Source organism: Vulcanisaeta sp. JCM 14467, assembly GCF_001316245.1.
In the GTDB taxonomy this organism is placed as follows: domain Archaea; phylum Thermoproteota; class Thermoprotei; order Thermoproteales; family Thermocladiaceae; genus Vulcanisaeta.
This window is the reverse complement of the sequence record NZ_BBDM01000009.1, coordinates 53,841-106,275: the sequence shown is the minus strand read 5'-3', so window position 1 is coordinate 106,275 and position 52,435 is coordinate 53,841. Positions and strand designations below refer to the sequence as shown.

Annotated in this window: 77 protein-coding genes, 2 tRNA genes and 2 pseudogenes (2 of these 81 only partly in view); 42 read left to right on the top strand and 39 right to left on the bottom strand. The window is 47.7% G+C overall.

What is annotated here, in order from left to right:
* The 4 genes from JCM14467_RS09495 to JCM14467_RS17670 all read right to left on the bottom strand — a co-directional run.
* A protein-coding gene (locus JCM14467_RS09495; protein WP_054849943.1) for a mechanosensitive ion channel family protein crosses the window boundary here: on the bottom strand, positions 1–384 show its 5' portion. It extends 348 nt beyond the left edge of the window; 384 of the gene's 732 nt are visible here — the first part of the coding sequence; it begins with the start codon at positions 382–384; the stop codon falls past the left edge of the window.
* A 113-nt stretch (positions 385–497) separates the two neighbouring features.
* Positions 498–1,922 (bottom strand): FAD binding domain-containing protein, encoded by a 1,425-nt coding sequence (locus tag JCM14467_RS09490; protein WP_054849942.1) that lies wholly within the window; start codon positions 1,920–1,922, stop codon positions 498–500.
* 19 nt (positions 1,923–1,941) lie between these two features.
* Entirely contained in the window at positions 1,942–3,549 is a 1,608-nt protein-coding gene (locus JCM14467_RS09485) for a xanthine dehydrogenase family protein molybdopterin-binding subunit (RefSeq protein ID WP_252901281.1), read from the bottom strand.
* Between the two features lie 31 nt (positions 3,550–3,580).
* Positions 3,581–4,273, bottom strand: a complete 693-nt coding sequence (locus JCM14467_RS17670) for a xanthine dehydrogenase family protein molybdopterin-binding subunit (RefSeq protein ID WP_252901280.1) — start codon at positions 4,271–4,273, stop codon at positions 3,581–3,583.
* Positions 4,274–4,291: 18 nt separating this feature from the next.
* Between JCM14467_RS17670 and JCM14467_RS09480 the strand changes: the two genes are divergently transcribed.
* The gene (locus tag JCM14467_RS09480; protein ID WP_252901279.1) at positions 4,292–4,732 is read left to right on the top strand and encodes a ribosome biogenesis domain-containing protein; all 441 of its coding nucleotides are present in this window, start codon (positions 4,292–4,294) and stop codon (positions 4,730–4,732) included.
* A complete protein-coding gene (locus JCM14467_RS17665; RefSeq protein ID WP_252901278.1) occupies positions 4,720–4,890 on the top strand; it encodes a hypothetical protein in 171 nt (56 codons plus the stop codon). Before JCM14467_RS09480 ends, JCM14467_RS17665 begins: the two co-directional genes overlap by 13 nt.
* On the opposite strand, the gene JCM14467_RS09475 is transcribed toward JCM14467_RS17665, so the two are convergent.
* On the bottom strand, positions 4,887–5,567 hold the full coding sequence (locus JCM14467_RS09475; RefSeq protein WP_252901290.1) for an endonuclease III domain-containing protein: 681 nt from the start codon (positions 5,565–5,567) through the stop codon (positions 4,887–4,889). The genes JCM14467_RS17665 and JCM14467_RS09475 overlap by 4 nt on opposite strands.
* Before the next feature lie 77 nt (positions 5,568–5,644).
* On the opposite strand from JCM14467_RS09475, the gene spt4 reads away from it, so the two are divergent.
* From spt4 to JCM14467_RS09460, 3 genes are all read left to right on the top strand, one after another.
* Positions 5,645–5,929 carry a transcription elongation factor subunit Spt4 gene (gene spt4, locus JCM14467_RS09470; RefSeq protein ID WP_444823189.1) on the top strand — a complete coding sequence of 95 codons (285 nt, stop codon included), beginning with the start codon at positions 5,645–5,647 and terminating at the stop codon, positions 5,927–5,929.
* Positions 5,930–5,931: 2 nt separating this feature from the next.
* Positions 5,932–6,330, top strand: a complete 399-nt coding sequence (locus tag JCM14467_RS09465; protein WP_054849939.1) for a 30S ribosomal protein S24e — start codon at positions 5,932–5,934, stop codon at positions 6,328–6,330.
* Positions 6,331–6,414: 84 nt separating this feature from the next.
* On the top strand, positions 6,415–7,083 hold the full coding sequence (locus JCM14467_RS09460; RefSeq protein WP_054849938.1) for a hypothetical protein: 669 nt from the start codon (positions 6,415–6,417) through the stop codon (positions 7,081–7,083).
* Between the two features lie 8 nt (positions 7,084–7,091).
* On the opposite strand, the gene JCM14467_RS09455 is transcribed toward JCM14467_RS09460, so the two are convergent.
* The 4 genes and pseudogenes from JCM14467_RS09455 to JCM14467_RS20475 all read right to left on the bottom strand — a co-directional run bounded on the left by JCM14467_RS09455 (position 7,092) and on the right by JCM14467_RS20475 (position 10,024).
* The gene (locus JCM14467_RS09455; protein ID WP_252901277.1) at positions 7,092–8,207 is read right to left on the bottom strand and encodes a B12-binding domain-containing radical SAM protein; all 1,116 of its coding nucleotides are present in this window, start codon (positions 8,205–8,207) and stop codon (positions 7,092–7,094) included.
* 2 nt (positions 8,208–8,209) lie between these two features.
* A complete protein-coding gene (locus JCM14467_RS19615; protein ID WP_304956488.1) occupies positions 8,210–8,368 on the bottom strand; it encodes a hypothetical protein in 159 nt (52 codons plus the stop codon).
* Between the two features lie 10 nt (positions 8,369–8,378).
* Entirely contained in the window at positions 8,379–8,501 is a 123-nt protein-coding gene (locus JCM14467_RS19500; protein ID WP_256359239.1) for a hypothetical protein, read from the bottom strand.
* A gap of 10 nt (positions 8,502–8,511) precedes the next feature.
* Positions 8,512–10,024: pseudogene (locus tag JCM14467_RS20475) on the bottom strand (radical SAM protein).
* A gap of 238 nt (positions 10,025–10,262) precedes the next feature.
* On the opposite strand from JCM14467_RS20475, the gene JCM14467_RS17650 reads away from it, so the two are divergent.
* The 6 genes from JCM14467_RS17650 to JCM14467_RS09430 all read left to right on the top strand — a co-directional run bounded on the left by JCM14467_RS17650 (position 10,263) and on the right by JCM14467_RS09430 (position 14,059).
* On the top strand, positions 10,263–10,571 hold the full coding sequence (locus JCM14467_RS17650) for an FAD-dependent oxidoreductase (RefSeq protein WP_252901274.1): 309 nt from the start codon (positions 10,263–10,265) through the stop codon (positions 10,569–10,571).
* A 47-nt stretch (positions 10,572–10,618) separates the two neighbouring features.
* Positions 10,619–10,936 (top strand): hypothetical protein, encoded by a 318-nt coding sequence (locus JCM14467_RS17645; RefSeq protein ID WP_252901273.1) that lies wholly within the window; start codon positions 10,619–10,621, stop codon positions 10,934–10,936.
* On the top strand, positions 10,857–11,537 hold the full coding sequence (locus tag JCM14467_RS17640) for a hypothetical protein (protein ID WP_252901272.1): 681 nt from the start codon (positions 10,857–10,859) through the stop codon (positions 11,535–11,537). Before JCM14467_RS17645 ends, JCM14467_RS17640 begins: the two co-directional genes overlap by 80 nt.
* Positions 11,534–11,827, top strand: coding sequence for a ferredoxin family protein (locus JCM14467_RS09440; protein WP_054849937.1), 294 nt, complete (start codon positions 11,534–11,536; stop codon positions 11,825–11,827). Before JCM14467_RS17640 ends, JCM14467_RS09440 begins: the two co-directional genes overlap by 4 nt.
* A 355-nt stretch (positions 11,828–12,182) precedes the next feature.
* On the top strand, positions 12,183–13,004 hold the full coding sequence (locus JCM14467_RS09435) for an electron transfer flavoprotein subunit beta/FixA family protein (protein WP_054849936.1): 822 nt from the start codon (positions 12,183–12,185) through the stop codon (positions 13,002–13,004).
* Positions 13,001–14,059, top strand: a complete 1,059-nt coding sequence (locus tag JCM14467_RS09430; protein ID WP_054849935.1) for an electron transfer flavoprotein subunit alpha/FixB family protein — start codon at positions 13,001–13,003, stop codon at positions 14,057–14,059. Before JCM14467_RS09435 ends, JCM14467_RS09430 begins: the two co-directional genes overlap by 4 nt.
* Before the next feature lie 25 nt (positions 14,060–14,084).
* Here JCM14467_RS09430 and JCM14467_RS09425 read toward each other — a convergent pair.
* The 4 genes and pseudogenes from JCM14467_RS09425 to coaBC all read right to left on the bottom strand — a co-directional run.
* Positions 14,085–14,381: pseudogene (locus JCM14467_RS09425) on the bottom strand (hypothetical protein); the annotation flags it as partial.
* A 37-nt stretch (positions 14,382–14,418) separates the two neighbouring features.
* A complete protein-coding gene (locus tag JCM14467_RS17635; protein ID WP_252901271.1) occupies positions 14,419–14,595 on the bottom strand; it encodes an MFS transporter in 177 nt (58 codons plus the stop codon).
* Positions 14,567–15,412 carry an MFS transporter gene (locus JCM14467_RS09420; RefSeq protein WP_054849933.1) on the bottom strand — a complete coding sequence of 282 codons (846 nt, stop codon included), beginning with the start codon at positions 15,410–15,412 and terminating at the stop codon, positions 14,567–14,569. Before JCM14467_RS09420 ends, JCM14467_RS17635 begins: the two co-directional genes overlap by 29 nt.
* Before the next feature lie 85 nt (positions 15,413–15,497).
* Positions 15,498–16,739 (bottom strand): bifunctional phosphopantothenoylcysteine decarboxylase/phosphopantothenate--cysteine ligase CoaBC, encoded by a 1,242-nt coding sequence (gene coaBC, locus JCM14467_RS09415; RefSeq protein WP_054849932.1) that lies wholly within the window; start codon positions 16,737–16,739, stop codon positions 15,498–15,500.
* A 303-nt stretch (positions 16,740–17,042) separates the two neighbouring features.
* Between coaBC and JCM14467_RS09410 the strand changes: the two genes are divergently transcribed.
* Entirely contained in the window at positions 17,043–17,378 is a 336-nt protein-coding gene (locus JCM14467_RS09410) for an AbrB/MazE/SpoVT family DNA-binding domain-containing protein (RefSeq protein WP_054849931.1), read from the top strand.
* Between the two features lie 112 nt (positions 17,379–17,490).
* On the top strand, positions 17,491–18,582 hold the full coding sequence (locus JCM14467_RS09405; RefSeq protein ID WP_054849930.1) for an AAA family ATPase: 1,092 nt from the start codon (positions 17,491–17,493) through the stop codon (positions 18,580–18,582).
* A gap of 35 nt (positions 18,583–18,617) precedes the next feature.
* Here JCM14467_RS09405 and JCM14467_RS17630 read toward each other — a convergent pair whose 3' ends face one another.
* From JCM14467_RS17630 to JCM14467_RS09395, 3 genes are read right to left on the bottom strand one after another with little or no spacing between them, the layout of a single operon-like run.
* Positions 18,618–19,364, bottom strand: a complete 747-nt coding sequence (locus JCM14467_RS17630) for an ABC transporter permease (RefSeq protein ID WP_252901270.1) — start codon at positions 19,362–19,364, stop codon at positions 18,618–18,620.
* Complete coding sequence (locus JCM14467_RS17625) at positions 19,364–19,855, bottom strand: ABC transporter permease (protein ID WP_252901269.1); 492 nt, start codon at positions 19,853–19,855, stop codon at positions 19,364–19,366. Before JCM14467_RS17625 ends, JCM14467_RS17630 begins: the two co-directional genes overlap by 1 nt.
* Positions 19,852–21,489 (bottom strand): COG1361 S-layer family protein, encoded by a 1,638-nt coding sequence (locus JCM14467_RS09395; RefSeq protein WP_054849929.1) that lies wholly within the window; start codon positions 21,487–21,489, stop codon positions 19,852–19,854. The genes JCM14467_RS17625 and JCM14467_RS09395 overlap by 4 nt, the downstream gene beginning before the upstream one ends.
* A 133-nt stretch (positions 21,490–21,622) precedes the next feature.
* Between JCM14467_RS09395 and JCM14467_RS09390 the strand changes: the two genes are divergently transcribed.
* The 3 genes from JCM14467_RS09390 to JCM14467_RS09380 all read left to right on the top strand — a co-directional run bounded on the left by JCM14467_RS09390 (position 21,623) and on the right by JCM14467_RS09380 (position 23,992).
* Positions 21,623–22,345, top strand: a complete 723-nt coding sequence (locus tag JCM14467_RS09390) for an ABC transporter ATP-binding protein (RefSeq protein ID WP_054849928.1) — start codon at positions 21,623–21,625, stop codon at positions 22,343–22,345.
* Between the two features lie 42 nt (positions 22,346–22,387).
* Positions 22,388–22,885 (top strand): hypothetical protein, encoded by a 498-nt coding sequence (locus tag JCM14467_RS09385; RefSeq protein WP_252901268.1) that lies wholly within the window; start codon positions 22,388–22,390, stop codon positions 22,883–22,885.
* Between the two features lie 471 nt (positions 22,886–23,356).
* Positions 23,357–23,992, top strand: coding sequence for a hypothetical protein (locus JCM14467_RS09380; protein WP_054849927.1), 636 nt, complete (start codon positions 23,357–23,359; stop codon positions 23,990–23,992).
* A 104-nt stretch (positions 23,993–24,096) separates the two neighbouring features.
* On the opposite strand, the gene JCM14467_RS09375 is transcribed toward JCM14467_RS09380, so the two are convergent.
* The gene (locus JCM14467_RS09375; RefSeq protein WP_444823188.1) at positions 24,097–24,612 is read right to left on the bottom strand and encodes a DUF3782 domain-containing protein; all 516 of its coding nucleotides are present in this window, start codon (positions 24,610–24,612) and stop codon (positions 24,097–24,099) included.
* Positions 24,555–24,725 carry a hypothetical protein gene (locus JCM14467_RS20470; protein ID WP_444823187.1) on the bottom strand — a complete coding sequence of 57 codons (171 nt, stop codon included), beginning with the start codon at positions 24,723–24,725 and terminating at the stop codon, positions 24,555–24,557. Before JCM14467_RS20470 ends, JCM14467_RS09375 begins: the two co-directional genes overlap by 58 nt.
* A gap of 283 nt (positions 24,726–25,008) precedes the next feature.
* Between JCM14467_RS20470 and JCM14467_RS09370 the strand changes: the two genes are divergently transcribed.
* From JCM14467_RS09370 to JCM14467_RS09355, 5 genes are all read left to right on the top strand, one after another.
* Positions 25,009–25,302 carry a hypothetical protein gene (locus tag JCM14467_RS09370; protein WP_054849957.1) on the top strand — a complete coding sequence of 98 codons (294 nt, stop codon included), beginning with the start codon at positions 25,009–25,011 and terminating at the stop codon, positions 25,300–25,302.
* A gap of 108 nt (positions 25,303–25,410) precedes the next feature.
* Positions 25,411–25,776, top strand: a complete 366-nt coding sequence (locus JCM14467_RS09365; RefSeq protein ID WP_054849926.1) for a hypothetical protein — start codon at positions 25,411–25,413, stop codon at positions 25,774–25,776.
* A gap of 25 nt (positions 25,777–25,801) precedes the next feature.
* A complete protein-coding gene (locus JCM14467_RS17620; RefSeq protein WP_252901267.1) occupies positions 25,802–25,978 on the top strand; it encodes a hypothetical protein in 177 nt (58 codons plus the stop codon).
* 441 nt (positions 25,979–26,419) lie between these two features.
* Complete coding sequence (locus tag JCM14467_RS09360) at positions 26,420–27,067, top strand: TenA family transcriptional regulator (RefSeq protein ID WP_054849925.1); 648 nt, start codon at positions 26,420–26,422, stop codon at positions 27,065–27,067.
* Between the two features lie 208 nt (positions 27,068–27,275).
* Positions 27,276–27,611 carry a hypothetical protein gene (locus tag JCM14467_RS09355; RefSeq protein WP_252901266.1) on the top strand — a complete coding sequence of 112 codons (336 nt, stop codon included), beginning with the start codon at positions 27,276–27,278 and terminating at the stop codon, positions 27,609–27,611.
* Here the strand turns inward: JCM14467_RS09355 and JCM14467_RS09350 are convergent.
* Both JCM14467_RS09350 and JCM14467_RS09345 read right to left on the bottom strand, forming a co-directional pair.
* Positions 27,608–27,967: a hypothetical protein gene (locus JCM14467_RS09350; RefSeq protein WP_252901265.1), complete on the bottom strand. Its 360-nt coding sequence runs from the start codon at positions 27,965–27,967 to the stop codon at positions 27,608–27,610. The two genes, JCM14467_RS09355 and JCM14467_RS09350, sit on opposite strands and share 4 nt — an antisense overlap.
* 40 nt (positions 27,968–28,007) lie before the next feature.
* The gene (locus JCM14467_RS09345) at positions 28,008–29,195 is read right to left on the bottom strand and encodes a thermopsin family protease (protein WP_054849922.1); all 1,188 of its coding nucleotides are present in this window, start codon (positions 29,193–29,195) and stop codon (positions 28,008–28,010) included.
* Between the two features lie 155 nt (positions 29,196–29,350).
* Between JCM14467_RS09345 and JCM14467_RS09340 the strand changes: the two genes are divergently transcribed.
* The 6 genes from JCM14467_RS09340 to JCM14467_RS09320 all read left to right on the top strand — a co-directional run bounded on the left by JCM14467_RS09340 (position 29,351) and on the right by JCM14467_RS09320 (position 31,952).
* A complete protein-coding gene (locus JCM14467_RS09340) occupies positions 29,351–30,028 on the top strand; it encodes a TIGR00266 family protein (protein WP_054849921.1) in 678 nt (225 codons plus the stop codon).
* A 105-nt stretch (positions 30,029–30,133) separates the two neighbouring features.
* Positions 30,134–30,508 carry a nucleotidyltransferase domain-containing protein gene (locus JCM14467_RS09335; RefSeq protein WP_054849920.1) on the top strand — a complete coding sequence of 125 codons (375 nt, stop codon included), beginning with the start codon at positions 30,134–30,136 and terminating at the stop codon, positions 30,506–30,508.
* Positions 30,496–30,630, top strand: coding sequence for a hypothetical protein (locus JCM14467_RS19495; protein WP_256359238.1), 135 nt, complete (start codon positions 30,496–30,498; stop codon positions 30,628–30,630). The genes JCM14467_RS09335 and JCM14467_RS19495 overlap by 13 nt, the downstream gene beginning before the upstream one ends.
* 29 nt (positions 30,631–30,659) lie before the next feature.
* Entirely contained in the window at positions 30,660–30,893 is a 234-nt protein-coding gene (locus tag JCM14467_RS17615; RefSeq protein WP_252901264.1) for a HepT-like ribonuclease domain-containing protein, read from the top strand.
* Positions 30,894–30,924: 31 nt separating this feature from the next.
* The gene (locus JCM14467_RS09325) at positions 30,925–31,626 is read left to right on the top strand and encodes a hypothetical protein (RefSeq protein ID WP_054849919.1); all 702 of its coding nucleotides are present in this window, start codon (positions 30,925–30,927) and stop codon (positions 31,624–31,626) included.
* Between the two features lie 20 nt (positions 31,627–31,646).
* The gene (locus JCM14467_RS09320) at positions 31,647–31,952 is read left to right on the top strand and encodes a hypothetical protein (protein WP_252901263.1); all 306 of its coding nucleotides are present in this window, start codon (positions 31,647–31,649) and stop codon (positions 31,950–31,952) included.
* Positions 31,953–31,994: 42 nt separating this feature from the next.
* On the opposite strand, the gene JCM14467_RS09315 is transcribed toward JCM14467_RS09320, so the two are convergent.
* The 4 genes from JCM14467_RS09315 to JCM14467_RS09300 are packed head-to-tail and all read right to left on the bottom strand — an operon-like array spanning position 31,995 to position 34,448.
* On the bottom strand, positions 31,995–32,477 hold the full coding sequence (locus tag JCM14467_RS09315) for a hypothetical protein (RefSeq protein WP_054849917.1): 483 nt from the start codon (positions 32,475–32,477) through the stop codon (positions 31,995–31,997).
* Entirely contained in the window at positions 32,467–33,195 is a 729-nt protein-coding gene (locus JCM14467_RS09310; RefSeq protein ID WP_252901262.1) for a hypothetical protein, read from the bottom strand. The genes JCM14467_RS09315 and JCM14467_RS09310 overlap by 11 nt, the downstream gene beginning before the upstream one ends.
* Positions 33,156–34,025: a hypothetical protein gene (locus JCM14467_RS09305; RefSeq protein WP_252901261.1), complete on the bottom strand. Its 870-nt coding sequence runs from the start codon at positions 34,023–34,025 to the stop codon at positions 33,156–33,158. The genes JCM14467_RS09310 and JCM14467_RS09305 overlap by 40 nt, the downstream gene beginning before the upstream one ends.
* Before the next feature lie 45 nt (positions 34,026–34,070).
* On the bottom strand, positions 34,071–34,448 hold the full coding sequence (locus tag JCM14467_RS09300) for a hypothetical protein (protein ID WP_054849914.1): 378 nt from the start codon (positions 34,446–34,448) through the stop codon (positions 34,071–34,073).
* Between the two features lie 76 nt (positions 34,449–34,524).
* On the opposite strand from JCM14467_RS09300, the gene JCM14467_RS09295 reads away from it, so the two are divergent.
* Genes JCM14467_RS09295 through JCM14467_RS09285 form a run of 3 tightly spaced genes read left to right on the top strand, consistent with a single transcriptional unit; the run spans position 34,525 to position 35,935 of the window.
* Positions 34,525–34,824 carry a hypothetical protein gene (locus JCM14467_RS09295; RefSeq protein WP_054849913.1) on the top strand — a complete coding sequence of 100 codons (300 nt, stop codon included), beginning with the start codon at positions 34,525–34,527 and terminating at the stop codon, positions 34,822–34,824.
* Positions 34,825–34,841: 17 nt separating this feature from the next.
* Positions 34,842–35,345 carry a hypothetical protein gene (locus JCM14467_RS17610; RefSeq protein WP_252901260.1) on the top strand — a complete coding sequence of 168 codons (504 nt, stop codon included), beginning with the start codon at positions 34,842–34,844 and terminating at the stop codon, positions 35,343–35,345.
* The gene (locus JCM14467_RS09285) at positions 35,345–35,935 is read left to right on the top strand and encodes a hypothetical protein (protein ID WP_054849911.1); all 591 of its coding nucleotides are present in this window, start codon (positions 35,345–35,347) and stop codon (positions 35,933–35,935) included. Before JCM14467_RS17610 ends, JCM14467_RS09285 begins: the two co-directional genes overlap by 1 nt.
* Here JCM14467_RS09285 and JCM14467_RS17605 read toward each other — a convergent pair.
* Positions 35,898–36,134, bottom strand: a complete 237-nt coding sequence (locus tag JCM14467_RS17605) for a hypothetical protein (RefSeq protein WP_252901259.1) — start codon at positions 36,132–36,134, stop codon at positions 35,898–35,900. The two genes, JCM14467_RS09285 and JCM14467_RS17605, sit on opposite strands and share 38 nt — an antisense overlap.
* Between JCM14467_RS17605 and JCM14467_RS09280 the strand changes: the two genes are divergently transcribed.
* The 8 genes from JCM14467_RS09280 (at position 36,135) to JCM14467_RS09255 (ending at position 40,623) form a co-directional block, all read left to right on the top strand.
* Positions 36,135–36,950: a hypothetical protein gene (locus JCM14467_RS09280; RefSeq protein WP_252901258.1), complete on the top strand. Its 816-nt coding sequence runs from the start codon at positions 36,135–36,137 to the stop codon at positions 36,948–36,950. It abuts the gene before it with no gap.
* Positions 36,911–37,861 (top strand): hypothetical protein, encoded by a 951-nt coding sequence (locus tag JCM14467_RS09275; protein ID WP_054849909.1) that lies wholly within the window; start codon positions 36,911–36,913, stop codon positions 37,859–37,861. Before JCM14467_RS09280 ends, JCM14467_RS09275 begins: the two co-directional genes overlap by 40 nt.
* A gap of 284 nt (positions 37,862–38,145) precedes the next feature.
* Positions 38,146–38,319, top strand: a complete 174-nt coding sequence (locus tag JCM14467_RS17600) for a hypothetical protein (RefSeq protein WP_252901257.1) — start codon at positions 38,146–38,148, stop codon at positions 38,317–38,319.
* Positions 38,320–38,382: 63 nt separating this feature from the next.
* Positions 38,383–38,481 (top strand) — tRNA-Ile (locus JCM14467_RS17595).
* Positions 38,482–38,544: 63 nt separating this feature from the next.
* Positions 38,545–39,297 carry an RAD55 family ATPase gene (locus JCM14467_RS09270; RefSeq protein ID WP_054849908.1) on the top strand — a complete coding sequence of 251 codons (753 nt, stop codon included), beginning with the start codon at positions 38,545–38,547 and terminating at the stop codon, positions 39,295–39,297.
* 6 nt (positions 39,298–39,303) lie between these two features.
* The gene (locus JCM14467_RS09265; protein WP_054849907.1) at positions 39,304–39,738 is read left to right on the top strand and encodes a M20/M25/M40 family metallo-hydrolase; all 435 of its coding nucleotides are present in this window, start codon (positions 39,304–39,306) and stop codon (positions 39,736–39,738) included.
* 61 nt (positions 39,739–39,799) lie between these two features.
* Positions 39,800–40,012: a hypothetical protein gene (locus JCM14467_RS09260; RefSeq protein ID WP_054849906.1), complete on the top strand. Its 213-nt coding sequence runs from the start codon at positions 39,800–39,802 to the stop codon at positions 40,010–40,012.
* A gap of 5 nt (positions 40,013–40,017) precedes the next feature.
* Positions 40,018–40,623: a M20/M25/M40 family metallo-hydrolase gene (locus tag JCM14467_RS09255; RefSeq protein WP_054849905.1), complete on the top strand. Its 606-nt coding sequence runs from the start codon at positions 40,018–40,020 to the stop codon at positions 40,621–40,623.
* 45 nt (positions 40,624–40,668) lie between these two features.
* Here JCM14467_RS09255 and JCM14467_RS09250 read toward each other — a convergent pair whose 3' ends face one another.
* Entirely contained in the window at positions 40,669–40,971 is a 303-nt protein-coding gene (locus JCM14467_RS09250; RefSeq protein ID WP_252901256.1) for an ATPase, read from the bottom strand.
* Positions 40,972–41,075: 104 nt separating this feature from the next.
* Between JCM14467_RS09250 and JCM14467_RS09245 the strand changes: the two genes are divergently transcribed.
* The 3 genes from JCM14467_RS09245 to JCM14467_RS09235 all read left to right on the top strand — a co-directional run bounded on the left by JCM14467_RS09245 (position 41,076) and on the right by JCM14467_RS09235 (position 42,883).
* A tRNA-Ser gene (locus JCM14467_RS09245) sits at positions 41,076–41,164 on the top strand.
* A 184-nt stretch (positions 41,165–41,348) separates the two neighbouring features.
* Positions 41,349–42,524: a hypothetical protein gene (locus JCM14467_RS09240; protein ID WP_054849904.1), complete on the top strand. Its 1,176-nt coding sequence runs from the start codon at positions 41,349–41,351 to the stop codon at positions 42,522–42,524.
* Positions 42,521–42,883, top strand: a complete 363-nt coding sequence (locus tag JCM14467_RS09235) for a hypothetical protein (RefSeq protein WP_054849903.1) — start codon at positions 42,521–42,523, stop codon at positions 42,881–42,883. Before JCM14467_RS09240 ends, JCM14467_RS09235 begins: the two co-directional genes overlap by 4 nt.
* Positions 42,884–43,414: 531 nt before the next feature.
* Here the strand turns inward: JCM14467_RS09235 and JCM14467_RS19490 are convergent.
* The 10 genes from JCM14467_RS19490 to JCM14467_RS09210 all read right to left on the bottom strand — a co-directional run bounded on the left by JCM14467_RS19490 (position 43,415) and on the right by JCM14467_RS09210 (position 50,067).
* Entirely contained in the window at positions 43,415–43,546 is a 132-nt protein-coding gene (locus JCM14467_RS19490; protein ID WP_256359237.1) for a hypothetical protein, read from the bottom strand.
* A gap of 41 nt (positions 43,547–43,587) precedes the next feature.
* Positions 43,588–44,214, bottom strand: a complete 627-nt coding sequence (locus JCM14467_RS17590) for a sulfite exporter TauE/SafE family protein (RefSeq protein WP_252901255.1) — start codon at positions 44,212–44,214, stop codon at positions 43,588–43,590.
* Positions 44,190–44,381: a hypothetical protein gene (locus tag JCM14467_RS17585; RefSeq protein ID WP_252901254.1), complete on the bottom strand. Its 192-nt coding sequence runs from the start codon at positions 44,379–44,381 to the stop codon at positions 44,190–44,192. Before JCM14467_RS17585 ends, JCM14467_RS17590 begins: the two co-directional genes overlap by 25 nt.
* Before the next feature lie 10 nt (positions 44,382–44,391).
* Positions 44,392–45,705, bottom strand: a complete 1,314-nt coding sequence (locus JCM14467_RS20080) for a TSUP family transporter (protein WP_342765513.1) — start codon at positions 45,703–45,705, stop codon at positions 44,392–44,394.
* Positions 45,706–46,006: 301 nt separating this feature from the next.
* The gene (locus tag JCM14467_RS17570; RefSeq protein WP_252901253.1) at positions 46,007–46,363 is read right to left on the bottom strand and encodes a hypothetical protein; all 357 of its coding nucleotides are present in this window, start codon (positions 46,361–46,363) and stop codon (positions 46,007–46,009) included.
* Complete coding sequence (locus JCM14467_RS17565) at positions 46,321–46,875, bottom strand: HAD-IC family P-type ATPase (RefSeq protein WP_252901252.1); 555 nt, start codon at positions 46,873–46,875, stop codon at positions 46,321–46,323. Before JCM14467_RS17565 ends, JCM14467_RS17570 begins: the two co-directional genes overlap by 43 nt.
* Positions 46,833–47,402: an HAD family hydrolase gene (locus JCM14467_RS17560; protein ID WP_342765516.1), complete on the bottom strand. Its 570-nt coding sequence runs from the start codon at positions 47,400–47,402 to the stop codon at positions 46,833–46,835. Before JCM14467_RS17560 ends, JCM14467_RS17565 begins: the two co-directional genes overlap by 43 nt.
* On the bottom strand, positions 47,399–48,472 hold the full coding sequence (locus tag JCM14467_RS17555; protein ID WP_252901251.1) for an HAD-IC family P-type ATPase: 1,074 nt from the start codon (positions 48,470–48,472) through the stop codon (positions 47,399–47,401). Before JCM14467_RS17555 ends, JCM14467_RS17560 begins: the two co-directional genes overlap by 4 nt.
* Before the next feature lie 175 nt (positions 48,473–48,647).
* Entirely contained in the window at positions 48,648–49,361 is a 714-nt protein-coding gene (locus JCM14467_RS09215; protein WP_054849902.1) for a hypothetical protein, read from the bottom strand.
* A 67-nt stretch (positions 49,362–49,428) separates the two neighbouring features.
* Positions 49,429–50,067 (bottom strand): hypothetical protein, encoded by a 639-nt coding sequence (locus JCM14467_RS09210; RefSeq protein WP_054849901.1) that lies wholly within the window; start codon positions 50,065–50,067, stop codon positions 49,429–49,431.
* Positions 50,068–50,153: 86 nt separating this feature from the next.
* On the opposite strand from JCM14467_RS09210, the gene JCM14467_RS09205 reads away from it, so the two are divergent.
* The gene (locus JCM14467_RS09205; RefSeq protein ID WP_054849900.1) at positions 50,154–50,828 is read left to right on the top strand and encodes a hypothetical protein; all 675 of its coding nucleotides are present in this window, start codon (positions 50,154–50,156) and stop codon (positions 50,826–50,828) included.
* On the opposite strand, the gene JCM14467_RS20075 is transcribed toward JCM14467_RS09205, so the two are convergent.
* The 3 genes in view from JCM14467_RS20075 to JCM14467_RS09195 are tightly spaced (each overlapping or abutting the next) and all read right to left on the bottom strand, a layout consistent with a single transcriptional unit that may run on beyond the window.
* The gene (locus JCM14467_RS20075) at positions 50,825–51,238 is read right to left on the bottom strand and encodes a hypothetical protein (protein ID WP_342765512.1); all 414 of its coding nucleotides are present in this window, start codon (positions 51,236–51,238) and stop codon (positions 50,825–50,827) included. The two genes, JCM14467_RS09205 and JCM14467_RS20075, sit on opposite strands and share 4 nt — an antisense overlap.
* Positions 51,223–52,194: a cobyrinate a,c-diamide synthase gene (locus tag JCM14467_RS09200; RefSeq protein ID WP_342765515.1), complete on the bottom strand. Its 972-nt coding sequence runs from the start codon at positions 52,192–52,194 to the stop codon at positions 51,223–51,225. The genes JCM14467_RS20075 and JCM14467_RS09200 overlap by 16 nt, the downstream gene beginning before the upstream one ends.
* Positions 52,175–52,435, bottom strand: partial view of an SAM-dependent methyltransferase gene (locus tag JCM14467_RS09195; RefSeq protein ID WP_054849899.1) — the final stretch only. The gene runs 393 nt beyond the window's last position; only the last 261 of its 654 coding nucleotides appear in the window; its start codon lies off the right edge, out of view; its stop codon occupies positions 52,175–52,177. The genes JCM14467_RS09200 and JCM14467_RS09195 overlap by 20 nt, the downstream gene beginning before the upstream one ends.

Below are 52,435 nucleotides of genomic sequence, written 5' to 3'. Positions count from 1 at the left end.
AACGCCGGAGACGAGGTATGGCAGGTATGTCAATACGCTCTTGGACGTGTCATATAGGAATGCCAGGTTTGGGCTTGCGTAGGATAATTCAAGGAGTGCGTAGAAAATAGCCGCTATGTAAATAACCCACTTAACGAATAGGCCCAGGAAGTCACCAGCCGTATAACCGCTCCTAAGTAGTGCGCGGCCTACGGAGGTCTTTCTGAAGAAGGCGTCGAGCCCGGTGGTGTATGATATTTTCTTGATTAGTATCTCCACGAGCCTACCAACCACGTAACCCACGACGATTATTACCACGGCAGTGAGTACCGTGTAAAACACACCCTGTGGTATGAAGCCAAATACCTCGGTCTGCGCTGCTGTTGAATTCACAGCAGAACTCATTATTAAAAGAGGTTTATGGCGAGGTATTTAATATTTTGGGATTATTGCCATTACCGTAATACCATTTGATTGCGTTATTATTTTGATATTAAAAGAGATAGAAAGAAGTAAACCTAGGCTGATCCACTCATGTACTTAGCAGCCCTCTTGATTGCCTTGATTATGTTCATGTAGCCCGTGCAGCGACAAATATTCTTAATACTTAGCTTCAGTATCTCGTCATTAGCCGTTGGGTCTATGTTTGTGAGGTAGTCATGAGTAACCATCATGAAGCCGTGAGTGCAATAACCACACTGCATTGCATACTCCTCAAGGAATGCCCTCTGTATTGGGTGAAGCTCCATGCCCTTACTCAAGCCCCTTACCGTAGTGACTGAGTGCCCGGAGACCCTGACCACGGGCACCATGCAGGACTTCACAGCCCTACCATCGACGAGGACCGTACACGCACCGCACTTACCCTCATCACAGCCACGCCTAACCTCCCTAAAGCCATGCCTCCTTAAGAAGTCGAGAAGTAATAGCCTAGGCTCCACAAGGTCCTCAATCCACTGCCCATTAACATTAACCCTAACCCTGACTAGATCACCCACGTACTCAACGCCATCCCTGAACTCCCACTTAATTAATTCATCTTTAGTAGTTGCCTTAATATATTGTATTGAGCCACTGGCTATCTCCGTTAATGCCTTAGTCAGTAGGTTCCTGGCAACCCTAACCTTATAATCACCAGGTGCGTGGGTGTCCTCAAGCGGCTTAGTGTCTATTGATGAGAATATGGAATTAACAATATCGCTCGCCTTAACACCAACCTCCTTAACTCCAAGTCCATTCAAATGACCGCTCACTAGAACGGGCTCGGGATAAACAGCACCAATCACTATCCTGGAGTCCACGATAACGCCATCCCTCTCCTGATAAGTGACCGCAACAATAACGCTTGGGAATGCAGCGCCACCCCTTCTGAAGAATTCATAAACGCCCCTGAAGCCATTAAGCGGTATTCTAACCTCCGTAATTATCTCGCTAGGCCTTAGGTCAGTGAAGTACGGCCCTTTATATAGGTCTGAGACCTTGACCGCCCTTTCCGTATCAGCGCCCTTAATCACGACCTCGGCATCCAGGGCTATGAGGACCGGGTAGTAATTAGCAGCTGGGTCCGCATGCGCTATGCTACCGCCTATTGTGCCTAAGTTCCTAACCTGGATATCGGCTATGTGCCACGCTGATTCACTCAGTATCTTCGCGTGGTCATTAATGAGCCTGTTCATCGCGACGTCATTATGCGTAACCAATGCGCCAATCCTCAGGTAATTACCGTCAACCCTGACATACCTAAGATCATTAATGCCCAATATGTCGACTAGGTACTTAACCTCAGTCATCCTAAGCTTGAGCATTGGCATTAGGCTCATGCCGCCAGCAAGCACCTTAGCATCACCGCCATACTCATTGAGTAATTTCAAGGCCTCATCAATTGTGGACGCCCTGACGTACTTAAATCCCCTGGGGATACCGAGTGCGTATGCCATGCCCATCACCTCTCGATCGCCCTCATTATCTTATAAGCCTTAGTGGTAGGTCCGTAATTGCCTTACCAATTATTGAGGCTAGGGCGTTAACAATTGCTGCTGGCACTCCCATCATCACGCCCTCACCAACACCATGCGCACCAGAGACTAGGTGCTTTGTCGGTGTCTCAAAGTGTATGAATTCCACCTCCATACCTACGGCTTCCGCGAACGTTGGTGACTCGTAAATGTCGAGACTAGTTGTTAATGGGTTGCCCTGATCATCATACATTAACTCCTCATAAAGAGTGAGGGCAAGGCCGTGCATTAAACCACCCATTAACTGTCCATCGACGAATTCCCTCTTGAGTATTCTCCCAGCATCATGCGCTACTACATACTTCTTAACCCTAATGTCGTACGTATTCGGATCAAGTTCAATAACGGCAAGTTGTGCCTGAATTGCATATGTGGCGGATGAGTTAATCCTATCACCCTCAGCAGCCTTAACCGTTGGTGGTTGGTAAAACACGGTTGCGCTTAATGATGCATCTAAACCCTCCGGTAATGAACCTGGATCCCAATTAACTGATGAAACAATCCTCCTAATGTCGATTCTCCTGCTTGGGTTATTCACGTCATAGAACTGGCCATTCTCATAACCAACCTTATCTGTGCCTAAAATCGCCATGGCGAGCCTCGTCAACTTCTCCCTTAACTGCCTAGCCGCAAGTATTGCGGCACTAACCACTATTGGGGCAAACCTGGACGAGTATGAACCATCGGATAACGCCCACGTCCTTGTGGTATCAACCCTATTCTCAACGGTGATGATTGATGGATCAACACCAAGTTCCGACGCAACCACCTCGGCAAGCGTTGTTTCATGACCAAGCCCCTCATTAGTGCCGTTAACAAAAACCCTAATGTAGCCACTCATGTCAATGCTAATGGTTACGTAGGAGCCAGAGCCAGAGTGCGGATACTTACGCTTACTTGGCTCAATGGCTAGGTCCGTATAGCCCAAGTTAGTACCTGCAGGCTCAACGAGTACGGCAATGCCAACACCAATGTTTGGGTTCTTCCTCCTTTCCTCAAGCCAACGCTTATACTCCGGTTCTATTGCCCTGACAACCCTCTCATAGTCCTGCCTGGGGTATAAACCACCAGTCACGGTCTCGTAGAAATACTCATCGCCGATCTTCTTCGGGAACTCCCTAATGAGATTCTTAACCCTGAGCTCGAGTGGATCTATACCGAGTTCACGGGCTAACTCATTAACAGCAACCTCAAGCATGAAGTAGAATGGTGGCCCACCATACGCCCTATTGAGACCTGATGGTAACTTATTTGTGACTACCACGTAGTCCTCAACCTCAATAGCCCTGACGTCGTAGGCGCCGTTCATGTTACCATGAACCCTAAACAGCACGCCGGGATCAGGTGGTCTTGGATACGCACCAACGTCCTCATAAAACCTATACTTAAACCCCTGAATAAGTCCATCCTTAGTGGCCGCAACCTCTACAACACCCTTCCTAGCACCGCCCGAGTTACTACCGACCAAGTGCTCGGTCCTACTCTCAACCCACTTAACGGGCTTACCGCTCAGCATGGATGCAGCAGCTGCCAGTGTTATGTATGGGTATAGCATGTACTTAGAACCGAAGCTGCCGCCAACGTCCCTAGGTCCAAAAAGCCTGAGACTGCCCGTTCGGTAATCCCAGTGCCCTCGTTATGAAGTACGCTATTAACATTGGTCCCTGAACGTTAGCCCATACATTTAACTCACCATTTACATAATGCGCAAGGACTCCGTAGGTCTCCAGGGGCATTGCATTATACTTCTGATAATAGAATTCGCGCTTCACAATCACGGGGGTCTCAGAAAATACCTTATCCACTGGGCCAAACTTCATGTGCCTATACATGGCTACATTCGACTTAAGCTCCTCATGAACGAGGACCTCACCCTTTAACGCATCATCGAAGGTCAGTACTGGTTTTAATGGCTCGAAATCGACTTGAACATAGTCAAGCAGGTCAATAGCCCTGTAGGGATCATCAGCGAGGACCACGGCTATAGGCTCACCAACAAACCTAGCCTTATCCCGTGCGAATGGGTAGTACTTAATCGGGGCATCCACCGCAAGTGGGAATGGGTTTGGGATCACCTTAGCCAGTTCGCTTGGTCCATAGGCAATACCGCCATGCTCAAAGACACCGCTCAGGTCGACCCTAAGTATTCGAGCGTGGGCGTAGGGGCTCCTGTAAATCGCCATGTAGAGCGTACCTGGAGGCGTGGGTATATCATCGATATACTCACCGGAGCCTGTCACCGCGCGGAGACCCTCCCGATAATGAGGCAATTTACTCATTACTGCTAGTATGGGGAATTGGTTATTAAAGCATTAAGTTATTTAACACTGTGGAGTATTGTGGCATTCAGGATCTTCATTTATAGGCTGCCACAGGATGACCCGAGGAAGAATACGGCAATTAAGCTTACCAGGTTCGGGTTTGCACAGTTGGTTAATGGTATTAAGGCGTTACCGAGTGGCTCAATAATGCTTGACCCAACGGTCAAAACCCCACTAATGCCCAGTGATAGGGCTATTGCCGAATCAAGGGGTTTATCACTCATTGACTGCTCCTGGAAAAGGGCTGTTGATATTCATTCAAGGCTTATCCATGGCCGATTCATTAGGAGGAGACTACCACTACTCATAGCCGCTAACCCAACGCACTACGGCAAGCCATACATACTGAGCACTATCGAGGCCGTAGCCGCGGCCCTATACATAATGGGCTTCAGGGACGAAGCATGGAGGTCTTGAAGCTATATAAGTGGGGGCCAAACTTCATAATTATTAACCAGAAGTACCTTGAGAGGTATGCAGTGGGTGATTTATCGCCGGAGAGGGAGTTATTGGGTGTTGATGCTGTTGACCATGGACTTGAACAGTTAATGAAAGCGCTAACAAGTAGTGATTAACGGCTGCCTCTCCCACCATTGGCGTATAGGCAAATGCCCCTCAATGGACACTTATCGCATTGCGGGTTATTAGGTAGGCAGTACGTCTTACCGATTGTGACCACGGAAGCATGCACCAACTTGTAAATGTATAAGTCCCTCAGTATCAACTCCTCAAGCGTCCTCTTCCACAAGTCATAATCGTTGCCGGGGTTAATGCCCAATACCCTATTAAGCACCCGCTTCGTGTATTGTGAAATGGGTAGTGTTGGTATGTTTAGGGCAAAGAGCATTATTGAGTCTGCGGTCTCCCTACCAACACCCTCCTGATTAAGCAGGAAATCCCTAACATCGCTCCTCAACCTTAGTTTCTCTAAACCGCCAATCATCGTAATATTACGGGCAAGCTTAACGAGTCTCTGGGCCTTCGTGAACCTGTAATTAACGCCCTTAATGACCTCGGCCAGGTAATTAGGGTCAACATCGGCAATGCCCCTGAGGGTATTTAGGCCAAGCTCCCTAAGCCTGTTAAGTACCTCATGAACCACGTCCCAGCGGGTTTGTTGAACGAGTATTGCAGTGATAACAACCTCATCAGGTGTTTCCGCACCACCCCACCACCTCGTAGACTCCGCATCAACTGGGTACCAACCCACACTCTCGAGTTCGTCCCTCATGTTCTTGAATACCTCGATCATCCTATTCACGGTCTCGTTCATTACCGAGCACAGTACCTGGATAAGCCTTATTAAAGTAAACCCGCGCAACACGTGTAATGAGTGCGAGGGGTAGGAGACCGGTCAGGCGCAGTCCACTGCCTGGTTATAAGGCTTGTAGGAATTGCAAGGCCGTGGTGCCTGAGGATACCGAGAAGTGCCCAGTGTGCGGTGGTACTGACTTCACGAAGGATTGGATGGGCCTGATAATAATACTTAAGCCCGAGGAATCCTGCATAGCCAAGAGACTCGGCATCACCAAGCTGGTATGTACGCAATCGAGGTGCTGTGACCCGGAAATAACCAATTTAATACTTATTAAGGGGTTCCTCCACGTCAATTAATGATGTCAATACCAATGCCAAAACTGCCGGAGGGTGTTGAGGCGGGTAAGCTTGTATTCAAGTTGCTCAACATTAGGGAGAATAAGGTCATTGGGCGCAAGGAGGTGACCGCCGAGGCATGGCACGTGGGATTACCAACACCGAGCAGGGTTCAGTTACGTGAGGAGATTGCCAAGGCCATGGGCGTTGATGTTAAGCAGGTGTACATCATAAGGGTGATCACCGAGTACGGTAAGCACAGGAGCATTATCGAAGCCCACGTCTATGACGACCCAAGCACCGGCGAGAAAGTGGAACCACTCTACATAAGGCTCAGGAACATTCCTAAGGAGGAGGCTAAGAAGATTCGTGAGGAGATGAAGAAGAGGAAGACTGAGAAGAAGGCTGCGGCTAAGAAGTAATAGTAATCTACACATCTAAATCACATCTGTATTAGATCAATAGATTTTTAAGTAAATGACCAATAATGAGGTGATAGCACACTTATGGATTTTAGGGAAGTACCTGTTAACGAATGCCCAATTAAATACCTGGACACACTACACCTAATACTATTCATACTATATAAAAGGACGGAGTTCTGTAAAAACCTCGGCCTTAACTGCATGGATTTACCAGTCCTCGCCACAACACCACTCACAGTGAGGAATTGCAGTAGGAATGATGTCCATAGATTCTTTAGGCGCATGAGGAGGATTGTTGAGCGGCTTGGTAATGAGATAGAAATATTTAGACTGGGTAGGCTTAGTGCCTTCCTGTCGATCGAGTTCGGGACTGGTAGTATTAAGATTCATGAGAACTTCATCGTAAGCGATAATGATTGTGATAAGGTGCAGTGTGTTACCGTGAATAACGTCACAACACTATACATGAGGTTAATCATTAGGTTAAGCGATAAGAACATGGTCATCCTAAACGTGCCTGACATAATCATGTGGCTAGCCAGGGTTTATGGACTAGATACTGTGTATAGCGCATTGAATATGGTACATAACTATGTCGAGAGTGGCTCGTTTGGTGACGACCTTGATAATGTGCTGAGTATAATCAGCAGGTGGGGCGTGAACCTGGACCGTGACTCCTTCATCAATGCCACACTGCCAGGTAGGAGAAACCTAACGATCTTAAGGGAGATACTCAACGCCACGACTTAGTTACTTAATTACTCACCGCGTCTCAGCAGCCTCTCCGTGAACCAGGGAACCAGGGAGTTCTTTATGGCTGATATTATCGTGCCCAGCCTACCATGTATCAACTCACGCACTAAAAAGCCAAGCCTACTATAGTACTTCACATACGCCCACTGGAGCATCTTCTGAGCCTGCTCCTTAGTGAATCTGTAACCCCTCATCACAGCCTTAAGAGTCGTCCAGTGCTCCCAATTCCAATCCTCAATGAGATTATCACTAAGCGCTTGGTAGTAAAGCGGTGTGCCTGGGTATGGTGTGGCTACTGTGAATTGGGCGTAGGTTGGGTCGAGCTTCATGGCGAACCTCACCGTATTCTTCATATCATCGATAGACTCCCATGGGAAGCCTATTACGAAGGAGCCCACGTGGTCTATCTTAACCTCCTTAGCCCACTGAAACACCTTAACAGCCTGCTCGAGAGTTATCCTCTTGCCGATCTTATTAATTGTGTCCTGACTCCCAGACTCAACGCCGAAGTATAGCGCGGTGCACCCATGGTTCTTCAGTGCAATCATCATCTCCTTATCGATTGTGTCGACCCTTGAGCCGCAGGAGAAGTTTATGTCAAGCTTCCTCTCCTCAAGCTCCCTGAGGAATTCGTAAACGAACCTCTTACCGAGTGTGAACTCGTCATCCGTGAACACTATTATGTTCGTCTTATACCTATTTACCGCATCCTCGATCTCATCAACCACCGCCTTGGCAGACCTATACCTAATCATGCGGCCCCAGAAGTATGACGTGGAACAGAAAGAACAACCATATGGGCAACCCCTACTTGCCATCACGTGAACTATCCTAATGGGCTTACCGAAGAGTGTGTACTTATCCATGGGCAGTAGGTGACGGGCTGGCGGTGGTAACTCATCCAGGTTCCTAATGGGTGGCCTATCCTGAGTCCTAATTACCTGATCCCCATCCTTAAACGCTAAACCCCTTATTGTCCTTAATCTCGTTGGATCTAACCCATACTTCTCCATAGTATTTATGAGCTCAAGTGTTGTGTACTCACCCTCACCCCTAACTACAACATCAACGTTATTGTTGAGCGCCTCCTCGTACATGAAGGTTACGTGAGGACCACCCATTATTACTGGCAGGTCCCTATCATACTCCTTGATAGCCTTGGCCGTTTCATAGGCTTATACACGGTTGGTGTTATTGCCGTTATCCCAACAACGTCCGGTTGCCAGGACTTGACCTCATTCATAAACGTCTTTTGATCAATGCCCTCTGTTGGTGAGTCGATTATCCTAACTTTATGCCCAGCCCTCTCGAGAACCGCAGCTATCCAGCAAGCCCGAGTGGCGGGGCCTTAAGCCAAGCACCTTATACAGCTCCAACTTATCAATACCTGGAGGAACCGCGAGTAATACTTTCACGCTAATCGCCTCACTTAAAGACTAGTGGCGACACCTTCACCTTAATCTTCAATACATCCTCCTGCAACTTCCTCCACTCAGCCGAGTTGTATATGCAGCCTGGGTCTGGTGCGAGTACATCACCGAAGTAGTTATACGCCCTGGCCCTACAACCACCACAGATCAACTTATACGGGCACCTACCGCAGAACCCCTCAAGCCTATCCCTATCCCTGAAATTCTCCATGAACGGATCCATCCAGATGTCCCAGAAGGACTTAGTCCTAAGGTTGCCCACTGGGTATGGTAGGAAGACGCATGGTGTGACGGTACCCTCAGGTTCGATAGCCGCGTACACACGACCAGCACCGCAGCCGCCAATGAACTCCGTTAACTCCCTGGTTATTGGGTCATTAGCAACTACGAAGTGGGTTGGCGATACGTCTTCACCACCACTTAATTGATTGACGACCCTGCCGTACTGCGGTGCCGTGCTTATGATCTCCATCTTCCTCCTCTTCATCTCCTTATAAACGTGCCTAAGGAAATCCTCCCTCTCCTCAGGCGACAGATCAATCTCCAGGTTCTCACGACCCCTACCGACTGGGATGAAGTTGAAGAACACGACCCTCTTAACGCCGATTTCCTGGGCTAGGTCGAGTATCTTATCAACCTCGTGAATATTGTACTTAGTCACCGTGAATGCGAGGGCGGCGCTGAAGCCGAGCTTAACGGCATTTTTTTAGTCCCTGCACGGCCTTAGCCCAGGCTCCTGGTACGCCCCTGAACTTATCGTGGACGTTTGGGTCGGCAGCGTCTATGCTTATCTCGACGTACCTAAGCCCAAGCTTCTTAGCCCTCTCTGCGAATTCTAGGTTTGCGAATGTGGTTCCATTAGTCGCAATGGCTGAGTAGAAGCCCCTCCTGTTTATTTCGGCAAGTACTGGCCAGAAGTCCCTATGGACTGTTGGTTCACCACCTGATAGGGCGATTGCAGGTACTCCAGCCTCGTCAAGCTCCTTCACGACTCTAAGCTTCTCCTCAAGCGTTAACTCATTCGGTAGTGGCTTACCGGCGTTTTGGTAGCAGTGCATGCACTTAAGGTTGCATGCGTTTGTGAAGTTCCAGACTATGAAGAATGGGGCAGGTAACTTCTGCGGTGTCGTTACGCCGAACAACGCAATACCCCTAAGCGTTGTGACTATGCCCCTCCTAATCGCTGGATCGCTCAGTAATTGCTTTATGGGTTCCTCATCGGCGTGTAGCCAGGCCGTGGCGAGTTTCATGCCCATCTCGAAGAATGGCGCAACGAAGTGCGTTACTGTTGGACACTGGGTTTCTCCTGCGTACTTTGCCAATACCCACTCCATTAATGGTTTCCTTTCGCCATTGAATTCAACCTCCTTAGTTAATACCCTAAGTGCCCACCTGACAACGCCCTTATTCAATAACCTTATCGCCGCTATTAATGCGCCAGCACCACTTCCTGAATCCTCAACCTTCTTCTCTATCATCTGATCAATATGTTCGCCTAATGATGACATACCAACAAAATCTTTTTAGATCTCTAGAATTAAGCCTGTTTACTCGAAATGCAACGTGAGATTTCTACGTAGCTTTTCGAGGCAGCAAAACTCTTTTGAGTATATCAGCCAGGATAGAGCTGCGTCATTCTATTCCGCTGGGTTCGTTATCATCACCCATCAAAAGAGTATTAAATTGAATTAAATAAATCTATTTAGCGTTAATACTTAATAAGCTGTATGTCTAATCCCTGACCTCGTGGGAACCAAGTTCGATGTGATAGTGGTTGGCGCAGGACCAGCGGGACTTACCGCCGCTCAGCAATTAGCGAGTAAAGGGTTTAAGGTGTTGGTTATTGAGCGTGGTAAGAAGCCCGGCTCAAAGAATGTATTTGGCGGTAGGATCTACGCGCACGTCCTCGATAAGCTGTATCCTGAGTATGTTAAGGAGGCTCCCGTGGAGCGCTGGGTTAGGAGGGAGAGGATAACAATGATGACCGAGGACTCCTGGACAACGGTGGACTTCGAGACCACTAAGGTCGAGCACAGGTCATTCACGCATACCTAACGAACTTCGTTGAGTGGCTTGATAAGAAGGCCGAGTCCGCGGGCGCCGTGGTTGTTTCTGAGGTGCCTGTTGATTCATTAATCATTAGGGATGGCAGGGTTGTCGGTATTAGGGCAGGTAATGATGAGGTTTATGGTGATGTAACGATAATCGCCGAGGGCATAAACAGGCTAGTACTCGAGAGAAGTGGTTTAGTACCAAAGTTAAGCCCCGACCTCGTGGCTCTTGGAGTTAAGGAGGTCATTAAGTTGAGTAGGGAGGAGATTAATGAGAGGTTTAACCTAGATGAGGATGAGGCCTTGCTGGGTAATCGCTGGCTTCCCAACGCATTACCTACCTGGTGGTGCCTTTATTTACACGAATAAGGAGGCGATAACCCTGGGCATAGTGGTATACCTAAGCTATGGGTATCAACTCGACATACCAGTTCACGACTTAATTGAGGAGTTTAGGCTCCACCCAATGGTTAAGAGACTCATTAAGGGTGGGCAGCTCCTCGAGTACTCAGCACACTTAACACCGGTTGCCGGCATTAACGCGGCGCCGCCCAAGCTGTACGGCAATGGTTACCTGGTTGTTGGTGATGCGGCAGGCTTCCTACTGCACCTTGGCATAATAATTAGGGGCGTGGACTTCGCAATGGAGAGCGGTAGGCTGGCTGCGGAGGCCGTTACTAAGGCGCATGACCTGGGTAAGTATGACGAGGAGTCCCTATCCATTTATGGCAAGTTGCTTGAGGGGTCCTTCGTGCTTAGGGAACTCAGGACCTTTAGGAATGCACACAAGGTTTTAATAGATCCGAGGCTGTATAATGATTACGTGAGGATGATAAACAACCTACTGAGGAGGTACTTCGAGGTTGATGGAACTCCGAGAAAGTTAGGCTCAACATTCCTAGAGAGTAAGGGTAAGTTAACACTAATTGATCTCGCAAAAGACGCGATCAGGCTGGTGATGAACCTATGAGCCTGGACAGGAAGATACCAATCGAGGAGAGATTAAACAGCAATGCCTGGGATGTTGACCAGAGACCGCACATCAGGATCATAGACCCTGAGCAGTGCAGGAAGTGCGATAAGAAGCCCTGCCTATTCCTATGCCCAGCCCGCTGCTACACGCCGGGCCCCGACGGTACAGTGCTCTTCTCTCACGAGGGGTGCCTAGAGTGCGGCACATGCCGCACAGTCTGCCCTGAGAACAACATTGAGTGGAATTACCCGAAGAGTGGGTTTGGCGTGCAATATAGGTTTGGGTGATAGCCCACGAGCATTAAGTGACTTTCTACTTCGCATGATTTTAAATTTCTACTAATTACAATGATTTTAATAGGAGGGTTTACGCCCTAGCTAATCAATTTAAATATAATGCTCAACCTTAAGTGGCTGTAATCAATTATAATCATGCATTAACAGGGAAACTCAGAAATTCTTGCATACATAATTATAATATTAAAGCAGGGTTAAGCCCGTTAAATTTAACTGCTCCATGTGTTCCTTTAGGGATAGGGGAATTAACGTGAGGTATGGCTTGATGAGTCGATATCGGCTATATAATGCTATATATGTCAAAGTTCAGAAATAAATTTAAGTCAAATGTATATCCCACCTGTTGATGAGTGGATTAACGATAATCGTTCCAGTGAAGGCGGCAGTGCCTAACGTAACTGCTGTTAGGCTGGACCCCGTGACCCACAACCTTGTTCGCGAGGGTGTACCACTAATGCTTAACCCATATGATAGAAACGCCCTCGAATTCGCCCTAAGGCTTAAGGACAGGTATGGTGGTAAGGTGATAACCCTCTCCATGGCCCCACCAAGTGGTAAGGACTTCCTCGAGTCGACAATCGGTATGGGTGCTGACGAGGCATACCTAATCACTGATAGGGCCTTCGCGGGTGCCGACACGCTGGCTACCTCGTACACGGTGGCCAGGAGCATACAAAGGTTATTCCCTAACTTCGACTTGATCGTGTTTGGTGAGGAGACCACGGACTCGACCACGGCCCACATGCCGGCGCAGGTCGCTTCCTGGCTCAGCCTGCCCTTTGTCTATTATGCCGTTGATGCTGAGGTTAAGCTTGAGGATAGGCTCATCGTGGTTACTAGGTACCTTGAGGATGAGGGTGTTTATGAAACGTATGAGTACAAGATGCCAATAATCATTAGTGTTTATAAGAATAGTAATCCGCCGAGGGATATAAGCCTGGTTAGGAAGGTTGAGGCTAAATTGAACGGTTTAGTGAAGGTTGTTGATAATAACACGTTGAAGCTGGAGAGGGAGTGCATTGGACTTAGGGGTTCACCAACGATTGTTGCTAAGATTGAGGATGCTAAGCCTATAGAGAGGAAGAAGCAAATATTCAAGGGAGATCCAAAGGAGGCAGCAAAATGGTTACTTGATAACCTGACTAAGGAGGGGGTGATTAGGCCATGAGTGCGGCTCAGGCCCAGCAAAAGATCTGTAGTGAGTGGAATCCAGTGAATAAGAATGAGCATAAGGGTATTTGGGTGTATGTTGAGTATGTGAATGGTGTTATTAAGGACGGTAGCCTACAACTCATTGGTAAGGCCAGGGAGTTGGCAAGTAAGATAAACACTGACGTGACGGCAATAATGCTCGGCAGCAACCTCGGCGATGTCGTTAAGGAGCCCATCTACTATGGCGCTGACAGGGTCATATATGTTGACCACCCAGCCCTGGCCAAGTACGTGCCGCACATATACGCTAACGTCATTGTTCAATTAGCCAATAAGTACAAGCCCGAGATAATACTCTTCGCAGCAACCAAGAGGGGTAGGGAATTGGCGCCGTACGTAGCCAACTCATTGAGGACTGGAATCACGGCTGACTGCACGGAGCTGGACGTGGATCCGAAGACCAGGGACCTAGATCAGGTGAGACCCACGTATGGTGGTAACATACTTGCCCACATAAGGACACCAACCAGGAGACCGCAATTAGCCAGCGTTAGGCCTAATGTATTCCCAACACCACCCAGGGACACCAGCAGGAAGGGTGAGATCATCGCCGAAACCATAGACTCAATACCCAACATAAATGGACAAGGACTCATCGAGGTTAGGCCCGTGGTTAAGGGCGAGGAATTACCACCAGTTGAGAAGGCGGACATAGTTGTCGTGGCTGGGCGCGGCGTCGGTAGCGCGGACGGTGTTAAACTACTTACCGAATTAGCCAGATTGTTAGGCGGTACAATAGGCGGCACTAAGAAAGTCGTAGACGCAGGTTGGCTACCAGCCGACAGGCAAGTCGGCCAAACAGGCAAAACCATAAGACCCACACTCTACATAGGCGTTGGCGTAAGCGGGGCCATACAGCATGTATTTGGTATGAAGGAGTCTAAAGTTATTGTGGCGATAAATAGTGATCCGAATGCGCCCATATTCCAGTATGCTGATTATGGGATTGTTGGCGATTATAGGGATGTTGTGAAGGAACTAATAGAATTACTAAGGAATTATAAGAAATAAAAATTTGAATTAAAAATTAAATTAATTACTCAAGCTGCTTCCTAACTGTTTCGGGGCCTATTGAGGCGCCTATTATTGTCATTGCTGCACCTATCATGACAACGATGGATGGTGCCAGGGCGGCGGCACTTATCGGGTTCATGGCGCTCTTTAGGTTGGTGTATAGCAGTAATGCAAAGGTTGGGGCTAGCGATCCTATGGCTGCGTTTAGGTTCCAGCCGAAGCCAATGCCACTCCACCTGACCTCCGTTGGGAATATTTCCGAGAAGTATGCGGTTTGTACTGTGGCGCTTAGGGTGAATATGAAGTACATGAGGCTAGTGACAGGGCCATTATTGGTATTGAGAGTGCTGTTAGGGCTAGGTAGAGTGGTATATGGTGATTAGGAGTATTGCCGTTGGGATGATTAGCATCCTCCTCCTACCGAAGAGGTCGGTTAGGTAACCTCCAAACGTATTGCCTATTATGCCGCCAATGCTACCGAGCATGAGTGGTAGGTATGTTAGCTTAACGAATGCCTTCTGGAGCTCTGGCATGTAACTTGATAGTAATTTTGTGAATGTTGTTACGAAGCCGTAACCTGCGTAGAACACGAAGGTTAGGCCCAGGGTTTATCAGGATGACTAGTATGAGGCTGAACCAGTACCTCCTGATGGCTGTTGCCAGTGGCACCTTAACTATCCTGCCCTCCTCCTTCTTCCTCTCCCATAGTATTGATTCGGGGGCTGCGAACCTTATAATTAAGCCGATAATGACAACGACGGCGCCACTCAGGAATAGTATTCTCCAGCCAACCGTGTCTATTGGGTAGTAAGCGCGGACGAGGAGTAGTAGGCCAGTTGCGAGTAGGGTTGCGACTAACATGCTTGAATTAAGCACGCCATTAACAAGGCCGCGCCACCTCGGCGAGGCAAACTCAAGGGCCCACACAACACCGCCGCCAGCCTCCCCGCCATAGCCAAATCCCTGGATGAATCTGAATATGGTGAGTAGGGTTGGTGCCCAAATACCTATTTGTGAGTATGTCGGTAGTAGCGCAATGGCTATGGTCGCCACCGCCATCGTGATTGCATCACCGAGCAGGGCATTCCTCCTACCATACTTATCCCCAAGGTGCCCGAAGAATATTGCGCCGAGAGGCCTTGCGAAGTAGCCAACAGCGAAGACCAACAGCGTGTATAGTAGTGCTGCCAATGGGTTTGACTTTGGGAAGAACAACTCACTTATGTATGGTATTAGTGAGAAGTAGATTAGGAAGTCGTAATACTCAAGTGCCCATGCTAGGAAGGTTGATATTGACGCGAGCATTAAGCCCCTCCTTCTAACGTGTTCAGGAACTGTTGGGTTACTCATGGCGATTTATTACGTTAGGGAATTATTTAAAGTATTACCTAATATTACTTATATTACTTAATAGTATATATGGCTATTTAGTATCTCAACCCTTAACATGTCCTGCCATGGATAAGTACAGGCTAAGAACTTCCCTTGCTAACTCACGTTTATGTAACGGGCCTACCCTCTTAATGACCCCACCCTTACCCAAAATAATAACCTCATCCTTCTCGGTGCCAAATCCCTTACCCTCACCAACCAGGTGTGCCAGGGCCAGGTCCCAGTCACCTTCAGAAGCCCTCTTCAGTGTCTTGGCAATCAACTCCTCCTCGGTAATCCCAACCTCTGCCTTGTAGGCTATTAGGAATGTGCCTGGCGAGAACTTCTTTAAGTCCCTGGCTATTTTCGGCGCCTGCAGTAACTCAACAACCACCTTGTCCAAGTCACTACTTAATTTGCCGCTTACCCTATCCTTAACGTAGAAATCAAGCGGTGCCGCCGTGAGCACCGCCAAGTCGTAGTGACGCTTACTAACAAGCTTAATGGCTATTTCGTACATCTCAAGGACACTCTTGACCTTGTAAACCTCGACACCGGGTGGGTCGCTAATGCTCACTGGTCCTTCAATGAGCGTCACCCTGGCGCCCCTCGCCATGGCCTCCCTGGCGAAGTAGTAGCCCGTTAATCCACTGCTTGGTGTTGTTATGTACTTGGTGGCGTCAATGTACTCGTGAGTTGGGCCCGAGGTTATGAGTACGGATAAGCCACCCATGTCCCTAGGTGATAGTAGGTCAATTACCGAGTCAACAACCTCCTGATTAGGCGCTAACTTCGCCTTACCCTCCTCAATCACGGGCTCCACAAAGCGGACCCCCAGACCACGTAGTTTATCAATGTTGGACTTAATGATTGGGTTCCTCCACATAGACTCATTCATTGCTGGTACGAATAGTAATGGCACCCCTGCACCCAACGTCGTCATTGCGCATAGGGTCACGGATGTATCACCAATGCCATTAGCCACCTTACTGATCGTGTTTGCTGTGGCCGGTATTACAACTACGGCATTAGCCGTGGTGCAGATATTGACGTGCTCGGCATAACCACTCAACTCCACGTAGACGGGATTACCCGTGGCCCACTCCATAATCCTTGGGCCAAGCAATTTGCTTGCCTCCTTGCTCATGAACGTGATTATGTCAGCCCCATGCCTAATCAACTCCCTGGCGATGTCTGGAACCCTATAGATTGAGATGCCACCCGTTAGGGCGAGCACAATCCTCTTGCCACGCAATAGATTGCTCCTCGAGCCCCTGATTAATTCGATATCCTCCCTAAAGGGCACAATTACTGAGGTATCACGGGTTATTAAGTTGTTCAGGCCATGCGATTTCAATCATTTACTCATGACCCAACCGCCTCATCATCAATTATGTAACTAACAAACCGATTTTTAAGTCTATGGCATATAATGAACATGTAAGGGGACCTTATCATGATGTGATGTCCTTTGATCTATTTTCAATCACTAATTAAGTTTCAATAATAAATCAGGATACGGCTAGGTACCCCTGCGTGAGTTTCACGTGGGTTTCACAATTCAGTTTTACAAAAAAACCTTTAAAAGATCATTGAGTCGTAACACGTGATGACGTTCACAGAGGAGATTAAGGTTGGTAGGAAAGGTTTGCCGATAGGTGAATTGCCGTATACGATAAAGGTGTATATAAATAACCAGGTATTGGTGCCGGCAAATCTCGTTAGATCGTTAGGACTTGATAAGGTTAAATACGTGGATGTAATCATTGAATATAATGGGTATAAAATCCAGATCAACAATGTTAAGCTCCTAAAGACCAAGCATACGGCTAGTAGGCAGTTCACAATACCGAAGGAGGTCAGGGAGAAATTCGGCATTAAGCCGCTTGATGAAGTGATAATACTCATGATAACGCCGAGACAGATATCATCAACAAAAAATTAAGCATATGACCTCGAAAAATTAAAGACAAAGTCATTAACTTCCCCTCCTTTATTAATTTATCACTTAATTCCCATTAGATTAATAACTTGCCCATAGGGTAAGTAACTGGTACATGCTCTTCGATCTTGAACCCAAGAGCAGAAGAGAGGATCTTTACAACTTCGAGACTGAGTTGAGAAGCCTAATTAATGGTATTACTAACGAGAAAATAATTGCTATTAGAGGTCTCAGGAGGACTGGTAAGACTTCACTTATGAGGGTCGCACTTAATGAGGCTGGCTACCCATTCATTTACCTGGACCCAAGGTTCAGCGGTAGGCCTAGGCGGTCCGACGTTGTTGAATTAATTAGGCGTGGGCTTGAGGATTTCCTCGGCAGGAATAGGCCCATCATTGATAGAGTTAGGGAAGCCCTATCTAGGATCAAGTGGGTTAGGATTGGAGTATCACCAATACACGTGGAGATTAGGCTCAATGAGTCCCGCAGGTTAAGCATTGGTGAGCTGCTTGATGCGATTAATGACCTTGGCGCCGAGTTGGGGAAGGCCGTGGTCATCGCGATTGATGAGGCCCAGGAGTTGAGCAAAATCACCTGGATTAACTTCAACATGCTCCTTGCGTATGCCTATGATAACCTGAGGTACGTAAAGTTCCTTCTGTCGGGTTCTGAGATTGGTTTGTTGGATAGGTTTCTCCGTGTTAAGGATCCCGAGGCTCCATTGTTTGGTAGGTATATTTACTTCATGAATACCAGGAGGCTCAGCCCTGATGAGTCCCTGGACTTCCTCAGGAGGGGCTTTGAGCAGTATGGAGTTAAGCCCAGTGATGACTTCCTGATTAGGGTTGTGAATGAGCTTGACGGTATCATTGGTTGGTTGACCTATGTCGGTCACCAGTACGTGGTTGAGGGTAAGCACTCACTCGATGAGGTTCTCGAGTCTGCAACCGCATTGGCGCTCAGTGAGCTTAGGAACTTCCTAATGAATAGGAGTCCTAGGTATAAGGTCCTGCTTAGGGAATTATTCGTTAGGAGGGGTTGGAGAGAGCTTAAAGCCGCGCTCGAGGTTGCCGAGGGGAGGGTCATTAATGATAAGGCGCTCTATGTATTGCTTAGGGAGTTGATTGACCATGGAATTGTGGAGATGGTTAATGATGAGTATGTAATTGCTGACCCAATACTTAGGAGGGCTGTTCTTAAACTATGAATTTTAAACAAAGGCAATGCCTATGATCGCCACGCTTACTCGTAACGCAGTGTTTGTGCTGGTGGTATTCTCATGGCCCTGATCGCGGGTACTAACGCCGCAATTATGTTTATGGCTATGGGCAGTATGAATATTGCGGCAATGTCAAGGGGTGTGAGGGCTATGGGTAGCATGATTGAGGGAGATGAGGCAGCGGCAGCCCTAGCCGCCGCACCAGGTCCTCTGGATGCCGTGCCCATGAAGGAGGATGGGCTTGGGAAGATGCTGGTGATTGCCATTAGTAGTGCTGTACCAATTACGGAGCCTATAATCGCTATTATTGCCGCCTCAATAATGAGGAGTAGTGGTATTGACCTGCCGCTGAAGCCCACAGCCCTCATTATTCCGAACTCCCTAGTCCTCTGCAGTACGTTTATCATCATTGTGTCAAACATCCAAATACCAATTATTACAAAGCTTATACCGGCTATGAAGGCTAGGAAGAGCTCAAGCACTGTGAAGAATTGATTAATGCTTGAGAGTAGTGTTGACAGGTTTAATACCTGGTCCATTGGGAACAAAGCCTTCAACTCATTGGTAACATAATTAATATTGTTTGGTGAATCCACATAGACTATTATACCGTTGACGGTGCCCGACGGGTCGAATTGTGAGAGGAATGTGTTCTCATCAATGAATATGGCATTATTTGGATTTAAACCAATGACACCAATACCACTTTGTTGCATTATGGCGCCTATGGTGTACGTGAGCTCTGAACCGCCTGGCGTGGTTATCACCATTACCTGCCAGGGTAGGCAATCTGCTGCCCAGTGTTTGTGAAGGCCACGTCATAACCAACCAGGGCCAGACCCGGCGTGAGTACGGGTGCGCCAGCCAGTATGGCGTTACTCAGTGAGGTAACTCCATAGAGCTGCATTATTTCCTGCTCCGTAGCCCCTATTATAGTGGCTGTGACCTCATGCCCATTAATGTTCACCCTGGCTACCGTGGATAGTATGGGTATTGCGTTGACCACGTGGGGTATGTTCATGACCTCGTAAACATCGGTAATCGTCAACTGGGAGTTCTGCCCTGGGAATAGGAACACAGTATTTGTCCCGAAAACCCTCTCGAAGAAGCTTGTTGTTAACATTTTATAGCCCTGACCAAGGCCTATGGCAAGGCCGAGGGCCACTATGGCTATTACTATACCAACAATGGCACCTATAGTCCTACCCCTACGTTCCCAAGCTGCACTCCATGCAAGTTTGAAATAGTCAGTGACCCTCATGATGCGCCACCGTGCCTCCTACGTAGGAGTAGCACCACAACTATTATTATGACTACGGCTACAACCGCCAATGCCACTATCACATACGTGAAGTAACCGAATCTGTGATAACCATAGTAGTAATACCCATAATTAATTCCCTGTTGACCGTACTGAGACCCCGACTGAATGAACAACGTGGCATTCCTGACCACGGTTATTGGTACAGTGTAGTACTGCACGTGCTGCTGCCCAAATTGGTCCGTGTATTGTATTTGGAAGGTTATCGTGGTATTCATGGTCCTCGTAACAGTGAAGCTGAAGGCCACGGCGCTTAATTGCTGGGAGTTTATCGTGCCCATGTAGGTGCTTGATTGGCTGACCATCGTAATACCTGGACCCGGTATTGCAGTTATGTTCAGATTATAGGCAGGTACGGGCCCCGTATTAACGAAGTTCAGGGACACGGAGCCAGTCTCATCAATCATTAGCGGTGTCGGTGCGACTTGATAACCAGTGACTAATATTGATGGTTCGTTAAGCACGGATAGTGTCATCGTACCCTGGACACCCCCTGGATAACCCCCGGCATATTGATAGGTCAGTGAGTAGGTTAGTGATGCCGTGGATGAGGTTATGGGCACCGCAATTGGTATGTAGACGTAGTACGTGGATCCCGGCGACACCTCCGTAATGTCGTAGGTTGTATTGCTTGTTAGGCTTAATCCATTGGTTGACGTTATGACCAGGGTCACGTTGTAGATGGGCACTGGGTTAACATTCCTAATACCGATGACCAACGCACCGGGACCAATACCCAGTGAGGAATTTACTGGGTACACAATGACTTGGCTCGATGATACTGTGACCACGCCCAGGCTTATCGGTATGTTACTGCTTACGGTGTTACCGCCCTGGTCGATGCCCGTGTATGTTATGGTTATTGATACGGGACTGCTACCTGTTGGTAGTATGTATAGTGTGGTTGTGTAATTACTGCCTGGACTCAGTGTCCCAATGATTAATGTGCTTGAGCCTGCAGCCAGTGTCGCACTCGTGATGCCTATGTTGGCCTGTAAGTCGTAAATCGGTCCACTACCATCATTGCTGATCACAAGCCTAACCGGGTTGACCAGGTTGCTAACGAGGTATTGGTTACTAGTGCTTGCTGTTATTATTGGTGAGCCGTAGATGACCAGTGGGAAGTTTATGTTCATTGAGCCTGACCCGGCGACTTGTATGTACGTGGTAATCTGGGCTGTTGGTGATCGCTCATACTGGGCGCCCCAACTTATTGTTAGTGTGGATTGGCAATTGATGGGCAGTGTGGCGTTTATTAAGTAAGTTACCGTGACCTCCTGCCCAGGGTTTAACCAGCCTATGAAGACTGGGTTCTGCGAGACGACAGTGCCGCTGCAGGATGTCAGGGAGAATTGGGTGTTGTATAGGTAATTCCCTCCCGTATATATTAAGGTTATTGATACCTTAGAAACTCCGGTAATTGTTGGTGAGGGTGTTGATGAAATGCTGACTATTGAGAATGGTGGTGCTGTGTTTGAGTACTGTTGCGCATGTGCAATAGGCATCAATATTAGTAGTATGAGTAGTGCACTTGTTGTAATTAATGCATATTTATTAGTTATCATTTTCGACATCGAGCTTGAAGTCACGGGCACCTTTATAAAACATACTCTCTTTATAGGAAATGCCATAACTAAAACCCACAAATATGAACATTCAGAGAGTAAGAGAGTATGTATTTTAAAAGAGCATGCGTGAGAGTCTACCGTGTCGTTCATCGAAGCTAGGGACGTGTGGAAGTACTACGGTGATTACCCAGCACTTCGGGGAGTAAACCTGGAGATTAACGAGGGCGAGTTTAGATGCATTGTTGGGCCTAGCGGTAGTGGCAAGACAACACTACTAAGCCTAATTGGTGGGCTGGACAGGGTTAGTAGGGGTTACCTGAGGGTTGGGCCATATGAGCTTCATAGGCTTGGTAATGCCGAGCTTGATAGGTATAGGAATGAGTTTGTGGGCTTCGTATTCCAACTATACTACCTAATACCTAGGATGACCGTGCTAGAGAACGTGGAACTACCACTAATAGCCAGGGGTGTCGACCCAGGTCAGAGGCGTAAGCTCGCCCTCGAGGCCCTTGAAATGGTTGGACTCAGGAATAAGGCGAGGAGGAGGCCCAACGAGCTCAGTGGTGGTGAGCAGCAGAGGGTCGCCATTGCTAGGGCCATTGTGGCTAGGCCAAAGTTGTTGCTTGCTGATGAGCCGACGGGTAACCTGGATAGTAAGACCGCGGCCGTGATAATGGACATATTCAGGAGGTTGAATAGGGAGCTCGGCATGACCATCGTTATGGTGACACACAACCTCGAGTTAATAGGTAATTGCCACAGGGTGTCCAGGATAAGCGATGGTGTGATAACGAGGACGTATGACGTGCCACAGACCCGCGAGGGCCTTGATGGCCTAATTAGGGAGTTAACCATTGCCTAAGCCCTTAGAAAGGCATTTAAACTAAGCCTATAGTTCAGAGCAATGAATATCAGGGGTTTACTAAGGCTTACTGGCATCATAGGCTTCGTTGCGGCTGTTATAACGAATTACATACTTATGGCCTACATCATAATGCCGGTAATAACCCCAATACTAACTCACCAACTTGAGACACAATTAAGTAGTGAGGGAATCTCGGTTAATCAAAGCACCATTTCGAATATAGTGTCATTAGCAACCACGTTCATGCTCATAGGCGTGATCGTCGGCCCATTCATTGGTTGGCTCATAGAATCTGCGGTGCTCTGGGCATTACTAAGGGCCTTTAAGGTTAGTGCAAGTTTCATAGACACATGGCTACTCAGTGGGAATTACCAATACCTAGCCATAATTCAAACTGCGGTCATAGCGGCAACACCCCTATTTAACTATATGGTGAATTCCATAGTAAGTGCTGCGGTCACCCATAAATCCATCATGGGCGACCCAGTAATTCTTACGATTAGTCTAGCATTTGTAATACTGGCTCATTACTCCTAGCCTACATATTCGCCAGGGTCTATGAGACCAGCATGAAAAGAACATTGATACCAACACTGATAGCCCTGATCATCTTCTGGCTAATATCGACGGTGGCCTAGTAAGACGCAGGGTAAGGGGATAAAATTAGTTTAACAATCATTCACGTAACGACCTACGCATAGGCAATCGACATGAGTAGTGTAATAGAAGATGGGGTTCGTGGTTAAATGAGCCTCATTAGCTCTTCTATTCAAATTCACGCAATACCTTAACCTTATTAAACATTGAGCACCAAACAGGAGCTTAAGACAGCAAGTGACGATCATTGAGCATTTTAAACCCTTTAATTGCGCCTTAGTTTAGATGATCATCAATTTCCCCAGACCATTAAGGCCCCACACTTAAATTGCGTAAACCCTCGTCATCACACCACAATTCATCCTAGGAATTCCAGTAATACTTTTAAGATTATTTTAGTAGATTCATGCCGTGAACACTAGGATTCTGTTAAGAATCACCGGCATTGCCGGCTTCATCACGGCAGCTGTAATAGCCTATGTATTCATAACCAGGATCCTCGTGCCAACAATGATCCCAGCGCATATTAATCAAAGTGGGTTAGGCAGTAAGGATTTATCAATTAGTCAAGCTGTTGTTTCTAGTATTGCCTTCTTCATAACGGCGACAACGTCTATAAACGCCATTACTGGCTTAGCACTTGGCTGGTTGATTGAGGCCATGGTGCTTTGGGCATTGTTAGGTGCCCTTAAGGTTAGAGCCAGGTTTATCGATACTTGGCTGCTGAGCGGGAATTACCTCTACGCATATGTGGTTTATACCGTCATCATCGCCACGACACCCTTACTCAGTAATGTCTTGAGTACATACCTAGTGAATGTGGGTTTAACGGCTGTAAACCACATAGCGGGAATCACGGTTACGCATAGAACCGCTTTAAGCGAGGCACCACTACTTATGGTTGGGTTAGCGACCATGCTCACGGGCTCACTACTTCTAGCCTACGCATTCGCTAGAATTCATAGGGTGAGCGCGACCAAGGTATTATTGCCAACACTAACGGCCACAGCCATCTTCTGGCTATTAATGTCGGTATTGGCCTGGTGAGTTGATAGTGACTATGGTACCATACAAATAATTAATTGATGAAACATAAACCTCTAAGTTAGTCAATTTCGGCATGATCAATGATAATGCTAATCCCAGGGAAATCACTCTATTACTGAGCCGTAAATCACGTCAATGCCCAACTGCCTAGCCCTCTCAAGGGCATCCTTATCAATGTTTACGGCAACCATCAAGACCCTATCAGCCCTCCTACTGAGGATCCTCTCGACAATCCTAGCCTTATCAAACAACCACTCAACATCCTCAAGCTCAGCATGGGACTTAACCTCGATTAGATAAGTCTTATTATCATGTATGTAGACGCCAATCTCAAGCCTAGCGCCAGGCCTGTAATACCTACCATCAACGTCCGTATACACAAACCTCTCAACCTTACCAGGCTCAATACCCCTCTCCTCAAGCGCATGCCTATAAAGCTCGAGAACAGTCCTCTCCAGGTCACGACCCCACCTCCTACCCAGCGAGCCCATGGCAACCTTAAGCTCACCAACAGACCTAGTTAACTCCTCAAGCAACCTCTCATGAGCCTCAAGTCTCCTATTCACCTCCTCAAACCCCTTACTAAACTCTTGAAAGCTAACCCTAACGTAATCCGCCAAGGCCTTGATGGCGTCTGCCATAGCCTCATATCTTCACTCCGCGCCTCCTCAATAGCCCTCTTCACAGCCCTCTCAACAACCTCCTCAAGCTGCCTAAGGTCTATTGAGTCCACGCTTAAACCTACCGTGGCGTATTAATATGGTTTTCGCAAAATAACTACCTCAACCCACTGGCCCTAATTACCGTAAGGGCGCCAACCCATTTACCTCAAGCTCGCCATCGAGCGTTTCGCGTAAGTACCGCAATAATTAGCAGAACATCGTCAATGAACAATCCATACTCACTCCCTAATTATTTATTTAATCACGGCATGCATTATTAATGCGTTAAGAGTCTTCATGACATAATGACCCGATGACGTAATGCTTATTAAGTATCTATCCATGTCAGGCTTAATGAATAGGGATAAGGCAGTCGGCATTGGGCTGCTTGTGATATCAATAGTAATCATACTGGCCTACATATACCTAACCTTCTTCACACCATACACAACACTGGTGCTCCAGATAACCGACACGCTAATAATAATCGTGGTCTTCGGAATACTCGCCTGGGTAGGCTACGCACTAGCCACAACACCACCACCAAAGCCCATTGAGGAGATTGAGAAGGAGATCGAGGCCGAGTTGAAGAAGCTTGAGGAGGAGACAAAGCAGGAGCAGCAAAAGGCCCAGCAGCAACAGCAGTGAGAAACCCTCGCCTTAAAAGTAAATTAATTAGGAACGAAACCTCATCCCTTGGGAAAAACAGCAATTAAGGCTTATTAATTAGCTTCATTAATAACTTATTGACAGTTAATGGTTGACGTAGCGACAATACTGAGCATGCTAGGCAGTGTGGCTGCTGTGGTTGGACCATTAACAGCATTACTATGGGATAGGCTGAATAGGCTTGAGGATAGGATTAATAATGTTGAGAGAGACCTTACGGAGATTAAGGTCAACATTTACGAGCTTTCACGCTCCATGGTTGGTTTCAGTAATACACTGATCGACGTCCTGGCCATCAAGAGCGTAATTACCCAGTCTGAGGCCACGGCACTTAGGGGCTACCTATCTATGGTCCCCATCGCCAGGACTAAGTATTACACGAAGGAGGATGAGGAGAAGCTTAGGTACCTAATAACGGTTAAGCTACGAGGAGTATACCTGGGACGACGTTAGGACGCTTAGGGAGATTGCGGATCACATGATTAAGGAGTTCCGCGAGACGGGTAGGGAGGAGCTCCTGGACTACGCCTATAAGCTACTCTTCTTCACCTGGATAGCCGAGGGGCATTTAATAGCCGGCATAATCGGACCAAACAGGAAGAAGCAAAGCCAGGAGGGACAACAAGGACAACAGAGCCAACCATGCCAGGGATGAGAAGACCTTGATGTTGAGTGTGCAGTTTTTCACGGTGGCTCATTATGAAGCGTTATTAAGTCGCCATTGAGGATCATAGCCAGTAAGCCATGGAACCATAATAATGCTTAATCCAATTTTTAATCATGAAAAGAGGTTAGGAGCATACTCATTTAGGTTATGCTCATGGGTCATGAAAGAATATGCCTATTTAGACCGGTTAATCCAGCAAGGAGCACTCACTAAGTTACTCGTGCAATGCTTACTACGTAATCTTAATACCGAGGACTTGGACTTAAAACAACCATAAAGGCACCAACGAAACAGTGAATCAACTACAATACATTAGCCAATGCCCCAAACACGAAAAACCTATACGTTACTCATTTAACCACCAACGCACTAATACCCACATGCGAAGAACATACTACGTTTTTAAATTAAACCAATTTAATTAAAGCCGTGGAGCCCAGGGAAATACTCGAAAGCACTAGGAAAGCCCTAGAACCACTCAACGAAGCCATACTCAACCACCCACTAATTAAAGACGCGGAGGAGGGAAGACTACCCATGAGTACCGTAAGGGCCTTCACCATGAATCAATGGTACATAGTGAACCACGACCTAAGGTCACTAGCCATAGTCCTAAGCAGGACCAGGAACATCACCGAGCTCGAGTTCACGAAAATGCTCCTAGACGGAGACTACAACGCCCTCCACGAACTAATGAAACTAATGAGGGAACTAGGCATTGAGACCAAGGACCCACTAATGCTCGAGATAATACCGGAAGCAGTCCAATACACGCACTACCTAGCCTGGCTAACCAACTACGCCGACATTAAGGAATTCGCCCTGGCAATAATAGTAAACATGCCCGTGTGGGGACAAAACGTGGTCAGGCTCGGCAATGCACTACGTAGCAAGTACGGCATTAAGGAGGTAGGATTCTTCGAAGCCTTCAAGGGACCATTCACGGAACTAGAGAACAAGGCCCTTGAGGTGATCAGGGGCATTAATGAACAATCAATTGCCAGGGCTAAGAACATGGCGTTCATCATACAGAATTATGAGAAGGCCTTTTGGGACGCCATCTATAGCGTGCATTAATCTTGACCTTAATCAAATTAAAATATTTATACCATCACTAAACCCTTTATTGTTTATATAATCAGCCCCAGACCAAGCAATACTAGCCCCAAGAAACTATAGAAAAAGATGTTCTATAGCCTAAGCCTTAAAAATTGGATTAAGTGTTATAATACGTGGACTCAGACCCAATAACCCTGATAACAACGCACGGAGAGACCTAGAAACAGTGATAGACCTGGTGGGCAATTACAAGCGGACTGGTGATGCGGCGATCCTAAGTAATATCGTGAAATTAAGCCTACTGGTCTATGACAATGCCATAAAGGCTTTCCTAGCTGTTAAGGGAATCAGGGTTAGGGATCCAGAGTACCTGAGTCAGGTTGCCTACGACTTCATACCAAGTGAAGTGGTTAGTAATGGTTTAAGGGAGCTACTGACCAAATGCCTTTCAGGGACTAAATGCAGCACTGACATGATTAACACAGAGGTTGAGGAGTTGAGCAGGTTGGTTAATTACGTACATTCAGTGTCAACACACAGCGTGATCCACAGGGGCCTCTAACCCTTAACACCATACTTACTAAGCAAATCCCTAATCAAAGACTCCAGGTCCTCCCTACTAACCATTCTACCCTCAATCTCATCAAGTCTCCTCTCAACCTCACTAATCCTAGCCCTCAACGCATCCAAATCACCATAATGCCCAAGCGGTATTACGAGGGCCGCCAGTATTCGAAGGAGCATTGCCGGCATTATCAAAGGCAACGACGCAATCAACGCCATCAGCCTAGTCAATATCTCAGGCCTATTCATCAACGCCCTAACCAATGCCTCAGGATTCGTGGTGAGCAAGTCATTCAAAGCCTCAATGAGCAGTTCAGGATTCCTCCTGAACCTCTCAATATCCTCGTCAACCATACATATATACCAAGAATGCATGCATTAATAAACGCAGTGGTTATTGACCACTCAACTCCTGGTAATCATTATGACCAACAACCAACTCAGCCGTTGATGGTCCAATGGGCAGCACGCGGACATCAACCGCGTACTCGCCAGTGGACACACCAAAGGTGTAGGTTATTGGGTATGGGGTCCATGAAGTACCATTCCAATAAAGCAATGACAGGTAAGCATTTAGGTCCCTAAACTCAACACCACCACCATTACCCGGGCCACCAATCACGAACTCCGTATCCATGGGCCAGCCATACGGACCCTCAACAGGGCTGGTCACGATATAAGCCGTGGCGTTGGGTATCGGTATCAACTCACGGGCGAACCAATCAATCCTCGGCCTAAAGGTCTCATTACCCAACTGAAGCAGGGCATAGCCAAAGTTAATGACCACGCCATAGCCAGTGGAATTCACGGCAATAATTAGGAGGCCAGCCATGGGAGTCTCAAAACAACCAAGCACGCACCTACCACCCTCATAGAGGAAGTTCCTCGATGAGCCGATGTAGTTAGTCACGTCCATCTCACCCTGAAACCAATACTGCCCACCCATCACAACAAGCGCGTCCTGAACCCAATGAACCACGTAACCACTGCCATACCTAACAACCACGTAGGCATTCAACTGAAGCGAGAAGCCTGGCGCTGCGGCGCCCGTTGAATTCCCAATGTAGGCCCTGGTTATGTTGAAGAAGCCGAGGACGGCACTAGTCGTTATATTGCCGTAGCCAGGACCGTAGTACGCAGCCACGCCCATTGCCGTGTAATTAAGCACCCTATAAACAATGTTAGTACTACCACAAACCAACAAACCATAAACCCCAGGGCCAGGACTAACCACGTAAATCCCAGGCACAGAACTAAACCAGGTATAATTACCTGGCGCACCGGGACCACCACCCCACGAACGCAATTGGGAATTAGTGAGTAGGTAAACATACGAACCATTAAAAACCTCAATAAACAGCGACTCCCCATTGGCTAAGCTAACATTAACAAGACCCCAAGAAGTGCACAGACCACCCACCGAACCCACAACCGGTATTGACCCATTCGTAGCATTAGTCACCACGTAATTAACGACCCGCCAAATTAGGGACCCAATTACGTGATTAATGCCGGGATTAACCACTACGAACAACGCAGCCAGGGCAGCAACAATAACCAATAACGCACCCCAAAACCTCATCACACACGAACATTCAGCGAGGAATAAAAACATAACTCACAGCGTATGAAGCACCATGATCATAAACCAAGCAATGTACTTCACTCAAAATTTATTCAATTTCACATCTGTAAATTAAGCGTATTTTATAAAACCCTGGAACTTTTAGGAAAACTATGCCGGAATTCAAGATAATGGGCAACGACATACAACACCTATACGTGGAACTAGGCCCCGGCGAGAAGATATACGCAGAGGGCGGGCACCTTGTGTGGAAGTCATCAAGCGTTAACATCAAGGCAACAACAGGCGGTGGATTACTCGCGGGCCTAAAGAGGGCGCTCACTGGCGCCAGCTTCTTCGTACTGGAACTAGAGGGTCCAGGCGCGGTGGACATCGCCGGCTTCGCGCCTGGTAAGATCGTGGAAATAGACCTAACGGGCAGTGGAATAATGGTTGAGCACAGGGCATTCCTCGCCATGGAGCCCACTGTCGACTATGACGTTAAGCTCGTGGGCCTAGGCTTCGGTTGGCTCGGAGGTGAGGGACTACTAATGGCTAGGTTGCACGGCACAGGCAGGGTGTTCCTCCACGCCATTGGCGACGCAGTAATGATGGAGCTAGGGCCTGGCGAGAGCATTGATGCCGAGGCGGGGCATGTACTCGCCTTTGACGAGGGAATGCGCGTGGGCATTAGGCGTGTTGGTGGCTTAAGGACCATGTTGTTCGGGGAGGAAGGCCTGTGGTTCGCGCACATTGAGGGGCCTGGCAGGGTTTGGCTTAGGACCTTGAGTAGGCAGCAGATGATAATGGGCCTAATGCCGGAGCTCGCCCAGGTCGCTAGGTCGTCCTAAAATCGTCAAAACACTTTATCAAAACCGTGAAAAGAACCCTCAAATTTAATGGTATTAACGACCCGTAAATTAATTAACCCAATCACATAATCATTATTTAAGGAAATGCGTAACCTAAGCGAATTCCCCTGGCAGGAATTCGACATAGAATTCGCAATACTCTTCGGTTCGAGGGCAGGCGGTAAGATCATTAAGGGCGACTGGGACATAGCGGCCTGGTTCAACAACCTTGATCAATACCCAGACCTACTGATGGCCCTGGCAAAATTCCTCGGGGTTCATGAGGATGCAGTAGACCTAATATCACTCAATTACAGACTACCATGCCAACTACTGATTGAGATACTAAGGCACAAACCAGTATATATAAGGGACGTGGGGAAGTACCTAGACATTAGGTTCAGGCTACAAAACCCATGCGTGGACTTCCTCATAAGCGCCAAGCACCTAGGCCTGGGCGAGCCGCCATGGCCATTATAAGGAGGCTACTCAGGATAATTGAGGAGAGGGAGGCGCTACTCGATAGGTACTCGCCTGATGAGTTAATTGACGTTAAGGCGCTACTCAGCCATGCACCTACTCCAGACGCAGGCCCAGCCTAATCGACCCAGCACAGAGGGCGGCAGCGCTAATGGGCATGGAGGTCAGTGGCTACGTTGACGCCGGCGAGAAACTAGCCATACTGGGCGTGATAAATCATGAGGAACCGAAACTCTACAGATCAGTGGTCGCCTTCAGGAACGTGGTAATTCACCAATACGCGGTCGTGGATCTGGAAATAACCAGGAGGATAATAACGAATAGGGAGTACAGGAGGGTCACGGAAATAGCCAGGAAAATAGCCAGCAGGATTAACGACCCATAAAACTAATAAGCAAAACAAACAACCAACGCACATGGAACTAAACGACTGGTGGTACTACGCATCGGGTGGGGAGAAGGCGTTAATAGTGGTGGGTGTAGTCGCCATGGCACTACTGGCCATAATCATCGCCAGCCCATACGTGAAGCCACTCCAATTCATAACCGCTAAACTCGGTTTGGTGCAGGAGAGGGTTGTCTACATTGCAGTGCCGGTGAACCACACGGTTTACGTGAATAGGACCATTGTCGAGTATGTGAACCAGACCGTGCCCGTGTACATAAATAGGACAGTCATTAAGTACGTGCCGGTGCCAGTGAACCAAACAACCTTCGTGGTCTCACCAAGCAATCAATCAGTAATGAGTCTTTGGTGGAACGTGACGGGTTATATCCTGGGCACTGGCTGGGTCTGGGGCAGGGTTGTTGTACTACCCAATGGGACTGGCTGGTTCATAGCCGTGTGGGTAGTGCCTGACTCAATAGCCAACGAGCTGGAGCTAACTATGTGCGGTGCCGGTTGTGCGGCTAATTGGACCACGCCGTATGGTGTGGAGTACGAGCGTGGCTGGGGCATTAACATTAACCTACTCGTCAATGGTACAATACAACGAGCAAGCCTTGGGGGCATTGGCTACTCATTCGTGAGCAACTACACCCTGAACTACCCATTCCCGGGCTACACGGTATTCATATTCGGCGACACGCCAGGCTACGGGCCACTGCTAGAGAATTAGTGCTGAATGGTAATGGAACGGTGACGATAATTGCTGGTAACCTGGGCAACGCAACCCTGGCGCTTAATAGTACTTACTACGGCTATGTAAGGATTGTCTACGCAAGTCTAAGCATCATAGTCCCGTTTAAGCTGGACATAATCTACGCACCCAACCCACAGGCGGCACTTGGCATAACAGTGCCATTCGCAGGCTACCTGGGTGCCGTGGACACATACATGCATTATGGCACGACGTGGAATTCATCATGGACACCGTATGTAGAGACCTACGCCTGGTGGGTCTGGAACTATAGGGTGATGCCTATTAATGTAACAATTAGTTAGGGGTTGTTTTGATTTTAAGGTATAAATTTAAACATGATTTAATCACTTACCACCATTTCCTATTGGTGTGCATGTTATTGTTACTGTGACTGGTGGCATCCAGTTGCTTGCCTGCCCACTACTTATTGAGCCGCTTGTTGCCGAGACGCTGTATATACTGCATAAGTAGCCGGGTGGGTTGCTGATGGCTAATGTTTGTGACTCGCTTAGTGGTGTTGCCTGGCCGGTCTCTGAGTATTGGTCGTTGAGTGTGACGCTTACCTTCAGGCTAGTGCCATATTGGCTGTAGCTTATTGACCATGACCCACCCAGGAATATTGGGTCGCTCCAACTGAAGGAGCCGCTGGCTATTTGCCCCAGTGTCCCGTTCTGGGCGCTTATTGTGTTTCCGCCCTCGTACTTTAGGTACCTGGCATGTAATTCGCAGTGCCTGTTAGGGTGTATGTCTGGTTGCTGGTTAGTGTGCCTGGGCAGGTGAATGTGTAGTCTATGCTTGATGTTTGTTGGTTCGCGACTACCTGCCATTGAGTGAGACCTCCATGTTATTGAGGTAGTACTCAGTTCCGTCGTAGGTGACTGGGTTGTACTGTATCCACCAGTAGAAGGTCTGTGACTGACCTGGGCTCAGGTACTGCGTGGTGCCTGGGCTATCTTTAATGCCCGAGGCACCACCCACATTGTCACTTGCTTGTGGCGTGACTATGCAGTACGGCCCACTCGGCGGTGGTTGGGTGGTGTTAGTACTTGTACATGTCACGGTGAAGGTCACTGAGTCTCCTGGGTTGGCGCTTGTGCTTGTTGGGTTTATGGTGCATGTGTAGTTTGCTGGGTTGCTGGTTATTTTAGCGTTGAAGTTCACGGTACTGCTCGCGGTTATGTTCCACGTCGTTGAGCCTGAGCCAGTCTTGCCACCGCTTGCACCGCCGCTCCACGTCACGCTCCAGCCCGCTCCGTAGGAGTCACTCACTGAAACGCTTATTTGATTGCTATTATTACCGCCGTTATTGCCGCCACCGCCGAATGGGCCTGGGACTGCGCAGCCTCCGTATGTGCCAAAGACCCCTGCGTAGGTAATGCCGGGCGCCGTGTCTATGGTTAGGATCGGGGTGCACCAGGTGAGTGGGAGTGGGCTTGACCAATTATTCGTCTCCTCAATCATTGGGTTCCCTGGCGCCGATAAATTATAGATGGCTAGCTTTCCCTCTATGAAGGCTGGGGGACTCTCACATGCCTGGAATGCCACCTGCCCAATGCCCTGTGGGTTAGTCGTCGTGTAGTACAGGGTGTAGTTCCCGAGCCTTGGTAACCATTAACGCTCACGCTTTGGGTGTCTGTCCACGCAGTGACCCAGTAATTGGCGTTGTGGCATGGCGCGTAGAGTTGCACAACCACGTAGTACTCAGCACTGCACTGAACATTGAATGTCACCACGGAGCCTGGGCCGTAACTATTACTGACTTGGCTCGGCGTGATACTGCACGTGTAATTAATACCATTAGCGCTTGGGTTCTGGGTTATCTTTGCCGTGAAGATAATCTGTATTGGGGCGTAGGGTGGGTTTATGTACCAGGTGTAGGACTGGGATTGACCCATTGAGTATGTCTGTCCAGCATAACTCCACTGGATCTGCCAACCGGCACCATATGGGTCATTAACTATGACCTCGATCAAGCCACCGCCAGTGCCTGGCCCACTAAGGGTCACCACGGGCACGGCGGACACCCCAGTCACGTTGGCACTAAACTCCCTAACAACGCCCGGGTAACCCACCGGCGACGCAACGACGGTCACTGCCACTGGTTCATAGCCAGGGCTAAGCCTATACACGTAATACTGACCAAGACCAAGCACCAGGCCTGGCGCATAAACATGCACCGAGCCATCCACAGACCTAACGTACACATACTTAACCAAAGCCCTGTAATAGCCAATGTTTAGCATGGGCACGTATAGGGTCCCATTAACGTAGAATGGCTGCGGCAAGTATACGTAGAGCCCGGCGTAGGCAAGCCTAGCATTGTTAACGCTGGTCACAGTCACCGTCAGGTAAGCAAGACCACCAATTAATACCAAACCTAGTGCAATGACCAGGCCAACGTCAAACCCTCGAGAACCAGGTCAGCCAGAGCCATAACCAACCACCTCAAAGCCCGTGGCATTACCACTGGACCTAACAACAATCGTACAACCACTAAGGAAAATCAGGGCCTCACCATTAACACCCGTCAGATTTATGACGTGGTAGTAGCCGGGCTCCACGACACTCGGCACTGAGTACTCCACGTAGGCACCATACGGGAAGTAAAGCGAACCATTAACCAAGTAAGCAACACAAGACCTAGACAACTGAACCAACCTAGCATTTATCCCACCAGCCACCACCGACAACCTATACACAGCGTACAGGTAATCACCGAGTAGGTAAATGATGAGCGAGGACGCGACTATGAGCAGGGCCAAAACCACGACACCACCCACCGTGAAGCCCCTCGACATATAACCAATTACCTACACCGGGCATTAAAGCATTACTACTTTACTGCTTTTAAAGGGGTTCACTGGTTAATGGCTTATGTCGAGCGCTCAGTGGATGGTTACCGTATCCCAAATACTCAATCTAATGCTATCCACGGGCATAGCCTACATAGCCGCAGCCGCCCTAACAATAATCGGCATAACAGCCATAACCCTATACCTAATGGGTAGGCCAAATGAAATATGGGAGTTCATCGACGAGGTCATAAACTACTTAGCCATAGTCGGAGGCGTCATACTGGCCATAGCCATAATCAACAAGGTACTAATCGGCTCGCTAACCATAAACCAGCCACAGTCTACAGGACGATCTACGACTACGCATGGAACGCCATAAGGTTCAGGGCATGGCTCGTGTGGAACACCTGCAGTTGTCCTCTGACGTATCCCTGGTGTGATGTTCGTAGTATTCAGACGGAGAATGCGACCTTGATTCTCGAGTCGACTGAGGATGTTGTTCCCATGATTTACCTGGCTCAGTGGTTGCCGGGCTTGTCGTCGTTCTTGATTGCTATTGGTCTTGGTCTTTCTGTGTCTAGGCTTAGGGGTGTTGGTTCGTTGCTTATTGCGGTTGGCCTGGGGCTTTATGTGGTTGTGGTTGGTGGTGCTGCCATTATTGCTTCCCAGCCGTTTTACACGGCCATGATTAGTGATAGGGGTATTTCCTACATTATTAATCCGCACAATTTTGAGACGACCTGGTGTCAGAACATTGGTTTGAGCATCAATGGTTTTGGTGATGTGCTTAACGCTTACAATAGGCTCGCTGTTTATGTTGCTCAAGCGGAGACTATTGTTTTGATTCTTTACGCCCTTCTCTTCGCCGTGATTTACGCCATTAGGTCCGCACTGTCGTGATGGTTATGCTCGGCCTTGTCCTCGTGGTTACGGCTATGGCGGGCTTACTGCTCGTTAGGTTTCTCTACACCTTGGTTAGGAACGGCGAGTTTAGGGTTGAGGTTGAGGACCTTGCCTGGTTCGCGCTTGCCCTCGCCCTTGTTACGAACTTCTTCGGTTTGGTGTCTAATAGCCTTTACTCGACTGCTGTGGCGTTGAGCACCGTTGATGGGTTGATACGTAGTTACAATGGCTTGATAAGTGCGTTGGGCCTTGCTGATGAGGCTATCTCGATTGTGGTTAATGTTGGTTTGCCTATTGCTGATGTGGTTAATTACGTGGTCGCTGGCTCTGGGTTTATCCTGGCTATCGAGGTTGTCGTTGAGGTTCTTGAGCACCTGGTCTCGTTGGTCATTGATTACCTGGTCAGGTTCTTCTCCGCAGCCATTGCGGCCCTGTGGTTCATTAGGTACGCCCTGTTGATTGGCGGGGTGCTTGGGCCTTCATGCCCTATATCGCCTTCCTCCTCGTACTGCCCAGGGTTAGGAACGCTGCGGTGGTTCTGGCCGCCGTTTACCTGGTCCTTGGCCTTGCGCTACCCGCCGCCGTGAATTCCTCGCATCCACCGCCATTGATTAACGTGGTTAATAACCTGCCAGCGGTACCAATGAGCTTGGTTTCGTCAGGGTTGAGGTTGTTGATGAGTTGGGTAGCAGGTACCGCCGTGCTTTGCGTCGAGGGTTTTGGGTTTCCGTATAATGAGACTGTAGCTTGCCCAACGGTGCCGGTATCATTGCCCTCCCGATGCACGTGCTTAGGGTTGGGTTGTTGATGTATAGGGTTGATTGTGTGGTGGCGTTGTTCCTTAGGTTTAGCGCCAATGCCCTGATCACGCCGAGCCCGTATTTAAGTGGTCCCGTGGTCATTGGGTTGCCAATGGTCGCTGTGTTCAATGGGGATTCCCTGGTCGGTCTCTTCAACTACACGTGGGTTGGTGAGGGCGGCGTCAAAATTAACACCGGGCCTGGCTATGCTGTCATAAACGTGACCACTCCATGCAGTGGGGACCTAACCGTGACTGCCTACGCGGCTCAGGTTAGGTTAATGCCCCAGGGACCTGCTGGGGGTAATTGCTCGATTAGTTACTCCATCACCGAGGGTGAGCCGCCGAACCTTGTGTCCAGGTCCTGGGTTGAGGGCTTAGTCCTTAACCATGAGTTGTTCTGTCGCGACTTGGAGCTCCTCATTAACCCATCAGTCACTTACCAGGGCCCTGGGGCTCCACCGCAGGTTGTTGATGCGGTGCTCTCGATTATTCGTGAGGCGTGTGGTGGTGTGGGTAATTACTCGGCGGCCATTAACGGGCTTAGGGCCATTAGGTTGACGGCATCGCTCACGTGCCGTGGTACCTGTAACTCCACGAGGATTAATGTCCTGGTGATAGGCATCGAACCCTACAACCTCAATTACTACGCCCTGTGGAGTGGCACTTACGTGGCCTGGCTTAATGACTCATTGATGGTGATTAAAAATGTTGAGTCGAACCCACTCAACCTGGGCGCCTTCCTAGCCTCCTTGTTAATGCCGTGTACTACTCGGCGCTTTTCCTCGGCCTGGTCGGTCTAGTGGCTCTGGCGCCTAGGTTTAGGTATTGGTCGAGGATAATGGGCGTCCTCAGGGTTAAGCCGCGCATTACCTATGGTGATGTTGCGTCTATGGCGAGCCCACTGGTTTCAACAACCATTAGGAGGTTAGTTAGGCGGGAGGGCTTGGTGAGGAGGTATTACACGGTTAGGAGGCTCCTCGAGCTTTCTAGGCGTAGGTACGTTAGGCATGCGCTTAGGGCTGGTTACTGGGCCTTGAGGCACCTGCCCGAGGTCTCGGCTGCTCCATATACCCTACCCGCACTCTACGGTGTTTCCCTGGCCAGGGAGTACCTTGCTAGGAGGGTCATGGCCGTGGGGAATGAGCAGTTAAGGGATGCCCTGATGAGGGTTGTGAATACCGCCCTATCGCCCGTCATAGTCCTTAGGCCGTACTCCGTGATAAGACCACTGCTACGCCAGGGGATCACTGACCTAGCGGGTTACCTTGGTGTTAAGGCTAGGCAGGCCGCGGGTGTCTACACCGTGCTTAGGGATTACCTTGGTCCAAGGGTTGCGTTTTACGTTGCCCTTAGGTCCGTGGTTAGGGGCGTCAGTGATTACTTGGTCTCTGCCGTTGATGAGGTCTGGAGGTCCCTGGACAATCCGTTGAGGGCTTTGGCAGTTGCCAGTGCTAGGCTTGGTGTTCTTCGTCTAATTGATGCTGAGTCGACGGAGTTAGTGGTTAGGGAGTTTGTTGGGGAGTTGGTTGGTAGGCATGGTCCGTTGGTTGGTGTTAGGCTCGTGGTTAATAATACCGTGGTTAAGCCCAGTGACGTGCTTAAGGTTGATGATTATGCTGACGTTACTGTGGAGGCAGGTGGGGAGGGTGTCATTGTTAAGGCGTGGCTCATTAAGGAGCTCCTACGTCAAGGCGGTGTTATGAGTGCTTAAAAGGGAGGTCTTTTTATTAAGCTTCTTAGTGAGGAGAGAGGAGGTGACTGAGCGATATTGATGAGTGCGGCTTTGCTGATTGGTGGTTTTAATCTGATTACGTTACTCATCAGGGCAGGTCAGTCTCGTCATTGTTCGGTACTGCATTGGGTCATCACTGCTTAGTTAGTGTGTTTGGGGTGCATAAGTATTACTGTTCATTTGAAATAACAAGTTGAAATATGTTCACTTTTCAGGAACTGGGTAATTAAGTTGAAGAATTAAATTTACTTTAAATCGCGGTGATGAGTACGGCGAGACTGATTGATGAGGCGTTGATGATAATTGGTAGGGCTAGGATGGGTGAGGTACCGTGCAACGAAGCCCTTGATTGGCTGTGGGAGATTATGGCGATCTTGAAATTTGAGTTGGAGGTAATGAATACGGGTGGTGCAAGGGCTGGGTTGAGTTGTAATTAATGGGGTGATTTAGGGCACGTACTGAAAACCTTAAAAAGGTCTTGGTTGTAGGCATTATTGCTAGGGCCGTAGCTTAGCCAGGTCAGAGCGCCCTGGGGCAGGAAGCCCCGCGTATGGCTCATAACCGGGAGGTCCCGGGTTCGAATCCCGGCGGGCCCACCAATCCTTCCTTCATGGTTTGGGTAATGCTTAATTATTTGGTTTCGGCTTAATTCCTTGGTTGTTATGGAGTTCCTCAAGTGTGAGGTTCTGGAGGATTTACTGCCCACGGGTTTTCCCTTTGGTTATCTTGTCCTTATTCGTGGGGACCTAGGCATGGGGAAGACCCTGCTTGTTAAGTTGCTTGCCAGGAGCGTCCTTAGTAGTTACCCACTTGTTTATGTCTCTTTTGATGATAACCCTGAGTCCATAATCAATGACTTGAAGGACTTCAGTAGTAGGCTTTTCATAATTGATGGTTTCTCGCTTAGTGATCAGCGTAGGGTTAAGGCTCCAAGTGTTGTTGATGTGATTACTGAGTTGGACCCTGGACAGGTGGTTAGTAAGGTTGGTCAGGCCGTCTACTCGAGGGGTGCCCGTGGACTCATTATTGACTCGATCAATGACCTACTCATTAATATTGACCCTAGGGGTTTGGTTGCGATGCTTAAGCAGTTGAAGGCTTTGTCGAGGCTTCATAACATGGTTACGTTCATAGTGGCTCACGTGACTACTGAGGATATTGATAACCTGCTTAATAGTATTGAGTATGTGTTTGATGGTGTTATTGAGATGGAGTTTGATGAGAATATGGCGAACCTGGGCATACCGGTTAGGAGGTTGAGGGTTAAGAGGATGAAGGGTGTCTCGCACTCGATGAGCTGGTATTACTTTACGACTGCGAGGGGTACGATAGTTCCCGTGGACATTAATGAGATTAGAAATATGCTTAAGAACACGCTGGAGAGCCTGGGAATTCAGGTTCAGCAGGGTGGTTAGTGGGTCATGGACATACTTAAATTGCTCGAGATCCTCGTTGAGTTTGACACGGTGAATGACCCCGAGAGTGGTAAGTTTCCTGACCCCGGCGTTGTTGATTTCGTGGAAGGTGTCTTGAATGGACTTGGCGTTAAGACCAAGGTCTTGGTTAGTCACGGTTATAGGAGCGTGGTCGGCATCATTGGTTCTGGGGAGCCTCGCGTACTGCTCCTTGCTCATTTAGACGTTGTCCCCTTTGTGCGCAATGAGTGGAGGTTTGAGCCGCTTAGGCTTACGGTTGAGGGTGACCTAGCCTACGGCCGTGGAGCACTTGATGATAAGGGTAACGTGGCTGCTGTCCTTAGGGCCTTGAGGACTTGGTCAGTATTGACAGGGGTACCGTCATGGTGGCCTTCACCACGGATGAGGAGGTTGGTGGTGAGAATGGGGCTAGGGTCGTGAGGGATTACCTGCTTGGTAATGGCTTAGGCCCAATTATGTTATTAATGCTGATGGGCAGTCCATGGTCATTATTAATAGGAGGAGGGCAATATTCAATGCCAGGGTTAGGTCTAAATCGGTGAAGGCTCTCGTGAGTGGGCGTAGGGAGACTGTGAGGTTTCAGCTTGATTATAAGGTGGTGCCTCCGTACCACGCGGCTTACTTCATTGGTGGTGTTGATTCGCACCCGGTCATTGCGTTGGCGCAGTATGTGTGGCTTAATAATGCTACGTAGTTAATATGAGGGGCAGCTTCGTTAAGAGTAATGTTACGCCGACCTGGGTTGAGGCTGACGTGGTCGTACCATGCGGTGATTGCCCGCGGCAGGAGGTTGATGTTGGTTTGACGAACCTGGTTAAGGCCCTGCTCCCGTTGACTAGGTTCGTGCCTAAAGTTAAGGCCCAGAGTGTTTATGGTGTTACGTCGACGCCCAATGTGTATAGGTTTGTTGGTGATTATCATGAGTTCGTGGTTAACGTTAGGGCTATGACTGATGATGCCAGGGCCATTGAGGAAGCCATGGCTGATGCCCTGAGGGAGGATTTCCAGGGGATTGAGGTTAGGGTTGAGGGTGAGGGTGGTGGGGGTTACCTATATACTCCGCGTGATTCGAGACTTGTTAAATTGGCCGGTGAGGTTCTTGGTGAGCTTGGTGTTGAGGCTAGGGTCGTGGAGATGGCTGGGGCTAGTGATGCTAGGTACTTCTCGCCCCTTGGTATTGAGACCATTGACTTTGGCCCGATTGGTGGTAATGAGCATGGCCCTAATGAGTATGTTAGCTTGAGGTCGCTTGATGTCACGAGTAGGTTTTACTCATTATTAGTCAGGCGATTGCTCTCCTCGTGATTAGAAATGACCCTTAATTTTTACTTAATTAATTTTCCTGTCTGCTTAGTAGAGTAGGATGAAGACCACGAGGCCGTATATTGCGATTGCCTCCGCCAGGGCAACAAATACTAGGTAAAGTGCGAATAATTCCCTCCTCTCAACCAGTGCACTTACTGATGCTGCACCTGCAAGGCCAATACCGATGCCGGCACCAAGGGCTGCTAAGCCAAAGCCGATACCAGCTGCAAGGTACTTGGCAGCCTCAACCTGAGCTTGGCTAGTTGCTTGGGCATGAACGATCAAGGCCGTAAGACTAAGCACCAACATTGCTATTACCAAGGTCCTAATAACCCTCCTGCTCGCCATCAACGGAACAAGACATAATACATTATTAAAATTTTATTCCAGAAAAGGCATTACGACCTCACAGCACAAAAAAACTTAAAACAAATGAAATCAACCAAGAAAACGCCGGGGTGGCCGAGCTAGGTCCAAGGCGCGGGCCTGCTAAGTCCGTCCCCGCAAGGGGGCCCGGGTTCAAATCCCGGCCCCGGCACCAAGGATTTCTCACACTATGCTACGCAGCGTTTTAGTAATGCCTTTTTAATGAAACCGTAATCTAGGTTAACGTACAAACCTGATTATCGGGCTCGTACTTATCTTAAATTCAATCCTACTCGAATCATTTTATTTGAACAGCCGGAGTAAAAAAAATCCTCGCTAAAGATGAAACATTAATGAGTATGGGACTTAAAACAAGGTCCCTCGTCATGGTCGTGCTCATCATGGGCATGCTATCCTTATTACTACTGTTTCTAATTAATGTCAAGACGTTGAATGCTGGGTACCACAATACCCCTGATCCTAATGCCTTATTCAATTACACGGCATCTATCGAGTTCTTCAGGGGCTTGGGTGCCAGGATCATCATTGTCGGCTCCACAAGCCTGTACAACAATGTTTACTCAAGGGCCCTAAGGCTCAACCTAAGCTCAAGCGTCACGTACATGGGCAGTGACCTAAACGGCTCGCTTAGGTTATTGAGTGAGTGCCCAGGCTCAATACTAATAATTGACCTGGGCTATGTAAAGCCGAACTGTGAATCGCTGGGTTCCTACCTCAGTTACGGAGTCATAGTGCTCTACAACGCCTCAGTAACCACCCTCCAGTCATGCACAACGGAGGCGCTAATCCAGTACTACCGCCTAACCCACAGGAGCTCCTACACGGAGTCCCTGCTCCTAATCCCGTACTACAGGATAGGGCCCAGCTTCATTGCTGAGGTAATCACCGCATACGGCGGCAAAAGAATACAAATATCCGTAGCATACTCGGGACTCAGTCTTAGGGGTCTCACATACTTAGTATATATTCAAGCCAGTAATGATCCTGCGCTGCAGCTAACCGATCCCTGCTCTACGAACTTAATTAATGAGGGTTACTATGAAAGCCCTACATTTAATGATATCGCAAATCCATACAGCGATAACAACGTTACTTACTACTACTATGACTTCTGCATGTGGTACCCAACGCAGTGGCAGAGCACAGTAAGTCCGAGGGGTCACATAATATTTTACCCAGGTGCTTGGATGTATGTGCAGCCGGCCCTGGAGGACTCCGCAATAAATAGTCCGCAGAATTCAATGGTTTCTAACCCAGGCATGGGCATAGCCATTGATGCAGCCTCATCATACGAGTATTACTACAAACCTGGTGAGGACACCTTCTTCTACGGGCCCATAGCCTCAGCTCCAGGCTCAATAACCGTAACCAGCAGTTCTAATTATGATTATTTATTGCAATTAGCTGGTACCGCTACTGAAATAATTAACATAATTGTTGAGTTAGCCGCCGCCTCAGACCCTGTAAGTATTATTGAATCAACAATACAGGTACCGAACTCGGCAATAGCATGAATGACACGTATGCATTCAACCCGCAGAACCTAGCCTTCGGTTATGCATTCCAATATGGAGTAGATGATCAGATGAATATGTACTTGCCAAGTCTCGAAACTATCTCGGCCTACTTACCAGTGGATGAGAACCTCACGTTGGTCAGTACCGAATACACAGTCAGTGGTGGTGCTGGCTATTACGTTTGTCAGAACTATGCCTATTACGCAATTCAAGTGCTTTGGGATGCAACCTTCGTCTGGGGCAACCCGTCTAGTCTAAATTTCCAGGTTGGTCCAACAACAGCGCCTGGCTATACGTATAGTGGTCCATTATCCACGGGTCAGTCATGTATTTATTACATTGGTGTGCCTTCGTAATTGCTTAAATGACGCCATGCCCATCCTCACGCCGATTTATTCGCCGAGGAATTAATACCCTGCCTAATTAATTCCCTGAGTCTCTCGATTAGCCTGAGTACAGTCTCCCTATGCACTTCGAATCATTCCTTGCTCATGAATTCGTGGTAGAAATTAGCGTGTAGTGCTTCAGCCATTCTAAAGCTAATCAGGAGTGACTTGTCGTGAGTTTCTCCATACAGTCTCTCGATAATTTAGTCGTAGTCCCTATGGCTATAACATTCCCAACCTCTTTGTTTAGCAATGGCGTTTAATAAGCCTCGGCCTAGGCTAAATTGCCTTTAGCGCAAAACTCCTCGACAGCTCTAAGGTGACCCTCATGAAGCCTAAGGTACAGCCCAATTCTTTGCGGAGATCGAGCTTATCAGCAATTAATTTGGCAATTGTTGGTGATAAGGTTAACACCATTCATTGTAATACTGCGCTTTAGAGTTTAAACCCTCCTCATGGTATATGGCGTGTACTCATTAAAAGTAATTATTTGCCCTAGCTTTACTCGCTCAGGTACTTACGCAATGCAAGTAGTATCCCCAGTGTTATTATTAGTACCATGAACGACGTTATGTATTCGAGATCGATCGGTAATACGAAGATGCCGCCCCTCCTAAGTCCGGATAGGAGCATCCTATACGCTAGGTATGAAAATATTGAGAGTAGTAGTACCTTTATTGTTGACCCCCTGGCCCTGGGTAGTACATGGCTGCTATGTTTGCGCCAATCACTATTCCAATCACGGATGCCATGGCCATGAAAGGCTGTATATAACCGAAGAACCAGTAAAGTGACCCACTAGTTGCTGCTGTTACACCCACTATTAAGTTGCTAGTTGCTGAGGCAACCTTTATCGGCAATTCAGCGGCCCAGTAAAGGGCCAGCATATTTATTGGCCCACCACCAATCCCGAGAAGGCCCGATATTACTCCCCCAAAGAGCATTACACACCATGCCTTTACTAAACTGCTTCTCCTTACTCCATAGTTGACGTAAACCTTTAACGCCTGGTCCAGGTAAGACCCAGTAATTACGTAAGAATCCCTCACGTTTACTGGTAATGCGGTTATTACGTGCTGCCTAGGCCTTATTACGAGAGCCATAGCCATGTACATAACACCACTAAACACTAGATAAAGTACCCAGTTATAACCCGTGTTTATTATGTGGTATGTCATTAATGACCCTATTATAGCCCCTGTGGTGCCTGCGGAACACAGCGCTATAAACACCCTAGTGTTTGGTAATCCAAGTCTTAAGAATCTGGAACTGGTCATTACTGAGGTTGATATTGCGGACACGAGACTAATACCTGCGGAGTATTGTATGGTAGATTAAGCAGTATCGTTAGGAGCGGCGTTAGTATAACGGCGCCACCAAGCCCCAGTAAGCCTCCGAGCAGGCCTGCCATTAATCCACAGGCCGCTATTAACACCAGGGTTGTTAGGGCCTGGGCAATTACGTACATTTTAATCACCTCACTTATGGAGTATGAGTAGGGGTAATACGAATATTGCGAGGAATAGGTTAACAAGTGTTATGGCTGCGAGCACGGTATATAATACGTCCCTCTCCATGGCGAATCTCACCAGGTTTAATGCGACCATGACCACGGGTATTGCTATTAGCACGAGTAATCCCGTCAGCATTAGGCTAAGTCCATCAAGCCTCAAATCGCCCGCTATAACTGTCATTATCGACATTGTTGATGTATCAACGTGCCCGTTGGGATCAATAATTTTACTGAGTGGTATACCTAACCCTTCGCCGTGTATGAAGATTAGGATTAGCCCCAGCACCAGCAGGGCTATGCTTATGAATACTCCATACTTAAGGAGGTTACTGGTTACGTTTATGAACTTAAGCTCAATCCTTCCAGGATTCTCGGGCTGGGCTTGGTAGATGCTTAACGTGACGTCCTGGGTCTCCTGATACTTGTACGTAAATATGAAGTATAGGGAAATTATTATCACTGATGCGAATATCGCCGCAACTATGTTTCTCTCCATTGATGTTATTGGTAATATGCCCTCCCTGCCGAGACCCCTAAGGACCATCCTAAAGCCCAGGTAAGCCAATATTGCCACGAATACCCACCTCACCTGCCTATTGGTAACGTACATGAGCATCCTAGTGCCAATCCTCGAGCCAATTAGGACTCCGATCGCAGTGCAAGCAGCTATGAATGGACTTATATAGCCAAAGAACCAATACAGCGAGCCGCTGGTCGCTGCCGTCACTCCTATCATGAAGTTGCTTGTTGTTGTGCTTACCTTCATTGGCAGGTTCATTCCCCAATCCATGGCTAGGACCTTGAGGGCGCCACTACCAATACCCAGTAACCCGCTTATAAAGCCTGCGAAGAGCATGATTAACCAACCGAGCCACCAACGAACACCCCAATATTTGTACCATATCTTTAGTGCTGGGTCGTAACACACACCGTAGAGTCTGAACGTCTTAGTCGTCCAGTCGGGATTCCTTGGTGGTGGTAATTCACAGGTACTCCTCTGCACGGTGGGTATTATTGATGCGAGAAGTACCACGCCGAATATTACGTATATGATCCAGGTAAGGTGGTGTGCGTACACGTAGTTAGCTGTTAATGAGCCGATTATTGCGCCTGTGGTTGTTGCTGTAACTAGGCTGATGCCTATCCTATCATTGGCAATCCTCTTCCTTACATAGACACTAGCCGAGCCTGCTGACGTGGATATTGTCGATATTAACGCGGAGCCTGTCGCATAAATTATCGGAACACTCAAGAACAATGTTAATACCGGCGTCAGCACAACCCCACCGCCAAGCCCTGCCAAGCACCAAGCATGCCGGCCACAATGCCCGCGACTATAAACTCCAGCATCTTGAGTAAATCAAATACGAGGCTCACCATCAGTCAAAAACTTGACTTCACGATATATAAACATTATTACACGATCTTGTGCGTTAAATGAGAAATAATTTAATAATTACATTGAAGATTAATGAATAATTTACTTATTAATGAATGTATTTATAAGTAAATGTTTGTAGATAATTACGAAATAAAAGAATTGAATATAAATACAAACAATTATTTTAATTCTATCTACATTACCTAGTTATGCCTAATCTCCCAAGCATTAACTTGGCCCTATCATTAATTGCGAAGTTTACGAATAGGCAGTATAGCGTTATCGCCGCGTATTCCTGCCAGGTTATTGGCGTTAGTAAGCGCCCCCATGGGCCTGGCAAGCCTGTTAATGCTATGAATGCAACAACGATCATGTCCACTATGGACGCTATCGTCAGCCACTTACCTGGCCTTGAGATCCAGAATGGCCCCCTCTCCCTGACGATGAAGGGCGTTAGTATTCCCATGTACATCATTGCCGTGAAGTAGTACGTGTGTAGTACGTGTATGTTGCTTATGTGGAAGTAGTCCAGGGCGAGGAATAGTAGCCCGAACATCTCGCTACCGTGAATACCCCAAGCCCTACGCCGAGCTTCACGAGCTTTGGCACATCCCATTTCTCGGGTGTTGGTGATCCCTTGGCGTTGTCTGTCGATAGTGATATTGTGACGAAGTCTATTAGGAATAGGAAGAGGGTTACGTCGAGGGCGGAGACTGCGTATATTGGGTTGTGCCAGAGTAGTGCCGATATGAGGAATGCTAGTGTCACGAATACGGCTATTTCAAACGTCTTGACGATCTTATTTAGTATCCACGTGACAATCCTCTGGAATGTGGACCTACCAATCCTGACGAGCTCCACAATACCTGCTAAACCCTCGACAGTCAGCACAACGCTAGCCGCTGCCTTGGCCACGTCAGTCGCGTTGCTAACTGCTATACCAACCTCGGCCTGCTTAAGTGCTGGTGAGTCGTTAATGCCATCGCCCGTCATACCAACTATTTGCTTACTTGCCTGAAGGCTCTTCACAATGAAGTACTTATCCTCCGGGTAAATCTCGGCAAACACGTCAGCTTCTTCAGCGAGCTTGGCAGCTTCTGTGGATCTTTTTCTAATAATTCCTTTAATTCCTTACCAGAAATAACATTCTCGCCCAAGCCAACCATCTTGGCTATCTCCTTAGCAATTGGCTTAGCATCGCCAGTGAGCATCTTAACCCTGACGCCCAAGTTCCTAAGTTCCTGAATGAGCTTAGGCGTGTCCTCCCTGGGTATGTCATAAAGCGCCACCAGGCCTACCATCTCCCAATTAACGCCATCCTCAGACTTAGCCACACCCAACGTCCTATAGCCGCTGGCAGCGAAGGAGTTCATTACATTCTCAATATCCTCACTCAGCCTTACCTTACACAACTCTTCGGCCAGTGTCCTAACGGCGCCCTTGGCGACCCTAAATACCCTACCGCCATTGTTCCTGTCAACCACGAGAGCCTCTGTACGCCTAGTCGATGGGTCAAAGGGCTTAAACTCCTTAACCTCGAAATCACTGATTAGTAATTTCCTCTCCCTCGCAGCCCTTATGAAGGCTAGGTCTATCGGGTCCTGATTAGCCTCCTGCTCGCCAATGCTCCATATAACAAGACGCCATCCTCGGAGTACCCCTTCATTGGGACTACGTGGGTTACGGTTAACCTATTATACGTCAACGTACCCGTCTTGTCAGCGCACAACACGGTCATGGACGCCGCATCCTCGACGGCGCTCAGCTTCGTTATCAACGCGCCCTTTCTAGCCATTTCCTGAGCCCCAACAGCCATGGTCACAGTGAACATGGCGGGTAGCGCAACGGGTACTGCGAATACGACGAGCATTATGGCCAGTGGTAGTACGTAGTCTGCGAGGAACATTAGGCTGTGTAGGTAGAAATATGTTAGTGGGAACATAACTATTACGAGTATTGAGACCATGATAAGTAGTGCCGAGACGACCCTGGATATTATCTCCTCCATATGAAGCTTAGGCCTAGCCGTCTGGACTAACTGCACGGTCTTCCCGAAGTATGTGTTGAGCCCAGTCCTGACGACCACTGCCGTGGCCTCACCCCTCCTCACTATCGAGCCTGAGTACATCACGTCACCCCTCCTCTTAGCCACGGGCATGCTCTCCCCGGTCAGGGCTGATTGATCGACCTCAACCTCCTCATTACTTATTATCTTAGCATCCGCGGGCACTATATCGCCAGCCCTAACCCTAATTATATCACCTGGAACCAGGAACCTCGCGGGCATTGACTGCCAGGAGCCGTTCCTAAGGACCCTGGCCATGACCTGCAGCCTCTGCTTAAGCAACTCAACAGCCCTGGCGGCGTGCTCCTCATGTATAAACCCTATCAACGCATTAACAACGAGCAGTGCCGCAATTATGTAGGCATCTATCAACCTAGCCGGGTCTATCGTCAGGCCAAGTATTACGCAAACGACCATCGCCGCCTCGAGCATCCACGCGGTGAATCCAGTGAACTTCTTGGCAAACTTCTTAGCAGGGTGCTCCTTCTTCTCAGGCACCTCATTATAACCATACCTCCTAACCCTCTCATTAACCTCAGTCTCACTAAGCCCAGTGCTTGGGTTCGTACTTAACTCCCGTAAAACTTCCTCCACAGACATAGTCTCATAATTACGAGACTTCTCAGCCAACATAATAAGTCACGTTTTTGACATCGTGATAGCTTATAAACTTTATTCCACATTTAGGGAATTAAATTAATATAAAATTCAATAATTTTGACAATTAATAAAGTATGTTGAATAAAGCAGAATAAAATTCTTTATTTGAATTCACTTAGCTAATCCTAATTATCGTATTTATTAATGGCACGTCCCTAAGAAGGCCTATGTAAAAGTAATCTTCATTGGCCTCGGCTATTATTAAATATTCATTAGGTAATAATTTCCTTAGCACTTCGTTTACTATGAAGTATTGTATATATGATGGCCTTCTTAACTCATTGTTAAGAATCCACTTCCTTAGCCCATTATAGAAATCGGTTACTGATACAACGATATGCTTTGATATCTCATTCAATACCTTATCAACCTCCTTATCATCCTTAAACACATCCCTAAAAAGCCTAACTACCGCATTATTATTCATAACCTCATCGTATGCCCAAGCAACGTGGTCAAGGACGTGCCTACACACGAAATAATTATTGAAGAACCTCAGTGTCTTTATAATTAATTCAATGTAATTAGTTATTAATTGTTCTTTATTTCTAGCCTTTCCCACCCTCCTGCCAAAGGTTAATGAACCTCCTTCATGCATATTTAAGTAATCCATTATACGCGTCACGGAAGGTCCTATCAATGCTAGGTCGATTATATATGTAGTAGGGACGATCGAGCCCTCTTCAACCTTAATTAATTGGTTTATTGGGATAAGGTGAATTTTAACGAACATGTCGGCCTTCTCCCTAATTAATGAGTTCGGTTCAAATAGCCTAACCTTAGTTATTGCATTCTCAATAATACTATTCATTATATCGATATTACTCACAATGATACTTATGTAAAATTATTTATTAATGTTATTCCACAATCCACGTAAAGCAAAAGCGAGGAAATTAACTGGGCAAATTAGTAAGGCCTAGATAGATGCAATCATCACTTAATTTCAATATTATGAGCATTGAACCATTAATTTTTCTAAGAACCTCCTTAAGCATTTCATGATCCACATATGTTTGGATTCCCAGTATGTAATTAGTTAAATCGCAGATAATTGTGTTAAATATTTCATTTAGTGCCTTTATAATGTTCTTTTCCTTAATGCCGCGGTTGACTAATTCGTTGATGAGGTGACCGTTAATGGCATTGTCGTAAGCCCACATTAGGTAATTAAGCGCGTCATTACAAAGAAGGTAGTCATGAAACATTGTTAGTAACCTCACCTCATAAGTAAGGTAAATATTCAATAGTGGTAAGTATTCCTTCTTTATCCGTGGTTTACATGGCTTAATATTACTTGATATTATTGATATTCCTTTAATGATTAGTTTACCCTCAGTATTGATTTTAACCCTAACATTATTGTCATTAATCTCAATGAATTCCTTAATTGGTACTATATGGACTTTAATAAATAGGTCAGCATTCTCCCTAACCCTACTACTTGGGTCTCGCGCCCTGACTAGGTTTATGGCGTTCCTGATTAGTTCATCAAGTTCATTAGGTAGGTTCAATTCTATACATTGTCTCCCCATTATTGTCTTAGTCTCATAATTATGAGATTTAAAATTAATTCCACATGAAATAAAGAATTTTTTAATTCTACAACGAAAAATACATAATGATTCCGGGAATAGGCGTTGACATTGTACACCTAATGATTTTAAAGCTAATACTCCATGCCATCCGCGAGACTACTAGGGATGATGCACCAAGCCCATTGTGGCTGTCATTGGCTGGGCACGTTAGTAGGGCGACGTTTTATAGGAAGGTCTCCGAGTTGGAGATGATGGGGCTTCTCGAGAGGGTTAGCAGGAATAAGTACTTGATAAGCATTAGTGGTTACCTATTACTCCTCTTTGCATACTTCATGCATATTGGCAATGTGGATGAGGATACCGCGTGGGCCGCAGTCGATGCCATTAAGGGCGGTTGGGGATTGGCGGGGTTTAGTGATGAGGAGGTTATGAGTTACGTGAGACTTCTCTACCTGAGTAGTGGGGGAAGGCTGAGTGCCGAACTCATGGCGCTTTATCAGGATTATCCCAGGAACGTTTTACTCATACTACCAAACAATCTCAAGTTAGCAACCGTTGACTCACTATATGAGGTATTGGTCAGTAAGTATGGGGATAGGGACACAGTTAGTAGGGCAAGTAGGGTGATTGCCAAGGCATTGATTGATTACTTCCCAACGACCGACATAAACGGTTGTAAATCCGTGGCATTCATGGGCGATAATAATAGGGTTAGGGTATTGGCAATGCAGTGTGGTGGCAATTACATACTCAATTAATTCTCATGATCCAGGAGCCTCTTGATTATCCTGCCAATTACGTCATACGTGTCTGGGTGGATGTGCAGGTAGTGGGCGTAGGCATTATTCACCTGAAAACCGTCATACCCATTAATCCCCGCACCCCTTTCATACCTAATCACGAAGTCGTAACCCCCATGGAGAATCAATGATGAGTAGTGGAATTCGTGACCCATCAACACCGTGCCGGATCCGCCAATTATTGAATCTTTAATGATCCTCGCCCTTGCATAACCATACCAAACTGGTCTTTTGTGCATCACTGTCACCGCGTCTATGGCGCCAACCATCTCATACTCCTCATTATTGTATATTATTGAGTTCGTCAGGTACATCAAGCCTCCACACTCGGCGTATAGGTACTTACCCGAGTCTATGAACCTACGCACATCAGCCTCAAGGCCCTATTCCTCTCAAGGTACTTCCCATAAACCTCGGGGAAACCACCACCAATCAGTAATAGATTTATATCACCGAGTTCTTGATCTATCTCCGGGTCTATGAATCTGATATTGCTCATAAATGCTTGAATCCTCTCTATTACCTCTGGGTAATAGAACGTGAATACCCTACCACCCAGTATACCAACCCTTAAATCATTACTAGGCGGCTCAGTATTATTCAGCCCCTCGTCACTCCTCACATCGATTGCCTCCGAGTATTCCCTGGCAACCTTAACAACCTTATTAACATCTATGAACCTCGAAGTCTCACTGAACACCTTGACAAGGTATTGCTTATCAACCTCCCCAGCATGCATCAGTCCCAAATGCCTATACTGCATGACCTCCTCAAGCTCATCACTCCTAGGCACATAACCCAGGAACTCAAGGCCCTCACCCTCCACCGCAATCCTTAACTTATCAACCTGCCTCTCCGTGGTATTAGTCACGACTGCACCAACAATCTTCACATCACTGTCGAAGTCCCTTAACCCCCTAATTATTGCCCTCACGGTCCTATTAATCCTCTCACCGTTAATGACCAGGACAACCGGCGCCCTGAGGAGCTTAGCCACCTGGGCGGTGCTACCCACCTCGCTGACCCCATCAACACTGTCGTAGAGTCCCGAGACACCCTCTATGATTGCTATGTCCGAGTTAAGTGAGTACCTGTAGAACCTCGTTATTACCTTATCACCCATCAATACGTAATCCAAATTCCTACTGGGTGTACCAGTGATTACTGAGTGGTAGCTTGGGTCTATGTAGTCAGGCCCAACCTTAAACATTGATACCCTAAACCCAGTCTTGATTAGGGCATACGCCAGTGCCAGTGTTACCGTGGTTTTACCATTCTTACCCTTGTACGAAGCTATCACGAGCCTAGGTACTGTTACCTCCATGGTCACCACGCCTCAATATGAAGATTAACGATGGAGACTTAGCATTATCAATGACATTAGAACCTGGTCGAAGTCTTTTGAATTCCTCGTCTGGATAAGTAACCCTGCTAACGACAATCATTTCATGATTATCATCTAGCTTACTAACTAATTCCTTAATCATGTTCGTACCCATGAAGATAACCTTAACATCGGCATTAACGTCATTGTTAATGTTCGGGTACGCAATCAAAGCCACCAC

Excerpts from the sequence above, each read along its gene's own strand:
- JCM14467_RS09455 (WP_252901277.1), bottom strand. The coding sequence starts at position 8,207 with ATGGGTGGTCCTCACGTAACCTTCATGTACGAGGAGGCGCTCAACAAT.
- JCM14467_RS09405 (WP_054849930.1), top strand. The coding sequence starts at position 17,491 with ATGCTCTTCGATCTTGAACCCAAGAGCAGAAGAGAGGATCTTTACAAC.
- JCM14467_RS09295 (WP_054849913.1), top strand. The coding sequence starts at position 34,525 with ATGTCGAGCGCTCAGTGGATGGTTACCGTATCCCAAATACTCAATCTA.
- JCM14467_RS17625 (WP_252901269.1), bottom strand. The coding sequence starts at position 19,855 with ATGAGGGTCACTGACTATTTCAAACTTGCATGGAGTGCAGCTTGGGAA.
- JCM14467_RS09345 (WP_054849922.1), bottom strand. The coding sequence starts at position 29,195 with ATGAGGTTTTGGGGTGCGTTATTGGTTATTGTTGCTGCCCTGGCTGCG.
- JCM14467_RS09285 (WP_054849911.1), top strand. The coding sequence starts at position 35,345 with ATGGTTATGCTCGGCCTTGTCCTCGTGGTTACGGCTATGGCGGGCTTA.
- JCM14467_RS09210 (WP_054849901.1), bottom strand. The coding sequence starts at position 50,067 with ATGGGGAGACAATGTATAGAATTGAACCTACCTAATGAACTTGATGAA.
- JCM14467_RS17665 (WP_252901278.1), top strand. The coding sequence starts at position 4,720 with ATGGAGGTCTTGAAGCTATATAAGTGGGGGCCAAACTTCATAATTATT.
- JCM14467_RS09315 (WP_054849917.1), bottom strand. The coding sequence starts at position 32,477 with ATGGCAGGTAGTCGCGAACCAACAAACATCAAGCATAGACTACACATT.
- JCM14467_RS09300 (WP_054849914.1), bottom strand. The coding sequence starts at position 34,448 with ATGTCGAGGGGCTTCACGGTGGGTGGTGTCGTGGTTTTGGCCCTGCTC.
- JCM14467_RS17630 (WP_252901270.1), bottom strand. The coding sequence starts at position 19,364 with ATGGTGATAACCACGCCAGGCGGTTCAGAGCTCACGTACACCATAGGC.
- JCM14467_RS09430 (WP_054849935.1), top strand. The coding sequence starts at position 13,001 with ATGAGTGCGGCTCAGGCCCAGCAAAAGATCTGTAGTGAGTGGAATCCA.
- JCM14467_RS17555 (WP_252901251.1), bottom strand. The coding sequence starts at position 48,472 with ATGTCTGTGGAGGAAGTTTTACGGGAGTTAAGTACGAACCCAAGCACT.
- JCM14467_RS17585 (WP_252901254.1), bottom strand. The coding sequence starts at position 44,381 with ATGTACGTAATTGCCCAGGCCCTAACAACCCTGGTGTTAATAGCGGCC.
- JCM14467_RS09205 (WP_054849900.1), top strand. The coding sequence starts at position 50,154 with ATGATTCCGGGAATAGGCGTTGACATTGTACACCTAATGATTTTAAAG.
- JCM14467_RS09435 (WP_054849936.1), top strand. The coding sequence starts at position 12,183 with ATGAGTGGATTAACGATAATCGTTCCAGTGAAGGCGGCAGTGCCTAAC.
- JCM14467_RS17600 (WP_252901257.1), top strand. The coding sequence starts at position 38,146 with ATGAGTACGGCGAGACTGATTGATGAGGCGTTGATGATAATTGGTAGG.
- JCM14467_RS09340 (WP_054849921.1), top strand. The coding sequence starts at position 29,351 with ATGCCGGAATTCAAGATAATGGGCAACGACATACAACACCTATACGTG.
- JCM14467_RS09475 (WP_252901290.1), bottom strand. The coding sequence starts at position 5,567 with ATGATCGAGGTATTCAAGAACATGAGGGACGAACTCGAGAGTGTGGGT.
- JCM14467_RS17620 (WP_252901267.1), top strand. The coding sequence starts at position 25,802 with ATGATTAAGGAGTTCCGCGAGACGGGTAGGGAGGAGCTCCTGGACTAC.
- JCM14467_RS09410 (WP_054849931.1), top strand. The coding sequence starts at position 17,043 with ATGACGTTCACAGAGGAGATTAAGGTTGGTAGGAAAGGTTTGCCGATA.
- spt4 (WP_444823189.1), top strand. The coding sequence starts at position 5,645 with ATGAGTGCGAGGGGTAGGAGACCGGTCAGGCGCAGTCCACTGCCTGGT.
- JCM14467_RS09200 (WP_342765515.1), bottom strand. The coding sequence starts at position 52,194 with ATGGAGGTAACAGTACCTAGGCTCGTGATAGCTTCGTACAAGGGTAAG.
- JCM14467_RS09440 (WP_054849937.1), top strand. The coding sequence starts at position 11,534 with ATGAGCCTGGACAGGAAGATACCAATCGAGGAGAGATTAAACAGCAAT.
- JCM14467_RS17635 (WP_252901271.1), bottom strand. The coding sequence starts at position 14,595 with ATGCCAGAGCTCCAGAAGGCATTCGTTAAGCTAACATACCTACCACTC.
- JCM14467_RS09460 (WP_054849938.1), top strand. The coding sequence starts at position 6,415 with ATGGATTTTAGGGAAGTACCTGTTAACGAATGCCCAATTAAATACCTG.
- JCM14467_RS09325 (WP_054849919.1), top strand. The coding sequence starts at position 30,925 with ATGGAACTAAACGACTGGTGGTACTACGCATCGGGTGGGGAGAAGGCG.
- JCM14467_RS09370 (WP_054849957.1), top strand. The coding sequence starts at position 25,009 with ATGAATAGGGATAAGGCAGTCGGCATTGGGCTGCTTGTGATATCAATA.
- JCM14467_RS19490 (WP_256359237.1), bottom strand. The coding sequence starts at position 43,546 with ATGCTCCTATCCGGACTTAGGAGGGGCGGCATCTTCGTATTACCGATC.
- JCM14467_RS09270 (WP_054849908.1), top strand. The coding sequence starts at position 38,545 with ATGGAGTTCCTCAAGTGTGAGGTTCTGGAGGATTTACTGCCCACGGGT.
- JCM14467_RS09395 (WP_054849929.1), bottom strand. The coding sequence starts at position 21,489 with ATGTCGAAAATGATAACTAATAAATATGCATTAATTACAACAAGTGCA.
- JCM14467_RS09490 (WP_054849942.1), bottom strand. The coding sequence starts at position 1,922 with ATGGGCATGGCATACGCACTCGGTATCCCCAGGGGATTTAAGTACGTC.
- JCM14467_RS09250 (WP_252901256.1), bottom strand. The coding sequence starts at position 40,971 with ATGGCGAGCAGGAGGGTTATTAGGACCTTGGTAATAGCAATGTTGGTG.
- JCM14467_RS09350 (WP_252901265.1), bottom strand. The coding sequence starts at position 27,967 with ATGGTTGACGAGGATATTGAGAGGTTCAGGAGGAATCCTGAACTGCTC.
- JCM14467_RS09485 (WP_252901281.1), bottom strand. The coding sequence starts at position 3,549 with ATGCTATACCCATACATAACACTGGCAGCTGCTGCATCCATGCTGAGC.
- JCM14467_RS19495 (WP_256359238.1), top strand. The coding sequence starts at position 30,496 with ATGGCCATTATAAGGAGGCTACTCAGGATAATTGAGGAGAGGGAGGCG.
- JCM14467_RS09385 (WP_252901268.1), top strand. The coding sequence starts at position 22,388 with ATGAATATCAGGGGTTTACTAAGGCTTACTGGCATCATAGGCTTCGTT.
- JCM14467_RS09335 (WP_054849920.1), top strand. The coding sequence starts at position 30,134 with ATGCGTAACCTAAGCGAATTCCCCTGGCAGGAATTCGACATAGAATTC.
- JCM14467_RS09255 (WP_054849905.1), top strand. The coding sequence starts at position 40,018 with ATGAGGGGCAGCTTCGTTAAGAGTAATGTTACGCCGACCTGGGTTGAG.
- JCM14467_RS09420 (WP_054849933.1), bottom strand. The coding sequence starts at position 15,412 with ATGAGTAACCCAACAGTTCCTGAACACGTTAGAAGGAGGGGCTTAATG.
- JCM14467_RS17615 (WP_252901264.1), top strand. The coding sequence starts at position 30,660 with ATGGGCATGGAGGTCAGTGGCTACGTTGACGCCGGCGAGAAACTAGCC.
- JCM14467_RS09465 (WP_054849939.1), top strand. The coding sequence starts at position 5,932 with ATGTCAATACCAATGCCAAAACTGCCGGAGGGTGTTGAGGCGGGTAAG.
- JCM14467_RS17640 (WP_252901272.1), top strand. The coding sequence starts at position 10,857 with ATGAGGATGAGGCCTTGCTGGGTAATCGCTGGCTTCCCAACGCATTAC.
- JCM14467_RS17570 (WP_252901253.1), bottom strand. The coding sequence starts at position 46,363 with ATGTTCGGGCTACTATTCCTCGCCCTGGACTACTTCCACATAAGCAAC.
- JCM14467_RS09240 (WP_054849904.1), top strand. The coding sequence starts at position 41,349 with ATGGGACTTAAAACAAGGTCCCTCGTCATGGTCGTGCTCATCATGGGC.
- JCM14467_RS09235 (WP_054849903.1), top strand. The coding sequence starts at position 42,521 with ATGAATGACACGTATGCATTCAACCCGCAGAACCTAGCCTTCGGTTAT.
- JCM14467_RS17670 (WP_252901280.1), bottom strand. The coding sequence starts at position 4,273 with ATGAGTAAATTGCCTCATTATCGGGAGGGTCTCCGCGCGGTGACAGGC.
- JCM14467_RS09265 (WP_054849907.1), top strand. The coding sequence starts at position 39,304 with ATGGACATACTTAAATTGCTCGAGATCCTCGTTGAGTTTGACACGGTG.
- JCM14467_RS09365 (WP_054849926.1), top strand. The coding sequence starts at position 25,411 with ATGGTTGACGTAGCGACAATACTGAGCATGCTAGGCAGTGTGGCTGCT.
- JCM14467_RS09260 (WP_054849906.1), top strand. The coding sequence starts at position 39,800 with ATGGTCATTATTAATAGGAGGAGGGCAATATTCAATGCCAGGGTTAGG.